A 55,511-nucleotide genomic window follows, 5' to 3' on the forward strand; every position below is an offset into this window, starting at 1 on the left:
GGGGCACAGCATCTGCCAGGCGATGTGGTCGGGCGGGCAGACCGTGTGAATGAGGACAAGGGAAGCGGCCCGCCAGCGGACGAGTGCTGCTGTCGGGCTGCCGATCTGCAGGGACTCGGCCTGCTGGAGGAGGCGCTGTACGGCGTGCCGGGTTTCGCGCCGCTCAGCATCTTCGGCGCTGGCGCGGTGGGTGGGGGTTTCCGTGGAGGGGGCGGGGATCGTGGTCACGGTGCCTCCTGGTCGGATTCGGCGCGGGGAAGGCTCGCAAACTGCAGCGGCGGGGTTCGCTCCCGCCTGAGCGTGAGCGCCGGCATTTCCGTGCGAGCGGCAGAGGCGTTCACGGGAGCCGGATTTCGCCGATGTTGCCCGTCTGGATCAGGGGGCCCGTGATGCGCGCGTGGGGTCCCACGATGTTGGTCGTGGCGCCGTGGGTCTGGACGGGCGTGTGATGCCGGAAGCCTGGGGTGCTCTTTCCCGGGCGGCTGGAGATCAGCGCAGGTTCCAGGTCGATACTGACCGGCAGATGGTCCGATGCGCTCAAGGCTGCGGGGGTGCGCAGCACCCGGTAGCCGGCCAGCGCGGGCACCAGGTGGCGGGTCGTGCGGACCATGTCGATGCGGCGTGGCCCGAAGGGGTCGCCGACGGGCCAGTGACCGGTGGTGGGATGCCACGGGGCGTCGAACTCCGCTGCGGCGTCCAGAAGTCCGCCTCGGCGCAGGGCCTGTGCGGCGCGCCGGTCGGCGTGGTGCGGTGCGTCGGGGTCGTCGTTCCACTCGACCTGGTAGAGCAGATCGTCGTACCACTCCTGATGTGCGTAGGGGTCGGGATCGTAGTAGTCGCCGTTTGCTGTGGGGTCGGCGGAGATGCTGTTGAAGTCGCCGCCGATCGCGGCAGGCCCGGGCGGGCGGGTCAGGGCGGCGACGACGCGGTGGGCCTCGTCGAACCGTCGCGCGGGCCGGAACGGATCTGCGTGATAGCTGGCGAATGTGACCGGCTCGCGGGCTCCGACGTCGAGCTGCAGGCGGGCCAGGGCGTGGTGGAAGTCGCCGCCCTGAAAGGCCCGCCAGGTGCCGGGGGCCGGGGTGATGCCCGGACGCCAGAGGAGCCCCACGTGATAACGGTGCTGGCCCGAGGCGAGGGCGGTGGTTCCCCGGGCGTCGACCGTGCACAGCAGGCCGAGGGAGTCGGCGAGTTGGTGCAGCAGACGAGCCGCGCCGGCGGCCGTGTCCGCGACGATCTCCTGGACTGCGAGCACGTCAGGCCGGGCTTCCGCGACCGCCTGGCTGAGGCGATCAGTGCGGTCGTCACGGCCGGTGAAATCGAGCAGGTTGTAGGTGGTGAAGCAGACGGTCACGGCATCTCCATGGCTCCGAGCGGCCCGAGCGGGTGCTCGCTTACGCATAGAGGTGTCGAATCGGGTGCCCGTGTGACATCGACGGCGCGACTTTTTCGGCGCGGAACGACTTTGGCCCCGGCGCGGACGCCGGGGCCAAAGTGATGAGTAGCGGGGACAGGATTTGAACCTGCGACCTCTGGGTTATGAGCCCAGCGAGCTACCGAGCTGCTCCACCCCGCGTCGGTAGCCCTCACTATACGGGCCGTACAGAAACACCCCGAACATAATTGCTTAATTGTCTTTACTTCGGTATAGTTGGAATCACTCGGGGCGGTGACGCACGGGCGCTGCAACGGCCCCGCCCCACCCCGAGGGACGAACGCCGATCCAGGAGACTCCCTTGTCCTTCCACTCCCCCACCGAGCTCCAGCTCCCCATCCGCGACGCCGCCGTTCCCGCCGTCGGGACGTTCGACCGGTTCACCGGCCAGGCCCGCTATCAGCTCTCCGGTGACGAAGTTCGCGGCAGCTTCATCGTCGTCCCCGAGACGGTCCCCGGCTCCGACGCCTGTCACGTCCGGGTGGTCTACGGCGACCACCCCGCACAGCCGCAGCCCGAGCGGATAGACGAGCCCAGGATTCGCCGGACCCGGGTACGCGGCGAATGCGGCCCACTCGCGGTCGACGCTCTGCCCGAGCGCCACCAGCTCTTTGCGCGCGGCCAGTGGGTCCGCTCAGACGGAACGCTGGGCACCGTCCCGCGCAGCACGCACCGATACCTGGCCGAGGTCGTGCACGCCGTCGTCACTCACTGGGCCACCCGGCCGAACCGTGAGGGGCTCATCCGGGCCGCCGTACGTCACGCCCAGCAGCAGCCTGACATCCCGGCCCAGGCAGCACGCGAGGCCACAGAGCGCGAACTGGACGCCATCCGTGCCCAGATCGCACCGCACTGGACCCTTCTCCAGCAGCTGGAGGCGGTTGCCCAGGCCGACGCACCCCGGCTTCCCACACTGCCGCGCATGGTCCACATCGACTACCTCGATCCCGCCGACGGCACGACAGGCATCATGACGACCCTCCCCCGGCTCAACGCACTCGACGGAACGATCACCTACACCGTGACGGGCGGTGGCCGCGTGCGCGGAGCCTTCACGGTCGGCCCCGACCGGTACAGCCGTGACGCCCTCCCCAGCGGCGTAGGCGTGCAGCTCGGAACCACCCCACTCCCCGACGGTGCGGGCCGGGAGAACGAGCCGGTCGTCAACGGGATCCGTTTGCGCGGCTCCTGGAACTGCACCGACGCCCAGTCGCTCACCCCGGCCCTCCCGGCGGCAATCCCCGGCATTCAGCGGGCGGACGCCCCCGACCGGTCCGTACCCGCGAGCACCGCCGCATGGATCAGCACCGCCATCCGGGCACTCGCCATCGCCTACCGCGATCACAGCAATGTGGACGCGCTGCGCCTGGCCGCCGGGAAGAGCCGCGTGGACCAATTGCGCCAGGCTCCCGTCGACGCGGTCGTCGAACTCCGCCGACAGGAATCGGCAGCCCAGGCACGCCTCACCGCCGTCCAGGAGGCCGAGGCCGCCTTCGCATCCCTGTCGGCCTGACATCTGATGCGCCCGCAGGGCGGGGCACGGCACCCCGGTCCCCGGCCTGTGAGCGCGTCGACCCCTGCACCGGTGTTACCGCCGAAGACCTCCGCGCAGCGGCAGAGGAGATCGCCACGTCCGGCTGGGTCGAGCGGGCGGCCAGGGCGACACCACCGTCCTCCTGGATCTCCCCCGCGACCCGGCTGCCCTCCTATCCCTCGTCCTGATCCCGCCGCCCTCTCGCCAATCTCCGGTCGTCCCTCACCAAGGAAGATTCATGGACACCAGCCCCCTCGCTTCCACCTCGCTCGCCGCCGAGGTCGCCGCACTGCTCCCCAAGCGCCACCAAGACGAATGGACCGTCCGCACGGCCGCCCGCCAAGACCACCCGGACTACCCGGCCGCCCGCCTGGCCAACGGCCAGCGCCGCTTCCTCATCCTCCTGACCGACAGTGGCAACACGACGCTGACCGCTGCGGCGCCCGCCTCCGACACCTCGCTCGCCGTCGCAGGCAGCGCCCCTACAGCGGTCGCCGGAGCAGCGCTCCGTTCGCTGCTGCCGCGCATCGACCGCCACATCATCCGCCTGTCACCCCCTCAGCAACAGCAGCACCGACTCCAGCACCTCTCCGAGATCGACGCTCTGCTCCGCGAACTCGGCACACCTGCCGTGCGGTTCGACCAGGCTGACGAGGCCACCGGCCTGTCCTGGCAGTGCGGCAATGCGTCCGTGCGCTTCGTTCTGCGTGGCACGTCGCCCACCGGCTCGGTGAGCTTCAGCGGAGGTCTGGGGGCACTGGAGCGCTTCCTCCCCCCGTTCCTCCCTCCGCATCCGGGCCCGGGCCATGTCCGGTCCCGCCCGCCGCGCGGCTGCGGCGGCGCGGCCCGCCGAATCGTCGCGACCTTCCCCCATACCGTCGAGGCCGACGAAGACGGCCACGTCCGGTTCTCGGACGCAGACGGCGGCCCGCTCCAGGGCTGGGTGATGCCCCACGACATCAACGGCCCGACCGGACCGACGACGCCGGTCAGGGCCGGAGTCTGCGGGGTCGGTATCGACCTCATGCTTTCCGCGCTGCCCACGTTCGTCTGAGCCACACAGCCCCAGCGCGCCGCAGGACCGGACCGCGCACCGGGCCGGACAATGCCAGGCCGGCCCTCGCACAACGCACCACCGCGACACCCGAATCAAGGAACACCGTGAGCACCACAGTCATAACGAGCACCTTCACCCACCCCGACATCGTCGCCGCACTCGAAGCGGGAATGGAGATGGCCGCAGACGAGTCGGGCCGCCCCGTCACCGCCGAGCGCTTCACCTGGGCCACGGCCGCCGCCCTGACCTACCTCGACAGCACCCGAGCGCCGTGGGCGGATGTGTACGCCCGGCACGTTGAGATCGCGGCCGCGCAGGCGGCCGACGACAGGGGCGAAGAGGTCGAGGACACGTCGGACCTGTACGCGGGCATGCACTACAGCCGCGCACAGGTCTCGGCCGCCGTGAACGCGGGTGTCGACAACGCCGCCCGGACGATCCGCGAGCAGCACGCGGACGACATCGACAACCTGGCGGTGAACGCCGTCCTGACACTTCTGGATGACCCCGAGGCCTCGTTCGATGCCGTCGTGAACGAGTGCTACGGCGAGGACGCCGATGCCGTCAGCGGCTGGCTCTCGGACGTCCCGGCCGACAGCGACGCCGAGCTCGATGCCCAGCAGGCAGCCCGGATCGACGCGTACCTCCGCTCCGTCGGCCTCTGACCACGCCGCATGTGGGGCCGGGCCGCCACCAACCGCCCGGCCCCATCGAAGAAAGGAACATTCCATGTCCGTGCTCCTGATCGGCCGCTGGGACGCCGACACTCTCGAGATCGAGGAGTCGCACACCGTCGACGACGGAGACCAGGAAGCCATCAACATCCTGCTCAACGGGCGCGCCGGCGGCTGGTGGGCGTGCGAATACCTGGTCGACCGTCACCGGGACACCGTACAGATGGCGTACGAGGGGCTGGCTCCCGGGGAGTGCCTCGTCGATGAAGCTGAGGGTTTCGACCCCACCGCGTAAACACGCCATGAGCTCCAGGCGCTGAACCTGCAAGCTGTTCCGCCCCCGGGCCAACGACACGCTTCGCCGCGAGCCCACCCCCCAATTCCGCCGTGGGCAACCACGATCAGCGCAGCCCGATTCAGGCAGCCCTGGGGAGAACGGGCAGGGCGATGACGGCGGCCTCCCTGGCGGATTCCAGGGCGGCGGTGAAGGTGGCAGCAACGGCGACGGCCTCGGTGTTCATCCCTTCCATCTCCGCCACGGCGAGATCGTCGCGTGCGGTTCGGGCCAGCAGTTCAAGTACGTCCTCGCTGCCCTTGGTGAGCTGCTGTATTTGCTGCAGCTCCCGATAGCGATCGTCGGCCTCGGAAACTTCGCCGGCGTACGCCTCCAGGGCCAGGACCCGCCGCTCAACTCCGCCCAGGCTGGTCTTGAGAGACCTCCGGCGCAGCTGCAGGACGGCGGTGACCCTGCTGCTCCGGGGATCATCGGGTTCCGCCTTCATCAGACGGCTGTACTCAAGCAACGCTTCGGCGATCTCCCACTCCTGACGCGGGAGAGCTACCTCGTTGCACTGGCGATCAATCAGGTCGCAGCGGTGGACGGAGGAGGCGAAGACGGTCTTCTTCGCCTGCTGAGCACGGGCGAGGAGCGTGCGGGCCTCCTTCACCAGATCCGAGGGCTGGACGTACCTCTTTCTGGCCTCGGCCAGTTCCCGCAACGTCGCGTTGCGGCCGGCCGTTTCCATCGCCGTGATGCCGCCGATCAGGGCCACTCCGGTAGCACCGAATGACCAGACCCCCTCGATCCCGCTGTGCAGCGTCTCGAAGAGGTCCTGCACGGCCTGGTCGAAGACATCGGAGACCCCCCGTACTTCGTCGGGTTGCGCCTGGCCTCTGCCGGTGATCCACCACATCAGGGCGACCGCTGCCATCAGAATGGCGCCGCGGACCAACTGGGGCACTGCTGCCCGCCAAGGGCTCCTTTCGCCGCCTGCGTAGCGGAACGGATGCCTCTGCGCCTCGTGGAGCAACTTCCGCGCCCTCTCGGGAAGGCTCGGGTCAGTGACGGGCACCGCCGCTGTGCCGGGTATGGGCGCCGCCTTCTTCTTCACTGTCCTGTCCTCCACGCCTTCACTGGCGCTTGCGTGCGCTCTCTACGAAATAGGGACCGCCCCGCACCTCGCCCCTGCTTCTGTCCCCCGTTCTCGGGCAGGGGCAGGATGCGTACGGCCTGCGCGCTCGGGCGTTCACGCGTGGGTGATCATGCCGGTGATGAACCACACCGCCCAGATCAGGGGAACGATCGCGACGTACGCCATCGGCCGCTGGTGGACGGGCTTCCCCTCCTGAACGCGGGCGGCTCCCAGCGCGGGGGGCCCAGGTGCCGGCAGGGCAGCGAGCTTGCGGCTGGCGAGAAGGTTCCAGACCAGGGTGAACGGGCTGAAGAAGACGAGAGAGAACGGGGACCACCATCCCTGCCATAGCGTCTTGGTCGTCAGCGCACGCACGACAGCGGTGCCACAGGACCGGCAGAACGGACCGTCGATCTTGTGGAATCGCATTATCAGGAGCAGTCCCTGGTGCGCCCGGACGGCGACAGCAGCGGCCGGCTGCGCGCCGCAGAGACGGCAGGCCGGCACGGCCGGCTGCCAGCCGGGGTGATGGGCGGGCGCTTGAACCCCATCCTGACCGGCATACGCGGGGTCGAAGGGGCTGGGCTGCGCGGCTGGAGCGGTCATGGGGAGTCCTCCCGGGAGGAAGTCGGGGCCGGAAAAGGTGTGATGTGGGCAGACGTAGTCACGCGAGGTGGTCCATCGGAACGCGGAAGGGGCTGTTGAGCCAGCTGCTGTTGCGTGTCGGCCACGCTGTGACCGGCTCGATGACCAGGTCGGCGGCGGGCTCGGTGAAGGGAGTGGCGCTCGGTCTCGGAGCGTGCTGAGTCATCCGGGGGAGCTGCGCGGCGGCGTGTGTGAAGCGTGGCGTCAGCGTGTCCGGCGGTGTGAGCGGATCGGGGCGTCGCGGTCGTCCCGTGCGGACCCCACCGCCGCCGGTGACGTTCCGGTAGCGCGGCGGGGCGTGGGAGCCAAGCGGCAGCGGCGCGGAGACGGTCATCACGACCGCTCCCTGAAGAGCCGGCGCAGCAGGGCGGCAAGGGCTGCATCGTCGCGGGGGGTGATGCGGATCAGGGCATGGGCGAGGGCGAAGCCCGTGCCGCCGGGACGGGTGTCGCGATCGGAGTGGAGCCAGGCAGAGACGCCACTCGCGAAGCAGTGGCGGATCTGCGAGGGAGGGCCGCCGAGCCGGTGGATCGCCACGGCGGACTCGGTGTAGAGGGTGGCCGCGGCCGCGTGGTCCTGGGCCATCAGGGCGAAGTACGCCTGCAGCTCGACGCCCATGCCCGCGTACGGGTGGTCGCGTCCGTACTGGGCGGCGAGGTGTTGAGTGGCACGGTAGGCGGCTTGCTGTGCCGCGCGCCATTGTCCGGCCCGATGGGCTGCGCGAACGGTGTCCAGGAGATCGGTGCCCTCCGGAATGCCCTGGGCCCAGATCGGATCGGTGGTGTTGGCGGTCGGCTCCGGACGATGGGCGGGTTGGATCGTGCCGTCGGCTGCGATCTGGTGCTGCTCGACGCGGCCGTCGGGATGACCGATGCTCAGACGGATGGTCCTGCTCTGCTGGGCGGCCGCGGTGCGCAGCGGGCTGCATACATCCTCGATGAGGCTCTCCGCCGGCTCGGGGCCTTCGTGCAGCAGGCCCTGGGCGTGGATCCCGCCGCCCGGGAGAACGATGATCGTCTCGTGGATGTCGGTGGTTAGCGAGAGGGCCAGGGGCACCGCAGTCTCCCTTGATCGTGGTGAGTTGGGTACGGTCACCGGGAATCGACCAGGGAGTAGCGGTAGTCGAGGATCTCCGGCTTGCCCTGGAGGGGAAGGTGGACGACGGCCTCGCCCTGGAAGCTGGTGACCACGACCGCACGGGGGGGGTCTTGTTGTAGAGCGATTCGGAGTCGCCGGGGGTTATCTGCAGGGCCGAGTTCTTCACCAGGCTCTCCTTCTTGTGGGCCAGCGGAGCAATCGCCAGGAACCGCTCCGCCCGCTGCCGAGAGCATCGCCGCCACTCGGTGCCAGGAGTCGAACCGGCCGAGCAAGTCGTCCTGGCCCAGGCGCATCAGGAGACCGACTGCGGGCATGGCGGCGATCTGCAGGGCGAGCCCCTGGCCCATGCGGCGCAGTCTTCCTGCTGCAGCGCCGGGTGCGGGCGAGCTGACCTCTTTGTCCAGAGGCCGGCTCGGTGCGGTCGCGGTTGGCACGCCGGTGAGCTCCTTTGTGTGGTGTACGGGTTCGGGGGCTATGCGGCGGCGGGCAGGCGGTGCACGCCGTGTGCGAGGTCGCGGGCCAGGGCGAGGGCGGCGCGGGTCCCGCGGGGTCCTGTGGCGTTCTGGATGTGGCGGATCAGGGCGGAGCCGACGATGATGCCGTCGGCGTACTGGGCGGCCTGGTGGGCCTGTGCGGCGCTCGACACCCCGATGCCCACGCTGATGGGTAGGCCGGTGAGGGCGCGCAGCCGGGTGACGAAGGCGGGAAGGCCCGAGGCGAGAGGACCCGTATGGCCGGTGACGCCGGCGACGGCCGGGGCATAGATCATGCCGCCCGCGGTGGTGCAGATTCGGGCTAGGCGTTCATCGCTCGCGTTGGGTGCGACCACGGGCACGGTATGGAGGCCGTGGTGACGGGCGGCGGTGAGCCAGGGGCCGGCTTCTTCGAGGGGGAGGTCTGGGATGATCGCGCCCGCTGCGCCTGCTTCGGCCAGTTCGGCCGCGAAGCGTGTCGCGCCGCGGTGGGCGACGGGCTGCCAGTACGTCATGACGAGGACGGCGGCTCGGGAGCTGGCTCGGATCTCACGGATGGCGGTGAACAGGTGCGCCAGCCGGAATCCGGAGGACAGCGCCTGGCGGGTGGCCTGCGCGATCGTGGGACCGTCCAGTATCGGGTCGCTGTAGGGCAGGCCGACTTCGACGACGTCGGCGTACTGGGCGAGGGACTGCAGGGTGTGCAGGCTCTGCTCGAAGTCGGGGAACCCGACCGGGTAGTACACCGCGAGTGCGGCACGCTGGGCTGACTGGGCCGTGTGGAAGATCTGGTCGAGCGCGTGCGCTGCGGGCCCTGGTGTTTCCAGGGGAAGAGGCATGGCGAAGTCCGATGCGTGTGTCGAGGACGGCGGGTGCGGGGCCACCTGGTCTTGCCGCCGGTGGTTCGGGGGCGTTGTTGGTCAGCTGCGGGTGACGACGATCTCTACGCGCCGGTTTTTCGCGCGTCCGCTCTCGTCCTTGTTGTCGGCGATCGGGTGTTTCTCGCCGTGCCCGGCAGCCTTGAAGCGGATCGTCGCCAGGCGCGGGTCCTTGGCCAGGACCTGGAGGACCGCTTCCGCCCGCTTCCGGGACAGGGACAGCCCGTGCTCGGCGCTGCCGAGGTCGTCGGTGTAGCCGTTGACCAGGACCGGCTGAGCGGTCCCCGACTTGGCGATCTTCGAGGCGATGTCGCCCAGCTGGCTCTGGGCCTGCTCGGAGAGCTGGCCGCTGTCCTTGGTGAAAAGGACCTTCGACTGCACCCCGTAGGTGACCCGCTTGTCCTGGTCCACGGTTCTCTCGGTACCGTCCAGGCTCTCGACGCGCGAGACGATGCCGTAGTGGCGGGCCGGGATGTCTGCGGTGTTCTTCCGGTCGTCCGGGTGTGCGTGTGCGGACGACATGAGGAGGACGGCGGGCACCGCGGCGAGTACGGCGGTTCGCGAGCGCACTGGTCAGCCCTCCTGGAGGGGCACGGTGACGACGCTCAGGGTGCCCAGAGCGAGGTCCACCTGCTTGACGTCATTGGACGGTGCCTCGAACTGTGCGTAGAACTGCCGGGTCTGACCCTTGTCGATAGAGGCCGTGTGCTCGCTGCACAGGCAGCGGCCGTTCGTGTCGACCAAGGCCATGTAGCGCTTCTTGTGCGTGCGGTCGACGATCGAGGAGCCAGCCAGGGTGTACACCTCGGTTCCGTCGCGCCAGTCGACGGTGAGGTAGTTCTGGTCGCTGCGGTTGGTGACTTCGAACGTCACCATGACCATGCCGTCCTTGCGCTGGACGCTGTGGATCTGTCCGTCGATGCCGTTGCCTCCCTGCAGTTGGGCGACGGCCGGCCCCTTGGCGGTCTGCGGGGAGTCCTCGGCCGCGGTTGCGGCCGGTGCGGAGGCCCTGCTGGAGGTGTCGTCGGCGGGACTGGCCTTCGCGGCTGTGGTGGGCTCGTCGCCGTCACTGCCAGAGCAGGCGCCCATGCCGAGGAGGGCGGATCCGGCTATCAGCGTGGCGACGACGGTCTGCCGGGTGCGGTTCATGCAAGGCCTTCAATCGGGTCGTGGCGGGAGGGGGCTCGTCCTCTGCCGGGGTGGGACGACGGCACCCCGGAACCAAACGGGCCTGTGCAGTGAGGTCAGGACTCTGCGGTGGTGTTAAACAGATTCCAGACATAGCGCTCTTCTCGTCGTCGGTGGTTCGTAGTAGGCGATGGCGTCCGCGCTCCACTTCTCTGCTTGGTCGTTACGCAGGCCTCGCCGTAACCGCTGGCTCCCGCTGGGTATGTCCTGTAGGCGCTCTCGGAGTTGTGGTGTCTTAACGAGGCCGAGGTGCGCGGTGGCGGACAGGGCCGCACGCGGTTCGCGAGCGTGGGGTGCCGGTAGCCAGGTCAGGACGGTTAGTGGGGGCTGCTGTCAGGGTGGTCTGCGCTGTCCGGTCCGTCGGTGCGGAAGTGGCGTTCGTAGGCCTGGATGTGGATGGGGTCCTCGGCGAAAAGGTGGTCATGGCGCGCCATCCGGCGGATGACGATGAGCGGCACGGGCGAGCAGTTGACTGGAAAGGCGGCATTGTGTGCGGCCGGGGCCGGACAGTGCGGGTGGAACTGGCCGGCCATCAGGCCGCGCGCCATGACCTCGGTCTTGACCTCGGCGTGCGAGCGGTCGATTTCCGCCCAGTGCTCGGGACCGAGGTCCTGGAGCACGACGACCAGGGAGTTCAGGTGGCGGCCTCGACGAGGCCAGGGGTGGTTCTCGAACTGCTGGAGCGCGTCGTCGAAGACGGATCGCAGCCAGGTGCGGGCGGCATCGGGAGTGGTGAGTAAACGGTCCCGGGGGCGCGGGTCCCCGGCGGGGAGGGTGGCGGCGACCCGGATCAGGACGGATCCCTGGCGGCGGGCAGCAGGGACGTAGGGGCAGACGGCGCCCTCGCGGCCGAGCAGGGGGTGCGGGCGCGTGACGTAGTTGTCGAGCCAGGTGTTGATCACATTGCGCTGGGCGGTGTTCGGTGTGATCAGGGGCATGCGCGGGCCTTCCTCTTGAGTTCTGGACGGGCTGGTCACGGCGTGCGCAGGTCGCGGCAGAGCTCGTCGATGGTGGTGCGCGTGACGTGTCCGACGGTGATCAGATGGGCCGTATTGCCCTCACATGCGAGGTGCCATTTGCGGACGATCCATTCGGCGGGGCGGTCGATGCAGACGGTGAGGGAGTCGGTGGTGCGTGTGGGGCGGGCGCCGGCCCGGGTAAGCTGGTCGACGGCGTACTGGGCCGTTTCCAGGCAGCGCAGAATGTGGGTACGCAGTCCGGTGTGGCCGAGCCGGCGCAGCGCCGACCACAGGAACAGGGCGGCGAGCCCGCTGCGGGAGCAGCCCAGCGTCCGCGCGGAGGCGTTGGTGTACTCACTTGCGATGGTCGGCTCTTCGACGAGGTTCTTGCGGACGAGTACAACGCCGCAGGGCACCGGGGCGCCGATGACTTTGTGGCCGCTGATGCTGATCGAGTCGGCTCCGTGGGCGAAGCTCCAGCGTGGAGCGGAAGGCGCGTGTGCGGCGATCGGTCCGCCGGAGGCGGCGTCCGCGTGGACGTAGATTCCGCCGGCCGCCCCGGCCCATTTGCGGAGTTCGGTGACGTCGTCGTAGGCGCCGCGCATGGTAGTGCCGATGGTGGCCACGACGATGGCGCCCGGCCCTCGGCCGCCGTGGGGGCGCACACGGCGGTGGAAGAAGGAGGCGACCTTCAACGACTCGGAGTTCAGGGTGCCGTCGTCGTTGCTGGGCAGCGTGACCAGGGTGAGTCCGAGGAGGTCTGCGGCCTTGGCCACGCTGTAGTGCGCCTGATCGGAGGCGTATACGTGGGCATGGGGGAGGTGACGGCGGGCGGTGGCCAGTCCCAGGAGGATGCCCTCGGTGCCGCCTGTGGTGACGTAGCCGTAGACGTCATCAGGGTCGGCGCCAGCGGTCTGCGCCAGGAAGCGGACCACCGCTTGTTCGTAAGCCTTGGTGTGGACGTCGCTCGCGTCGGCGCTGGCCGGGTCGCCGACGTTGTTGATCAGGACCGAAAGGGCCGGGGCCAGGTCGGAGAAGTCGAAGTCGAGGTTGCCGGGGAAGCCGAGGACGCGCGGAGCTTCCCTGCGCAGGGCGGCGGCAAGGTCCCGAAGTTGGGCGGTGTCCGCGGCCGGGTCGGCCGGGCCATCCCCGATGTGCAGCTCAGGCGGCAGGGGCACGGCGTCCGGGACTGAGGCGTGGGTCAGGGGCAGGGCTGTCATGCGTGGCTCCCGTACAGGCCGAGGTTCTCGGCGGCTCGGATCACGTGGTGGTCCTGGTTGATGGCGCGGCTGTCGTCGGCGACCAGGAGGAGCCATCCGGCGGTCTCGCCTGAGCGCACGGGGGTCCCGGCGTTCAGTTCGGTGGTGACGGCCACCGTCGGCAGGGTGGTGATGGTGCGCAGCAGGTCGGAGTCCAGGGCGCCGTCGTGCTGGGGCAGGAGCGCGACCTTCGTGACGTGGGCCCGCCGCTGCGGAGAGCTCTCGTAGCGTCGGCCGGTCGTCAGCAGCAGCGCGGTATCGCGGATGGGGTCGTGGCCGGTGGCCCGGCGCAGCGTGTCGGAGGCGAAGTCGGCGTGGGGGTCGGTGCGCAGGGACAGCAGGGCGGGTCCGCGGTCGGGGATGAAGGTGACCGTGGCGTGGGCGGGGCCGTAGCGCACGCCCAGGGCGTTGAGCGCGCGCATCGTGTAGAGCGAGAGGGCGCGTGCCAGCAGGCCGTTGCGGCTCAACAGGTCGGCACGCCACACCTGTTGGCCGGAGGTGTGGACCTCGGACCAGATCGAGCTGATGGTGTGGCCGGTGCTGCCGTCGTGTCCGGGCCCGGTCAGGGTGTGGATGCGGTACTGGGTGCCGGCGAGGTGCTCGCGCAGCACGAGCGGCTGCCCGATCGGGTGCTGAAGGCGGTGCCAGGCGTAGGTGATGTCGTCGGCGGTGCGGCAGAAGTAGCCGGGGTGCTGGTGGGCGGGGTCCGGGTGTTGGAGGAGCAGTTCGCTCACCTGGGTGAAGGCGGCCCAGTTCAGGGCCTCGGGCAGGCGGGTGGTGCGGATGCTTCGTGCGGCGGTGATCCCCGCGTCCAGGAGTGCGGCGCCAGTGAGACCGGTGTCGCGGCGGACGCTGGCGGTGGCGGGTGCGTTGCCGGGGAGCCGGAGGCGGTCGGCGAGCCGGTCGGCGAGTTCGGTGCCGGCCGGCGATCCTGCGATGACGCCCTGCACGCCGAGGCGGGCGAGGTGGGCGGCGGTGCGTCGCAGGCCTCCGCGGTGGGTGAGGTGTCGGAGGTAGCCGTCTGCGGGCGGGTGGGCGGTGGGGGTGGTGACCGCCACGGAGGTCCAGCCGTGCCGGGCCAGTGCGGGAAGGTAGAGGTCGCCGGCGTCGGCCGGTGCGACGATGGCGGCCGCGGCTCTTCGGTACACGGGCGGGGCCACTGCAGGGGCGGGCGCAGTGAGGGCCATAGCGCGGGTCTCCTGGGGTGTGCTCGGGTGGGTACGCAACGCAGATCAGGCGACGTGCGCGGTGGTGGCGGAGTCGGCCTGGATGTGGATGCCGCGGCGGTCCTCGACCAGCTGGAGCCGGCGGTGGCAGGCATCCGGGCCGGGGCCGGTGACGACGGCCAGCGCAGTCCGGTCCAGCACAGTGGCGTGGGGCGGGGCGGTAACGCGGCTGCCGGGGGCGGCGGTCCACTCGAAGCGGTCGAGCCAGGCGGCGAACACGCCGGTGTGCACCGGTGTGACGTGGCCGGTGACGGCTGGGAAGAGGAAGCGGACAGCGGCACTCTGGCTCTGGCTGGGAACTAGTTCGGGGTCGACGCCCATGGCGAGGTCTGCGGTGATCTGCGGCAGGTTGAGACCGGTGGCCAGGTGGACGAGGTGCGGGATGAGGTCGCCGCCGAGGTGCGCGTTGATCTCGACTGTGCGCGGGCCCTGGTGGGTGAGTCGCATCTCCACGTGCATGACGCCGCTGGAGATGCCGACGGCCGTCAAGGCGCCCAGGGCTACGTCGCGTATCCGGGGGTCGGCCAGGAGGGGGTCGGTGGGGTCCACGAGGTGACCCACTTCCTGGAAGGCCGGTTCGTCTCCGAGGTACTTGCGGGTGACTGCGGCGATGTGGCCAGTGCCGTGGCCGAGGACCACACACTCGACGCTGACTTCGGGGCCCTGCAGATACTCCTCAATCAGCACGCCGGTCGCGCCGGTGCGCTCGATGCCGAGCAGGGACGCTTCCTCGGCGGCCTGGAAAGCGTGGCGGACCTGGTCGGGCGTGTCCGCGCGGTGAACCCCAGCGCTTCCGCTCAGGGAGCGCGGCTTGATGACGACCGTTCCGCCGAGCAGGACGGAGTACACGACGGCGATTTCGGCATCCGCCACGAGGTAGGAGCGGGCGGAGGGCACGCCGGCGGCGGCGAGCAGGGAGCGCATTTGGTGCTTGTCCCGGCAGACCTCCACCGCGGCGGGAGCGTTGCCGGGTAGCGCGAAACGGTCCGCGAGCCGGGCCGCGAGCACGACGTGGTTCTCCATGTAGGTCAGCACTCCGACCACGTTTCGTTCGGCGGCGAGAGTCGCCACCGCGTCGGTGACGGTTTCGGTGTCCGTCAGGTCCACCGCGACCAAGACGGTGACGTGCGGTTCGGCCCAGGCGGGTGGCCGGTCGTCGAGAAGGGCGACGGGATGGCGGGCGGCGATCTGTTTGAGTCCGTAGCCGAACCAGGTGTGGCTGCCGGCACCCAGGACGACCAGCAGTGGCACCTTCGAGGGGTCTGGGCCGTGTCTGCGGGCGCCGGTGGTCGCCTCGGAGGGTGGGTTGGAGCCGGAAGGGTTCATGGGTGCGGCTTTCCGTTCGCCTCAGTGGAGCGGAGGTGCGCGGCGGTGTGGCCTTCGGTGGCTGGTGCGCGCGGGGACTGCGGTCGACCGAGCTGGTGACCTGCGGGGCTTCGGCCGGAGGTCAGGCAATAGCGGCGTACCTCCAGAAGATCCAGCCCCAGGCGCCCTTGTGGACGCCCGTGCGGACTTGGCCGTAGTACCAGTAGTCCTTGCCGTCCTTGCGGAGCCAGGTGCACTTCATGTTGATCACGGTGCCCTTGGTGAGCTGTCCCTTGGAGTAGTAGTTGGTGCCCGGACCGTTGCGGAGATTGAGGTTGCTGGCGGTCGTCTTCCAGGTCCCGATGGCCCCGCCGTGATTGCAGGCGGAGGCGCCGACGGCGTTGGCGGACGGCGCTGCGACGAGGGTGGCCGCCGCCCCATGGTTACGGCGGCGATCGCGAGGCCGAGGCGTCGTGTGGCGCGGCCCTTGAGCGGGGCGGGAGCCGTGGTGATGCTGTCCATACGGGTGGTGCCTTTCTGGAGAGGGGGCGGGGTCAGGCCCTGTTCCAGGCGCGCAGCACGTGCTGGTTGAGCCCGGTGTGGAGCGCGCCGAGGCGGCTGACGAGGTGAGGGTTGGGCCGTGTGAGGTAGACCGCTGAGGTCAAGGCGACGGGCAGCATCCCGAGACTCGCCTTGTAGGCATAGTTGCCGCGGCCGGCGTCCAGGACGCTGGCTCCGGTGGCGGCAGCGAAGCGGACGCTCTCGTACATCAGCCAGCCGTAGGTGTGCAGGTCCGTTTCGCGGGTCTGGTCGATCGCGGCGGTCCACAGGTAGAGGGCGGAGCCGTAGCGGAAGCAGAAGAAGCCGCCGGCGAGGGTGCCGTCGCTGTACTCGGCGAGCAGTGCGACGGCGCCGGGTACGCGGGTGAGGGGGGCGAGCATGTCGGCGCCGTAGAGGGCAGGGCTGTGGCGTTCGTTGGTGGCCCGGGCCTGGGCGGTGAACTCCCCTAGGCGGGGCAGGAGATCAGCCCCCTTGGCGATCCTGAGGGTGAGGCCGGCCTCGTTGCCGCGGCGGTGCTGGCGGCGGAATTCGCGGCCGGTCCTGCTGGAGGGGAAGTTCGCGATGAACTCGTCGACGGAGGCCCCTACCTGGGCGCGGTGGGCCCAGTACAGGACGACTTCGGCGTCGGGGGGTCGGGCTTCGCGCCACAGTGTGCGCTCCGCTGGCGGGATGTTCGCGATGACCACCGCCTCGGTCCCGAGATCGTGGGCGAGTGCGCGGCTTCGGTCGACGGTTTCGGTGAGGACGGAGACGGTCGCTCCGGGGAGACCGCCGTACTCGCCGTAGATCGACGGGCCGTAGAGGACGTCGGCTTCGAAAGTGGGGCGGGCGGCGCCGGCCTGACCCTCCATGGCGCGCCACAGCGGACTGTTGCTGACCTGGTAGAAGGACATGCGGTGCTGGCGCGGCCCGTCCTGGATGAAGAGATGGTGGCGGCCGCGCACGAGCTCGGTGCGCACTGTCTGCCAGGCAGCGGCCCACTCACGACTGTGGAAAGGGGTGGCCGCGCGGCGCTCGGCGGGGAGTGAGGCCACCGAGGAGTGCCAGGAGCTGTTCAGCGAGCGGACGTTGGGGTGAACGGCGGTCAGGCTCATGGTCGGTTCTCCGGTTCGGCGGGGTCAGGAGGCGGCGGGCATCATCGGGGTGGGCACTGTGGTGGCCGGGCGGTGGTGGGTCAGGCCCATGAGCGGCAGGCACAGGGTGGCGCCCAGGACGCCGGCGGTGAGCATGGTGAGCGCGGCGAGGCTGCCGCCGCCCGTGGTCAGGGAGACTGCGGCCAGAACGGGGGCGATGATCACCGCGATGGCCAGGGAGGAACCCCAGATCCCGGCATAGAGGCCTCGGGCTTCGTTGGGGGAGATCTTGTTCAGGACATCGGATGCGGCGATGAAGAAGACGATTTCGCCGGGGACGGCCACGGCGACGGCGAAGCTGTAGCCGATGGTCGTGTCCGCCAGGCCAGCGCCTCCCATGCCCACGCCCAGTAGTAGGGCGCTGGTGGCGAGCATCCCGAGCATGGGTCGTTGTCCGCCGCACCGCCGGCTGAGCCAGGGAGTGAGCAGAGGGGTGAAGACGATAACGGCCGCGGCGTTGGCGACCTGGGTCAGTCCGTAGGCGCTGGCCGCGAGCCCGTCGTGCTCCATCAGCATCGGCAGCGCGGTGAACATGCTGGCGGCGCAGGTCAGGGCGGTCGTGCTGGCCGCCCACAGCAGCCACAGCCGTGCATCGCGCAGGGCGGACCTTCCCAGGCTGCTTTCTGCAGTTGTTTTCGGGCCGACGACGACGTCGGGGCTGAGATAGCGGTACGTGATCGCGGCGCAGACGGCGCAGGCGGCGGCATTGAACCAGAAGAGAACTTGGAAGCCGAGGGGGCCCGCCAGGAGTCCTCCCACCGCGCCGGTGATCGCTGCGCCGATGTTGACCGCGCCGTGGCGCCATCCGTTCACTGCGGCGCGCTGCCCGTCATCGGTGATCAGGTCAGCTATGGCTGCGGAGACGACCGGTCTCGGCGCGTCGTAGACGACACCGGCGATCAGCGACCCTGCACAGACGGCGGTGAACGCGTGAGCCTGGGCCATCAGCGGTAGGCATACAGCGGCCGTGGCCAGCGCGGCCACGAGCGTGCGGCGGCGGCCGAAGGAGTCGGATGCCCACCCGGTGAGCAGTTGGCCGATGAGCCACCCCAGACCGAACACGGCGAGGACCTGGCCGACTGCCTGGGTGCTGTAGCCCAGGTCTTCCTTGAGGCGATAGCTGAGGAATGGGTAGGCGAATCCGAAGCTGCGCGCGACAAACGTGGTGAGGAGTAGTGCCCAGATCGCGGGTGGCCAACGCCCTGGCGCCGGCGGCCCGGAGATTTTGAGGGGGGCGGGCATGGTGGCTGACACAGACGCTCCAAGGAAGGCAGATCTGAGACGTTCCTGGTGGCGAACGGCGTCAATTGGTTCGGGCGCCGGACGGGGGAGGTGGAGGCGTCGCCGCGGAACGGGCGACGCCCCCACTGAGCAGCTGGCCCGTACCCGCGCCGGTAAGGCGGGGGATTCGCCCCAGGGGGGTGGAAGCGAGGGCCTGACTGCGCTTGATGCCGGCCGCGGCGGAAGGAGCGCCGCGGGGCCGGGAGCTGGGTGGTTCTACACGGTCGGCGACGCGCTGAAGTTCGTGCTGCGGTAGCCCTTGCCGTCCCTGTTCCAGTCCAGCTGGATGATGCCGTCGGCGAGGTATCGGCCCGAACCGGCCTTGTACTTGATCGTCCCGGTCGTGTAGCTGCCGTTGCCTGCAGTGTTGCCGTGCTCGAGTTTGTACTCGAGGCCGGTGAAGTTCGCCGACTTGACGACCGGGTCGGGGCCGGAGACGGACTTTTTGGTCTGGAGGTGGAAGCGTGCCCCATCGAGCGTGTCCGTCATGTTGACGTACGCGACGGGCCCTTCGAAGTTGACCTTTGCGTAGGCGTAGATGTAGCCGCCGGAACGCTTGGCACAGAGGCTGACGTCGAAGTTGTAGTTGTCGGCCCAGGGCCCTGAGTAGGCAGGGTTGTCGACGGAGGCGCTACTGGTCTTGCAGCGATAGCTCGCCGCCGAGGCGGTCGCGGCACTCGTGAGCGTGACACTGGTGGCGGCGAACAAAGCGACGGCCGACGACGCGGCCACGCGGATGACGCGACGGGAGCGGGACTGCTGCGAGCGGAGAGCGGAAGTCATGTTGCCCTTCGGGGAGCGGGTCGGTAGTTCCTTCGTGCCGTGGTCCAGCGGGATCAGACGGCCAGCTGGTAGAGGCCTTCGCTGCGGACCTGCCGCGGGCCCTACTGGGCCGGCCCGATGTCGAGCGTGCGGATATGCGGCCGCTCGTCTTGGCCCGGCTGACGCTGCCGGGCACGGGGCACAGCGGGCGCCACGCTGGAGCAGCAGGGAAACGAGGGTGCTGTCGCTGACACGGCAGAGGCGGGACATGCCGGCGCCGAGCGTGGAGGCGCTGGCATCCCGATGGCGGGGTGCGTTGTGCGGCGCGGCAGGAGCAGCTGCTGGGAGGCCGCCTGGCTCCTGCCGCGCGCCGTCGCTCAGGGGAAGCGGATCTTCCCCGGGCGGTGGCCAGCCGCGAATCTGCTAAATCCGCGAGCGGCTCTGCTGGGCGCCGGGCGGGCGGGTGCTAGCCGCTGAGCCTGGAGGCGCCGAGGTCCTGGGTACGGCCCGGCTTCAGGAGGGAGCGCCGGTTGCCATACGCCGGCATCACGTCTGTGCGATCTGCCGGATAAGTGGTGAGGTGCATCTGCATACGTTTCGCCCCGGATTTTCAGGGGGTCCGGCACCAGGAAGACCGACGATCGACGCTGTTGCAGCGGGTCGCGCTGGTCTATCCTGAGCTGCGCCGACGTGGTCCAACACGTTGGCGGAAGACCCCAGTGAGTTCTTCGGATCTGCTGGTGGTGACTCTGCCGAGAGTCGTTTTGCGCATGCCCTGTGCAGGGGCCTGGTTGTGCACTGGCGGCGGGTGATCCGGAGGACGTGGCTCCAACCAGTCCCCCGGCACCCGCCTCCTGGTGTTCGCGGCGTTTTCCGCCGTGCACACCCAGCTGCCTTCTTCTTTCAAGTCTGCGGCCCAGACCCCGCACTCCTCGTGCGAGGTGTCCCGCATTGTGGCCGTGCTCGGCAAGTGCCGTGCGCACCGCGGGACTTCGGGGCCTAGCTGAGCTTGCACCGGCAACGTTATGCATATGCTCAATGCACCACCATTACGCGCATGCACAATCTGACCGACACCACCTGGGGGTTGTGCACCACTCGCCATGATCACGACTCTGAGGTGCACTTTCAGCAGCATCCACCTTGCGGAGCTGCACACTGGTGCGACCAATGACGCGGGATTCAGTTTCTTCAGATGCACCGCCGGGAAGCGAGGGCGGCACGGTTGGCCGACACGTTCCCGCCCCCACATCGTGGCCTTGGATCTCCTGTACGTCGACGGGCGCAGCCTCGGCTCAGCCGCGGTGCGACGCAGGTCGATGGAGAAGCTGTTCGACCGGCGCCGGCTTTCGCCGCCCCGGGCCCCGTGCCCCTCGACCGTTGCCCCGGGAACCGTCCGCACGTGGCTGTCGTGGTCGGTGGCCGATTGTCTGAGTGGAAGGCGGTCTTCTTCAAGGGCAGCGGGCAGCGCTACTTCCCCGGAGTGCGGGCATGGCGCACGTACCGGATCGGCGACAACACCGAAGCCCTGGTGGCGGGGCGACCCGCCACGATCGGAGCCCCGCTGAGCGCTGCGGAACGGCCGCATCCGTTGCAGGGCCGTTCTCTCTCGGCGGTTCGGGGCCCGTCGGGAGCAGCTCGATGTCACGTTCGTGGAGTACGGGCTCGTCCGCGGAGGTGAGCGCGGGCATCTCCCGCGATGGTGCGGGCAGCTGGCGCCACCTGGTCCGGCTGTTTCGCGTGCGTGAGATAGCGGTCGCCGATGTGCGGTTGTTCGAAGCTCCGTAGCCGGGCGAGTGACCGCACCGCTGGACGGTTGCCGCCAGTGAACCGGCCGGTCAACACCCGGCGGCTGGGCTCGTCTTCAGGCGGCGCACAGTTCGCGGCCGGCCACAGGGATGGCGGGTTCGCCCGTCACGAGATACAACGCGAAATGCAGGTCGCGCATACCGCTCAGTGAGGAGAGGTCACGGGACAGATAGCCTTCCAGCGCCCTGAGGTGGGAGCGCACCGTGGCCTCCGACAGACCCAGGGCTCGCGCGGTCGGTTCAACGTGAGCGTCGAAAGTGAGCCAGGCCGTCGCCGTTGTGAGCAGGCCGCGACGGTCCGCGCGGGCAGAACTCAGCATTGCCTCTGCCCATGCATAGATCTCGGGCGCATCGAGCAGCGCCCTCAGTGTGGGCGCCTCCCCGCCGAGCAGCCCGGCCGGGGGCACAGAGGGTTCCCGGTGGGTGACGACCTCGAGCGCCAGGCCGACGGCGATGCGGTCCCTCAGGGCGGCGAAGTCTTTGTCCAGCAGTTCGGCGGCGCGGGCCACCCGCCGGGTCACGGTGTTGCGGTGCAGGTCCAGGCGGCGAGCAGCCACCGTGTAGGGGTAGGCGAGGGCTGCGGGCAGGGTCTCGCGCATCTGCTCCCACTGGGTGTCGGCCTGCATGAGGGGCTGCAGAACGCTGCGCGCCCACAGTTGTGCGGCGTGCTGCGGGAGCAGACTGACCAGGTCGGTGTCCTGTACGGACAGGGCTACGGAATCCGGCTGGCGGAGGGCGAACCGCTGGGCGGTGGTCGCCTCGTTGACGGCGTCGGCGAGCAGGGACAGGGAGTAGACGCCGCTGCCGCCCAGCGAGGCGTCGGCGCCGAGTGCGGAGACCAGGCGGGTGAGTTCGCCTGCGACGGTGTCGTCGGCCTCACCGGGCCGGACCGGGTGGATAACGAGGACCCTGTCGTGCCGAACCGGATCGGCGACCACCAGGGTGTTACCTGCCGTGGCGGTTTCACAGCGGCGCATGGTGGCGTCGCGTCGGGTGTGCGAGGTTTCGATGACGAAGGCCCGGGCGTTGTCCGGGTCGAGCAGCCCGGGTGCGAGGTTCCTCATGACTCGTCGGGCCTTGGAGACCTCGCCGTCGAGCAGCAGTTCCACTGCGGCGACGCGCGCGGCGCAGGAGGCGGTGGACGCGGCGCGGTACTCGCAGCGCGCCTGGTCGACGAGGCCGAGGATCTTGGCGGTGTGCCGCAGCAGGCGGAGGTCGGCTTCGTCGAAGGGCGTTCTGCGGGCGACGGCGAGGACAGCTTCCGCACCGGAGGACGGAGCGAGGGAGATGAGTTGAGTGTGGGGGCCGGTGGTGCCTGCTGGAGCAGTGCTCTCCACGGACTGGCGGATGATCGCGTGGGCGAGGTGCTCGGCGGCCGTGGGAGGCGAGGCAGCCAGGACACGTTCCCGCTCGCTGACCAGGACCTGGACATCGAGGGCGCGGGCCAGCCAGTCGGTGATGCGCTGCATCGCCTTATGGTCGGTCAGTTGGGCGGGCAACTGCTGTACGAGGGAGTTTATTTGGGATGCGCGTTGCTCGGCGGCCAGGAGGAGGTGCGTCTGGATGCCTGCGTGCACGTCCGCCCAGGACTCGTCGGGTGCGGTAGTGACGAGCAGGGGGATGCCGGTCTGGTCGGACATGTCCCGGAGCGCCTGCGGGAATGGTTGGTGCACCCCCGGTGCGGAGCTGACGACGAGCCCGGCGCACTCGTCGATAGCCATCTGCTGCAGAAGCGTCTCTAAGGCGACCGCGACGCGGCCTCGAATGCGGAAGGGTATCGCCCCGGTGACCAGGACCAGGGCGCCCGCGGCAAAGCTGCGCGGAACGCCGGTCTTCAGCATCACGGACAGGGGCAGGGTGATCAGTCCTGCGACCTTCGTCGCCTGGTGGGGCGCAGGATTCCGCGGCCATGCGAACTTGAGTTCGAGCGATGGTTTGTCGGCAGGCAACGAGCCAAGGGTCGTCATGCGCTCTCCTCGTTGCGGGCCCGAAAGGCGGGCCGGTCCTGGCGAGATTGGGAAGTAGCGGGTTTTCCGGTCGCACTGGTCGAGGTGACGGCCAGGCAGACGATCAGCACTTCGGACCCGCGTCACCGTCGACGGGAACGGTGACAGCCTTGAGGTGCGAGGTTCCGGGCGAGGCGGGGAAGGCGACGGCCGCGGCAGCCTCCTCGGGGACGGCCAGGGCCGTTCGGTCCGGGGACCCGCTGCGGGCGCTCCCGGGGCGACGATTCTGCCGGTGAGGCCGCACGCCTGCTCTCGGGACAGGGAACGGGCGAGTTCGACAAGGCCGCCAACCTGAACTGCCCGTTTGCGCGCCCAGCATCTACTCCCCCTCAAGCACGTCAAGCAGGTCGCAAACTTGACGTTGATCGCACACGAAGATCGACGGTTCTTCAGATAACGACTGCTGGTACCCCCCCTGGGCTGAGCTGCTGTGGCGATACTGCCGAACGCCTGTAAAACTGTCAACAAACGTGGGGATGTACCGAGTCAGGCATCAGCTTTCCCCACATTCGTGGATCGGGCTCTGGCGTGGGCTGTCCGCGCCCGCTAGGCTGACGCTGGCTGTGATCTCATCGCACGGCTGACCGCCAACGGAGCAGGAGTCTGTCTCGGCCATGGATGCTGCCACTGGGGCGTCAGATGCGGATGAGCTAGCGGCGGATGAGCTAGCTGAGGTCGTCGGCGCAATCGACGAGCTGCTTGCGCTCTCGGACTTGGGCCGCGAGGCTATCGACCTAGAGGACCTCACGCACAAGACGGGTATCCCGGCCGGCCGTGTGATCGAACTGCTCGACGGTGCACGTCCGGCGACGAGTCCCGAGCGCTTGTTGAGCGAGCAGCAGGTCTTCGTTCAGCGGCTCCGGTTTCTTCGCGAAACCCGCCGGGCGGCGGGAGGAAAAGTGTTCACGCTCGATGAGATCGCCGCCGGCGTCGGGATCTCGCACGGCGCAGTGGGCTACATGATCAACGGCGATCGCACGCCCAGGATCATCGTGGCCAAGAATCTGGAACGCTTCTTCGGGGTGACACCGGGATTCTTCACAGCAAGCGAGCACCAGTTGCTGCTCGGTGCGCTCAGGCCGGTTCGCGACGAACTGCACTACCTCGCGCTCCTCAAGGGCAAAGGCATAACCCAGATCGCTTTGCGGAGCACCGCGGCCGCCGATGACAACAGCACCATCGCCAAAGAACTGCGTTCTGCGCTCGCTACTGCTCTCACCCAGCAGACCGGGGTCGACGAGGGACAGGATCCGGAGGTTCGCGAGCTCTCCAAGCAGCTCACCTCGCTGCCCCCGACAAGCCGGCACCGCGTTATGCCGGTCATCCGCAGCTTGCTGGGACTGGTCCCCCCTGACGATGACGGCAGCGAGAGTTCTGCCCAGCGCACCCGAACCGCGCGTTGACCCCCTAAGGGGGACGTCAGCCCGGTCCCGACGACAACTGGGGGCTGGTCTGGGATTCGAACATCACTATGATCATGCGCGCCCCGGGGGAAGCGTACGGGCTGGCTGCGACCATGCGCGCGGTGCCCGGTCCGCGCAGCGGGTGGAGCATCCGGCGCACCGCTCCGTCGGGCGCGATGGACGCTTCGGTGCACCCTGAATAGATTGGACCGGCCTGGGGGTCCGCGCGCACGTCGTCCTCGAGTCGCCGGAGTACGTCGTTGATCGGGTGCTCGGCCAGCGCGGCTTGGACCTGGGCGGAGACCGCCGGTGCCCACGTGCTCTCCCAGTCCACCAGCGTGGTGCGGGCTTCGTCGGCCAGCAACATCCAGCGCGCGGTGTTCCTCGGCGCCAGACCGCCAACGAACAGATCCGCGAAGGGCTGGTTGTGGACCAGCAGGTTCCAGGCAAGGTCGGTGACGTACATCATCTCTCGCTGCCCGTCGCATGCGGCTTGCCACAAGTCACGAGCCGCCAGGTCGATCACGGGTTCCAGCTGCTGGACCGGCTTGTGGCCCAGCGCATAGATGCACAGCAGGGTGTACTCATCAACACTGAGCTGCAGGATCTCGGCTACCGCAGCAAGGTACGCCTCCTTCGGGTTGGCGAGCAGACCGTGTACCAGGCGGTTGTAGGTGCGTTCCGCCCGGTTGGTCAGGGTGTCGATGTCGACCTGCGTGAGACCTTTGGTCTTCGGACCGGGCTTACCGCTGCGCGGCGAGGGAAGTCCATGGTCTTCCGCCCGGATGGCCGCCCTTTTGGGCTCCAGGAGCGCGGCGATGAGATGTGCGGACTTGCTACCCCTTTTTGGCACCCTTCGCTCCCTCTGCGTGGCTCTCGGTCCCCCAGTATGCCGGGCGCGAATTGCTGCAACGACAATGCCGTAGATCGAACACGTTCGATGAGCGAAGATCTGTAGCGGAGCGGGCGGTCTGTTTGTTTTGCGGAGACGAGGAGGGCTGCGACCCGATGCATGCCAAGGCGGGCCATTTCCAGGAGAGGCGCGCGTCCGTCTCCCTCTTGGACTCAGTCCGGGAGCAGATCTCCATATTCCTGGCAACCCGGTCTGCAGTGCGACTTATCAGACGCGAGATCGGGCTGTCCGGCGGTCTGTCCATCCAGGCTCTGGTCGACCATGTGGCGCTGAAGAGGGGCAAGCCCATCACGCTGACCGAGGCGCCTCTGCCTCCTCAGGTCTCCGGCTTCTGCGCTCGGGGGCGCGATCGCGACTACATCGTGGTGGACGCCGGAGCCAGCGAGCTGACCAGGCGTCACTCGAGCCTGCACGAGCTCTTCCACCTCTGGAAGGAGCATCCGACCGAGCACAGCGCGCACCAGTCGGTGACGGAGGACGTGGTGCGGCAGCTTCTCCCTGGTCTGAATCCCGGACCGGTGGTCCAGGTTTTGACGAGATCCCACTACCACGACGATCACGAGCGGCGAGCCGAGGCATTTGCAACCGTGATGCTCGATCGCTACCTCCAGCTGACGGAGGACCAGCAACAGACGGGGCTGGTCACGTCGGCGCTCTCGCACCGGCGTTCAGGTGTCTGAGCACCTCTCCAACGTCGTCTATCTCTCCGTTGCGATGACGACGTTGATGCTGGCGCTGTGGAAGGCGTTGGCGCTGCGACGTGATCCGACAGCACCCCTGGCGCTGACGGCGTCCATGCTGCTGTGTGCGACCTTCGTCTACGCCATGGCGGCTCCGGTGGGGTACCGCACGGTCGGCCAGTGGGCCGGGGAGCCCAGCTTCGCGACGCTGCCCGTCTATCTCGGCATCCTGACGTGCTTCTCCTTGGTGCACATCATCACCCTGCTCTGGGATCCCCGCCTTAGCCAACAGCCTCAGCACCTGCGGCGCACGGTGTCCGGATGGGTTGTCGGTTACCTCGGCGCCGCCACGCTCATGATCATCTTTTTTCTCCTGGCAGACCTGGACCACCCCGCGGACCCGCTGCGCTTCAACACAGCCTTCGCCGACGACCCCATGGTGCTGCTCTTCCTGGCCGTCTTCCTCGCGACCCTCTCCAGCGGCACACTCAACACCTTCCGGCAGTGCCGCAGTTTGCGGCTCTCCGATCCTCAGCTGCAGCACTCCCTTCAGGCTTTCGGGGTCGCCATGCTCGGGGTCTTCGGATACGTCGTCTGCGGAGCCCCCGCGATTGCCGCTGCGGCGCTCGGCTACCACGGCCTGGACACCGTTGGCGTCTTCGGGTCGACGTGCGGAGTGATCGGCACCATCGTCATGTGCTACGGGCTGTCGGGGTCCGCCGTGGCGGTCTACTTCAGGCAGCGCCAGGACTTCCGGAGGCTCCAGCCACTGTGGGAGCTCGTCGTGGCCGGGGTCGATGAGGATCTCGCCTACAGCAGCGACTCCTCGCGGAAGCGGCTCCCCGCAGCGAACGTCGGCTTCAACTTGCACCGCCGTGTCATCGAAATCCTTGATGGCACCAGAGCGCTGCGTCGCTGGCTGTCCCCTGTCCCCGTGGAACGCCTGTACAGCCTTGCGGCCAAGGACACATGGGGGAAGGGGGGCGGTCTGTCCGGGTCTGAACTCCAGGCCGCAGCGACAGCAGCCGCCCTACGAGATGCCGTGCGCCGCCTTCAAGAACTACGGGAATCCCCCGTGCCCGGCGGGACACACCAAGACACCCACGGCCCCAGCGAGCCCACAGCGCTTCCCGGCGACGATACTCCCGCCGGCGCAGAGCGCGAGCGGCTGCTGCTCGTCGCGAAGGCCCTGTCGCACCCTCTGGTCGCCGCGGCGCTGCAGGAAAGCACGGCGAGCGCCCCTCCAAGAGGCCCTCGCGCCTAGCGCGGCTCCCAGTTTGAGGCACGACCAGACACCTCCCCCCCGTTACCGTCTTCGTGGCTCCGCAATGGGGCCTCCGGCCTTCGGGCCCGGCATGACTTCCCCCTCCTGTTGAAGTTGATGATCCGGGGGGTGGTGTCACCGGGCCCGGAGGCATCGACGGACCGCTGATGAGGGGCTTGAGCACCGGCTTCACCCAAGACCGGAAGAGGTCTCCGTAACGTGGATGTGGCAGCTCGGTGCCGAGGCAAGGCCGGACGAAAGCGTGATGGAGGGGCCGGCACGTGATCGACACCGGCAACATCGACGTCTTCCTCGGTCTGGACGTCGGCAAGGGCGAGCACCACGCCACCGCCGTCACCCCGGCCGGGAAGAAGGCCTTCGACAAACGCCTCCCCAACACCGAGCCCAAGCTCCGCGAGCTGTTCGCCAAGCTGAAGGCCAAGCACGGAACGGTGCTGGTCGTGGTCGACCAGCCGGCCTCGATCGGCGCCCTGCCGCTGGCGGTCGCCAGGGACATGGGCTGTCCGGTCGCCTACCTGCCGGGGCTGACGATGCGGCGGATCGCCGACCTCTACCCCGGTGAGGCGAAGACCGACGCGAAGGACGCGTTCATCATCGCGGACGCGGCCCGCGCGATGCCGCACACGCTGCGGGCGATCGACGGCGAGGACGAGACGATCGCCGAGCTGGAGATGATCGTCGGGTTCGACGACGATCTGGCCGGGGAGGCGACCCGGGTCGCGAACCGGCTGCACGGCCTGTTGACGCAGATCCATCCGTCGCTGGAACGGGTGCTGGGGCCGCGGTTGCAGCACCCGGCCGTCCTTACGCTGCTGGAACGGTTCGGGTCACCGGCCCAGATACGCAAGGCGGGACGTCGGCGGCTGATCACCCTGCTGCGGCCGAAGGCGCCGAGGATGGCCGAGCGGCTGGTCGAAGAGATCTTCGCCGCGCTGGACGAGCAGACCGTGACGGTCCCGGGGACGGAGGCGGCCGCGCTGATCGTCCCCAGTCTGGCCGCTTCGCTGACGGCCGTGCTCGACCAGCGGAAACTGCTGGCCGGGCGGATCGAGGAACTGCTGGAGGGCCACCCTCTTTCGAAGGTCCTGACCTCGATGCCGGGGGGTCGGTGTCAGGACCGGAGCCCGGATCCTGATCGAGGTCGGCGACGGCAGCACCTTCCCCACCGCCGGCCACCTCGCCGCCTACGCAGGACTCGCACCCGCGACCCGGAGCTCGGGCTCATCGATCCGCGGCGAACAGCCCTCCCGGAGAGGAAACAAGCAGTTCAAACGGGCTTTCTTCCTCTCCGCGTTCGCCGCACTGGGCGACCCGGCCTCGCGGGCCTACTACGACAAGAAGATCGCCCAGGGCAAGCACCACACCCAGGCCCTGCTCTGCCTCGCCCGCCGCCGGGCCGACGTCCTCTTCGCGATGCTCCGCGACGGAACCTTCTACGAACCCCAACCCGCAGGAGCCAGGTGACGGTTCAGACTCACCGGTCAGTCCTCCTCCGGCCGAAGCCGTCGGCGAGCGGCCTCAAGCCGCTGGTCATAGCCAGGCGCGAACAGCCCAGCAAGTGACTTGTCCAGCGTCCCGGCGATGCGATGGATCGGCGCCCAGACCGCCGGATCGTCGACAACCCGGCTCAGGTCCGTCATCTGCAACTTCTCCAGCCAGTCCGACAAAACCAGCGCCTCGTCACTCGTGAGCTTGATCGTGACCTGGCTATCACCCATGCACACCCCTACGGCTCGACCCCGTCCTCGACCACACGAACCTACTGGCCATCGACCTTGACCAAACACATAGGGGCCCCCGAGCAACGAGGACCTGGCCGTGCCTGCGGGTTCTGTACGGCCAACGCTCCCCCGTCTGCGGGCTCATACTGAGCGGACGAGTGGGCCGACCTACCGTCATGCCATGCCGCCGGCAACCTCGCCCACGACAACGAGGCCCGCCTCATCAGCAGGGAGCTGAACTTGAAAAGTGCTGTAGTGCTGGGCGGAAGCTTCGCCGGCCTTCTCGCCGCGCGCGTTCTGAGCGATCACGCCGAAGAAGTCATCATCATCGAGCCAGGACAGGGCCCTGCGGGGCAGAAAGCTCCCGGGCAGCCCCACCACCAGCAGCTCCACTCTCTTCTGGCAACGGGGCACAGCCAGATGGAACGCTGGCTTCCCGGCATCACCGACGAACTGGTCGCCCACGGCGCACGCTTGGGCACAGGTGCATCTGTGCAGTTCTACAGCGACGGTGTTCTGAAGCCGCCCTCAGACGACATCGACATGCTCGGCGCCACCCGGCCTTTCATCGAGCGCCATGTACGCGACCGGGTCCTGTCCATCGGCAAGGTACGCATAGTGGGCGCACAGGCACGCGATCTCCTCTTCGAGGGCAGCCGGGTCAGTGGCGTGCGCATTGCCCGCTCCAGCGGTGCGGGCAGCCCAGCATCCGAGGATGAGATACGAGCTGACCTGGTCGTCGATGCGATGGGCCGGTCCAGCAGACTGAGCACCTGGCTCGAAGCACACGGCTGGGAGAAGCCCCCTGTGGACCGTCTGAGAATCGATCTCGGATACGCCACCGCGTGCTTCCGCCGAGGCGAAGAGCTCCCCGACACCGTCATCGCCCACAGTTCTCCCGGGCCTGCCAGCGGGTACCAGCAGCGGTTGAGTGAGCCTGGCGCGCTCACGGCCGTAGAGGGAGACCGGTGGTCGGTCGTCCTGGCCGGCTACGGCGACTACCGCCCCGGCGAGGACCCTGACGAGTTCCTGCGCCGGATGCGCCGGTGCGTGGCTCCCCTGCGCGAAGTGGCCAACTCCTGCGAGCTGATAGGTGAGGTCACCCCGTACTCCTTCAAGGAGAGCCAGCGGCGGAACTTCGCCCAGATGAAGAAGTTTCCCGGCGGACTGGTGGTGGCCGGAGACGCGGTCGCCTCGGTCAACCCCATCTATGGCCAGGGCCTGACGCTGGCGACGCTCGCTGCGTCCTCGCTCTCCGCCCATCTGCGCTCGGCCATGTCCCCCCGCGACCCGGCGCTCGGATATTTTCGGCGTCTCGGCTCAGCCGTCGACGCGGCCTGGCAGATCTCGACCGCGGCCGATCTGGCCCAGCCGCACGTGACCGGGCCTTACCCCCGGGGGTACTGGATGACCCGGCGTGCCGGTGACATGGTCGCGGCCGCCTCCGTGATCGACCCGATTGTCAACCGCACCTTCACGTCCGTCTTGCACATGCAGGCGCACCCGCGGGCACTCGCACGGCCCAGCGTGCTCCTGCGCTCAGCGCGAGTCCTGGCCAGCACGTGGAGCCCCCGCCGCTCGGTGGACAGCTGATGCTTCAGGTCGGTCGCAGCTACGACGTCGCCGTTCCCAGGGCCCGGTACCGGCTGTAGGCGTCGCGGCTGTCAGAGACGAAGGGCCACTCCTGCATCGCCTTATCGAGCTCTTCGTCCGTCAGCCAGCCGTGCCAAGCCACCTCGGCCGGCTCGGCGACTATGTCCTCACCGTCCACGATGGTCTCGAACACGAAGAACCAGTAGGGGCTCATCTCGCCTTGGCAGAGGAACTTGAACAGCGGACGGACCGTCCCTCGCACTCCGAGTTCCTCGGCCAGTTCCCTGGACGCCGCCGCCTCGTAGGATTCGCCGACCGCGACGGCGCCCGCGACGAGCCAGCTGTACTGGCCGGGGAAACGTGTGCTGCTGTCGGGACGCTGGTGAACCAGAACGCGGCCCTTCTCGTCGCGGACCAGGACCATCGCCATGCGGTAGAGCAGCCGGTTTTGTACCGCCTCACTGCGACTCACATGCCCGACAACTCGATCCTGTCCATCCACGTGCTCAACTAGCTCCATATCCCTACCTTCGCAGAACCTGCAACGACATCGACACTCCCCCCTACGACAACGCCGGTCTCCCAAACCACAGCACGATCTGGGAGGCCGGCGCTACTCACCCCCAAACGATGGTGCTAGTAAGGCCTTCAGAGGCGACGACACGTGTGGCGAGATCCACTTGCCCCTGAAGGCAGTCCTGCGATTCGGGATCCGGGGCAAAATGGGCATGCTGTTCCCTGACGAGCAGTTCCCCGACCTGTTTCCGCACCGGGGCAGGCTTTGGTCGCCGGGTCGGTCGGCTCTGGTGTTGGTTTCGCAGTTCGTGAATTTACTGACCGACAGTCCAGCGGGGTACGCGCTCGGCTGGAGGTCGCCGATCCTGGCTTCGACTAATCGGTGCTGTCGTAGTTCCAGGACCGAGCGGCCTCAGCGCGGGACCCGAATGGGTGACGCGGTCATCCCTGACTCAAGAGCGGATAACTCGGCCAGGGCCAGCGCACGGTCAGTCGCCGTCTCATACCTGCCATGTCCATCAACGCGTGCCGGTTGACGGGCTGTCCGGTCACCATGCAGGCCCCGCCGAGGAGCGCGGCGCGGTGCCAATGCGCGTCTCATTACGCGATGGGTCACCGACGCTACGGCGACGTCTCCTTGGAGACTTCCGTGAACAACGCCGACCCTGCCCGCCGCCCGAAGCCCCTGCCCGAGATCGGCACGACCTACGCCGACCGCAGCGAGATGTGGCGCCACCACGTCCTCGGCGCACGCCAAGTACACGTCTGGACTGTCACCAGCCACATCAACGGCCGCGTCGCCTTCAACGGCCACACCGAGCCGACGCTCTCTCCCTACTGGATCCGCAAGCACCTCATGCCCTGCGAACCCGACGGCTCCCCCACCGACCCCACCTACGTCGAACCCGAACGCGCCTACCTCCAGGACATCGAGCGGCAGCACGCCGCCCTTCCCCCGCTCGACCAGGTCATCAACGAACTGATCGCCGAGAAGCTCCGGCCCTGACCACGCACCGTTCCGGTGCCGGGCCCTGCGGGGCCCGGCACCCCGACCCAAGGCCCCCATGAACACTCCCCAGGACGCCGCCGGCCCCCTCTACAAAGCCCTCCTCGCCGAAGCCCAGCAATGGGCGTGCGACGACGCCGACGATCAGGCCGTACTCGACGCGATCGACCACGCGCCCACCCCGCCGGACAGCTCGCGCTGCTGCAGAACTCCAGCCGCGTCCCCTCCCACCTAGCCTCGGCCATCGCCGACGCCCTCGTCGCGCTCGACCCCACCACCTACTCCCCGCTCCTGAACCTCCGGGAACCTCCATGCCCGACCCCGAACTCCACCGCATCCGCGACGCGTCGATCACCGTGGTCGACACTTCCCCCAAGGACAACATCCCCAGCGACGCCTACGAAATCCAGGTCTTCGGCGTCAGCATCCTCATCCGCCGCCGCGCCCAATGGGGTCCCGAGACAGACGCTACCTACGTCCACCTCGACGACCAGACCAAAGAGCCCGGTCTGCTGCTCGTCGAGGTGAACAACGGCGGAAAACACGAATACCGTCGCCCCCACGGGGTCAGCTCATGAGCCCCGACCGCACCTACGCCGCCGCCCGCCAACTGATCGACCCCGACACCGACTACACCGTCCACGCCCGCTCCGGAACCGGCTGGACACAGCCCGCCGACCCCGACCACCAGGAACTCCCTGGCCTTGACATCCTCCTGGCCGCCCGGCGCGTGCTGCGCGGCGAGCCCGCCGGCCGCGTGTGGAGCACCCGCGCCGACACGCTGAACGTGCGCAGCGGCAACGGCCAAGTCTGGCTGCGCTTCACAGTGACCACGACCGCCGTCACCGACGTGTGCCAGACACCCGGCTGTGCCGCGTTCCTCAACGCAACCGGCCAGTGCACAAGGTGCTCCACGGAGGCGCCCCCCGCCGACCGCGCCCCGACCGGGCTATGGCGGGTGCTCGGCCTGGCCGGCTCCGCCATCGCGCCGGTCAGCCGCACCGATCTCACCACCGCCGATCTGCTGTGTCTGGCCTGCACCTGCCTCACCCTGGACGACAACTACTTCACCCTCCCCCACCCAGTACTGCCGCCCTCCACGGAAACGCTGCTGGAGCACCTGGCGACAACCGTGGCCCACTTCGACGAGGACTGCCCAGGCACCCCGAACGTCAACGAGGCGTTCCCCCGCACCGAACTGCTCACACTCGCCGACGCGGCGCTGACCCTGGACCAGGCACACGGAGATCCCGACGGCCTTCTCGGCCACCCCTCAGTGCTGCGCCCGCCCACCTCGCTTACACCAGCAGCCCGAACTGATCGGCCAGCCGACCGTTCCAAATCGGCGAGTGCTTGCTGGCTGCTATGACCGACCTTGCACCACTCGCCCCTCATCGTCTGTGTGCCGACCCGGACAGACTGGCTAGACAGCCGCGTTCCACGCTGGTGCCTTTCCCTGGGCTCAGCAGGACAGGCCCGCCATTTTGAATCTGCAGGTGACAGAAACCAGGGGCTCAAACGTGCCTGGGGGCGGGGCGGCCCTGTTGCGGCCCTGCCTGAGTCCGTCTGCCCCTTTGCAAAACACCAGGTCAGAGCATTTTCTTTTCTGAGTCAGGGTCTGAAGGGGCTGAACTTCCAGGTTACTAGGCGTCTTGCGTACAGGGGTATGCGGGCGCGCGTATCACCTCAAGGATCTAGATGTGCGCGCGTGAAAAAGGAAGCAGTTTTCATCGCGCACGCGGCCGCCCGCGCGAGCAAGGGCTCCAGCGCTTGATAACTAGGAAGTTCAGCCCCTTCAGACCCTGATTGGGACGAGACATGTGTTGTGACCTGCGTAAATACCGAGCCGCCCAGGCGGGGGCTCAGCCCCTCAGAGGCGGAGTTTGGTCCCTGAGGCGGTCGGAGGTCCTCGACTGGTTGAGACCGAAGGTCGTCTGCCGGCGTTTTGACGCCGAGTCGACAACCCTTCGGCCAATGCGTGAGAGCTGTCCCGTCCCGTTGTGAGTTGCCGCTCGGCGAGCCCCTGACCTGCGTAGAGGCAAAGTCCAGCGGACGCCGAAGCGGCCGAATCCCACAACACGTTGTCGCTCGGGCCCGACTTCTCCGACAGAGTCCCGCTTGATGTTGTCACCGAGCAACGAATAGCCAAACCGCCCCTGACCTGCGGAGCAGCCCCGGATCGGAGTGCTCCGACCTGGCGAGCGGCAAAACGTAGTGGGACAGCGACAAGATCCGGCCGGACTGGACAAGAGCGACGGGCGGAGGCCGCAGTCTTGCTGCATGCCCTCCGTGGCGAATTCCTCGTGCTGGAAATTCAGCCCCTTCCGACCCTCACAGAACCGCCAATTCGGTCTTAAATGCATCGATACTAGCGTTAGGGTCGAGTCCCTCCGTCCCTGCGATGAGCGTCGGCGCACCGCTGCCATGACCCTCGCAGGGTCTGAAGGGGCAGAATCTGAGGCATCGCGTCGAACATTCTCCCGCACGTCCCAAGGCCGGACCACCGCTGCGCTAGGCTCGCACCAGCAGACCTGAAACTTCAGCCCCTATAGCCCCTTCCTGTTTCATAGACACGCCTCTGACCTGCGGGTTTCCCAGAAGTCCAGTGGCGTGTCTAGAACCTCACCAAGGATCAGCAAGCATGACCCGCCCTCCAGAAGCTTCCGCCGCGCCACCGGGGCCGTCCTTGGTGGATACGGCGATCTGGTGCGCGCAGAGAGGCTGGCCGGTGCTTCCGCTGACCCCTGGGCGCAAGGTCCCCGCCTCTAACTGCTCACGTTGTCAGCGGGAGCAGCACACGCCCGTAGGGTGCCCGTGTCTCCAGGCTGGCCGGTGGTGCCATGGCTTCCATGCTGCGACTACTGACCTCGACCGCATTCGGAAGTGGTGGGGTGTTCAGCCCCGCCTCGGGGTGGGGGTGTCGTGCGGTCCGGCACAGGTGGTGGTCCTCGACGTGGATGCGCACACCAGTAAGCAGCCTCAACGAGACCGACTTCTGCCGGGAGTCAGCATTCATCCGTCGATCGACCTGGCCGGCCTTGAGAACGGGTTCCATACGCTGGCGCTGCTGGCGGCCTACCTTCGGCAGAAGAACCCCTGCCACGACGAGAGCACGCTGCGGGTGGAAACAGCGTCCGGAGGCCTGCATATCTGGTACATGCTGCCTCACGGCTTGCAGCTGAGGTCCTCGTCCGGCGCAACTGGTGCCGGAGTGACAGCTGCCCTGGCCTGGCAGGTCGATGTGCGGGCAGAGAAGGGGTACGTCGTAGCACCGTTCATGCGCACCGGGAAGGGCAACTACAGACCTCTGGGAGCAGCCCGAAACCCTGCGCCCCTTCCACAGTGGCTGGCCAAAGAGCTGATCCGGACCGGTCATGGCATAACTTCATCACCGACGGACTCGGGCAGAGTGAGCCGACCTCTGAACCGACGGACCAACGAGCCTGTGGACGGACTGAGCAGGCTACTTGACGACGTCCGAGCTTGCTCGATGGCGAACGAGGGAACCGGGTTTACGGTCAAACTGAACAAGGCCGCCTTCACCAGCGGAGGCCTTGTAGGGGCAGGCCGCCTGTCCAGAGACGACGCAGTCGAGCGGCTGACGCAGGCTGCGGAATCGGCACGGCCCAACCAGCGGAACAAGATCGCCCGGATCATCAGCGACGGACTCACGGCGGGTGCCAGGCGCCCGCTTCACCTCGAAGGACGCTCATGAGCACCCCCAGCGACCGCCTTCCGGCAAGCCAGACTGGCTTCGACCCAGAAGCCGTCGCGCAGCAGATGCTCGATTTCAACGCCCCGTCCGTCGAGACTGTCGAACCCAGCTTGCCCGCGCAGAAAGCGAGTGTTTACGTCGACGAGTCCCCCAGCCCTCCTCCTGGCAGTCGTCCAGAGAGGAGGCTCCCGCACGATCTCACTGACCGAGCAAACGCAGAGTTGTTCGCCTCCATGTACGGAGGGAAGTTCCGCTACGTAGACGGGAACGGCTGGTACTCCTGGGACGGCGTGCGATGGAAACTGAGGGGTGGTGAGAACGCTGCGATCTGGGCCGCTGGAGACATGGCTGCTCAGATGCCAACCAAGGACCCATCCGGGGTTTTCTCGCCGCAAGAGGTGGTCCGCCATCGCCGCTACTCATCGTCGACGAGCGGGATGAAGGCGATGCTGCACCAGGCGAAGGCATCCCCCGCCCTCTCGCTGGACGCCAGCCAGCTTGACGGCGACGCGTACACGTTGTGCACTCCAGACGGCGTGGTCGACCTACGAACGGGCCAGCTTCGGGCGGCCGACCCCTCGCGAGACTTCAACTCCCGCTGCACACGCGTCGCTCCCTCTGTGCGCATGGACACGCCGCGGTTCTACCGATTCCTCATCGACACCTTTGGTGATGATGCAGACGGCAAGAAGATGATCGATTACCTCCATGTCCTGCTGGGGTACTCGATCACCGGTGATGTCGGCGCCCAAGTCCTGCCCTTCTGCCACGGGGACGGGGCGAATGGGAAGTCTGTGCTACTGGACTTGGTCGTGCAGATCCTCGGCGACTACGCACATGCAGCTCCTCCAGGCTTCCTTATGGACCGGGGTGGCTACAACGAGCACTCGACGGAGTTGACTGAACTGTACGGTCGGCGTCTCGTGGTGTGCAGTGAGCTGAAGGCCACGGACAGGTTCAACGAGGTGCGGATGAAGCAGCTCACCGGTGGCGAGCCGGTGACCGCGCGTCGCATGAGGCAGGACTACTTCACCTTCCCTCCGACCCACCATCTCTGGCTCCTGGGCAACCACTACCCGGAGGTTGCAACCGGGGGCCATGCCTTCTGGCGGCGGCTTCGCCTGATTCCCTTTGAGCACAAGATCCCGGACGACAAGAAGATCGATAACCTGGCCCGCATCCTGGTTGAGGAGGAAGGGCCCGGCATCCTTGCGTGGCTCATTGAGGGGTCACGCCGTTTCCTCGCGACCCGTGCTCCTGGTGCTGATCGAGACAACCTCGACGGCCCGAAGAGAGTCCGAACGGCCAAGGCAGCCTACGAGGCAACTGAAGACCACATCGGCCGGTTCCTCAGCGACGCAACCGAGAAGAAGCCGGACGAGAAGGTGCTCCAGTCCAGGCTCCACCGGATCTACAAGTCCTGGTGCGTAGGTGAGGAGGTGAAGCCGGCCTCTAGTCGCGCTTTCGCAGACCGAGTACGCAAGGAGCTCGGTCTGAAGTCTGCAGAAGAGATGATCAAGTCGAACGGCGTTCGGTTCTATCCAGGCCTGTTGTTGCGGGATGGGCATGAGTAGTCCGAAGCACCCACGAAACGTGCAAACCGGGTGATGGACGGCCTCTACGCAACGTCGCTGAACCCTACTAAACTGGCGAGGGACGGTAGACGCGGGCATCCGAGGCTTCCCCCACTGACCCGAGGAAACCGATAGCAGGAAAGGGGTGCGGACAGCATGAGCTCGCTACTCACTGACACTGACGTCACCGGAGAAGCCAACATCGTTTGGCTGGAGGACATCACGACTTTGGAGTACGTGCGACAGGCTGTCCACGGCAGCCCCTACCGCGTCGGGAAGCCTCCTTTCGATGGGTTGGGTCGCCTGGTGGGCTACGCAGAGCTCAAATCAGCCGTGGCGCGGGACCCTGAGACAAGCCTGTTCCGTCGCCGCGTTTTCTTCCTAGTCCCGCACGACCGTGACTCCGCGCCCAACGGTGACTACCGGACAGGCTCGCCAGGCGAGGCTGTAGACCCGCTGACTGTTGCCGCTCGTCGTACGGGGATGAAGACCGAGCGGTCGCAGCGGCGAGCGATAACTCCCACGGGAGTCTGATGGTCCGCTTTCGGTGCGTTTCGTCAGCAGCCTGGGCTCTACCGGCTGGCGACGGGTCGGTTGAGCTGGGACGCTCTAGTCCTTGAGTCCCTGAAGGTGTTTCCGCAGGTCAGGATGGACCCAGGACCCTCCGAAGGGGCTGAAGGGGCTGAACTTCAAGGTCTACCGAAGAGCGCTCTTGGGTCACCAGGGAGCGCGCAGCAGTCGAGACCTGAACCTTCAGCCCCTTCAGCCCCTGACATGGGCCGAAGGAGCTTGGTTCCTCACGCAGGCTCTGGCCCCCCTTCATCGCGATGATGACCTTGATACCGAGGACCACGATCATCACTCCCGCCAGGGAGAGCCCGACCACCTCTACTCCAGTGCCGAGGTTGTTCAGCACAGCGTCCACCGCCGGAGCGGCGAGCGTGTGCAAGGACGCCGAGCTGAAAGCCGCAGCGGCCAAGAGTGCAGGAGACATGTTGAGGTGCGGTATTCCGACGCTCACGTTCTAGTCACCCAAGCGGACACTGCGGACGCGTGCGCACGGGCCCGGCAAACGTGCAGTCGCCCAGCCACCGCCCATATGCAGTGCCAACAGGCGGCGCCCGCCGCAGGCTTCGAACGTGCGCCTGCCCGGTCCCCTACTGCGCTGCGAGCGCTCTCGTGATGGGGCTCGGCACGGGTTCAGGGGACGCAGCGCGGCGCAGTCCGGGAAGGGGACCACTGCCCTTCCCGGGCACAGCAGAGTGAGAGGATAAGGGGTATGGGACGAGCTTCTCGACGACCTGCAGAACGCCGCAAAGGGCCGCTTCGGTCTGAGGCTGCCCTGGACGAGCGGTATATCATCTGCTCGGCCTCCCCGGACGACGACGCCAGGACGGTCCGAGCGCTGCTGGAACCGGTCAACTTCATAGACGCGGCGATGCCCGACCAGATCGTTCAGCGGATGCGGACCGGAATGCGGCTGCCCGCCCAGTTCGGCACCACGACCCTGCTCCTCGCCCACGAATCCCCTGCAGGCCCGGCCGTCGGTCTCGCCCACGCGAGCCCACCCTTCGACTGGCTGATGGCAATGGGGGCGACACTGAGCCGGGAGCTTTGCCTCACCCTGGCAACGACACTCGTCGAGTTGGAGGCGGTGTCCGTGGCCGACAGCGCCCGCGGCCACAAATTGGGCCACCGGCTCGTCGACACCCTGGTCCGCTCCTACACCGACCAGGGGTACGAAGTGATGCTCGGAGGCATTCACGCCCACCAGACCCATCTCGCGCCGTACTACGAGGAGGACGGCTTCCACGTACTGCCCCCCGGAGCACCGCTCGACCTGCAACTACCAATCGGCCGGATCCGGTTTCCGGCGAGCACGTCGATGCGCCACCTGGTGCGCCCCCTCACCGCGCGGGTTTCCTACAGTGGCGGCATCCTCAAGGGCCTGCTCACTGGCCGGTGACGGCGAGCCGTTCGGGGTCGGCCAGATCAAAGTGGAGGAAGCTCCGCCCGTGGACCTGCGCAACCTCCGCGTAGTGCGCGGCCACATCTCGGCCGCCCTTGAAGTCAACCACCACCCAGCCTGACCCGAGCCCGACGAACTGCGCGCCGACCGAGTTGGTCACGACCGTCTTACCCGAGCCGGGCACACTCTGGACGAACGTCGGCCGCAGGAACCCGTCATGATCGGTGACGACCGGCAGGCTGGCCCGACCGGTGCCGAACCCGACCGTTCCCGGTATCTCCACCCGCCGGTCGAGGAAGTCCCGGCGCACCGTGGTGGCGTCCGTGTACGCGCCGACCTGCATCCGCGCTGCGGTCTTCACCGCCGCTCGGCCCTGGTGAGCTCCACGACGGCAGGAACGTCGTCAAGTTCGAAGTGCGGCTCGACACCTGCCTGAAAGTCGGCCACCAGGCCCAGCGGCGCGGCAACCACAAGATCCGGATAGTGGACCCGCCCGCCCGCTCCGACAGGGGCACACAAGAACCGCTCCCGCCCCCGGCCGTCGAGCGTGGAATCGGGCTGCCTCGTCAGCACCGCAGCGACCTGCTCCGCGCGCCCTGACGTAGTTGCCTCAGCACGTCGAACCTCGCGCTCCGAGAGCACCCGGGCACCGCCGAGCTCGAAGGTGAACGCCGCGTCCGTCACGGCCAAGCGGTGAAGCAGCCGCTCCCCCGGCCACTCCGGAGGGCGGAGTTCAGTACCGCTCACCCGGGCGCCGTGCGCCATCGTCCGCACGCACGCCCCCCGCCCAACGGATATTGGGCGCTCCTCGGCGAGGGCCAGTGCGTGGTGCTGATGGTGGATTGGTGTCGGGCCCGTCGGTTCACGGTCTCGCCCAAGGGCTCGGCCGGCTCACCTACCGGTGCCCTTACGTGCGGGGGCGCGGTTGGGGCTCGAAGGGGCTCCAGGACGCACGAGGGCCTCCGAGGCGCTGCACTGCTCCCCTGACGATGTCGGTTCGGGCGCCACGTTGGTCAGAACCGGTCAGGCGGAAAATCGCCCAGGCGCGAATGCAGATGCTCCCTCGCAGGTGTGATGCGGCATTCGATGGCACCGACATGGAAGCGCCACCGCGCGAGGGGGTTCTGGAGACCCACCAGACGCATGCGTGCACCTCCGGCGGAACTCTGAGTCTATCGCGCCGCAATGAGGCTGACCTTAGGGCGTAGTGATTGCGGAGCAATCACTACTGGGCTGGAGTGGTCGCCGACGAGGGGAGGAAGCCGTGTTGTTGTCCCGTCTCAACTAACCCAGTCCGCGCCGTTTCGTCTCACCGAAGCCAGTCGACGCAGGCCGGCACCGGGGCCTCGGTGGGTGCGCCCGGCCAGGCCGTCTCAACGAAGTCAGTCGACCCAGGTCAGGCGCTGGCCGTCGACTTGATTCATTGAGACGGGACAGTTGTCTTGGCGTACCGCTGAGTGCACGCACTATCTGCACTCAGCGGTACGCGCGGTCAGTGACTTTAGGGCCTGATAGCTGCCTGCGGTGGGTGACGCTGCGGTTGGGCGGCGCAGTCGAGTTGACGATGCAGTACTTGGTCAGGGCAAAGAGACTGGTAGAGCGTACTGCTGTGGGCTCTCGTCAGCGGGCGCCCACTCCTGGATTCAGTAGATTTTTTTGTCTGTCGAGGCTGGCCCGGGGGAGCGGTGGCGTTGCGGTCACTCCCCCGGTCGAACCTGGCTGAGTGCCAGCTACGTCGGGTTGGGTGATTGCGGGGCAATCACCGGTTCGCGCGTCGCTTGAACCCCATGCGCTTAGCGACTGCAAGGTAATCGGCGGTTGCCTCCCCGGCGCGGTCGAAGTACAGCAGGACCTTCTGGTGGGCGTACGACTCGGGGATCTTCGTGGAGCGTCGGACTGCGGGCAGCACCAGGTCGCCGTAAGTCTCCTGAGCCATCTTCTTGCCGTCGTCCCACACTGCGCCTTGAGAACGGTGTGTAGGGACGTCAACCAGGAGGATGCCGGTCAGCTCGGCATGGGCACCGTTGGCGCCGAAAGTATCCCTCACCATCTCGATCTTCTGCTCGATCCGGGTGAGTCCTCGCAGCTCCTTGTAACCCGGCTTGATACAGGCAACGACCTCGTCGCTGGCGAGAATCGCACCGATCACAACGAGGCCGAGGGATCCGGGGCAGTCGAGGAGGATGACGTCATAGTCCCCCTTGATCGGCTCGATGAGGCTCTGCAGCCAGAGCTCTCGGCCCATGGTTGTCGTCAGGTGTTGCTCGGCGTTTTCCATTTCACCTGAGCCGAGGACCAGGAAGAGGTTTTCGATGATCTTGGTGTCTTCCGCGCCGTACGGGCCACAAAGGGCAGGGACGATCGCTTCGCTGAGCTTGGTGTTCTTCTCCGTGAGGCAGTGGTAGATGGTCTTCTGGTCCACAATCTGGTCGGGGTACTCGTAGCCGAGCGCGACCGAGGCGTCGCACTGGTCGTCAGCGTCGAGGATCAAGACGCGGAGTCCAAAATCGGCAAGCTGTGCCCCGAGGTTCACCACAGAGGTGGACTTGCCAGAGCCTCCGACCTGGTTGGCCAGCGCGATGATCCGGGGGATGCGTTCTACCTGGATGGTCATGAACTTCTCCATAGTGATTGTGGCGCAATCACGCACGGGCTGCCGTCGGCGGGGGAGTGGTGGAACGCCCGGAGGTTTGATCCCGTTTCGCGTGCGTACGCGGGCTGGATACGGTCCCCGCCGAGTGGTCCGCCGGAGGTGCCAGTAGGCGCAATGGCGAACGCCGGGGGAGTGAAGTGATTGCGGGGCAATCACTCGCGTGCCCGAGGCCGGCGCGAGGAGAGCGCGGCAGGCACGGCGGGGGAGGGGATGCTGGCCGCACGATATCGCGGGAGCGTACGCAAAAGCCAGTCGCCTCGCTGTCCGGAGTGACAACGAGGCGACTGGCGAACAGGGCGGAAGCGCCTCAGTCGCTCAGGATGAGGTCCTGTAGCTCCTCGAACTCCTTGCGAGAGAGCCGTTCCTTGAGGCCCTTGTAGATGTCCTTGACCGTGGTAACGGGAATGACGCCCCGCTCGGTGAGTGTGGCGACTGCAGAGTTGGCCGGGGAGGGTTCCTCGGAGGCGGGCGCATCTGGCGCGGGAGCCAGGTTGCCAGCCGGACTACTTTCCGCCTTTGAAGCGCCTTCTTGGCCCTCGCTATCCGGGCGCTCGTCGTTGTTGCCCGAGTCTCGCTGAGTAGGAAGGGGGGCGGACTTGTCCGTCCCCCATCCGTCCTCTGCGGGAGCCTCTTGCCGTTGACTGGTGTGGGGCTCCTTCTCGACGGGCTCCTGGTTCACTTCCGGGTTCGGAGCCGGTTCCAGTTTCGGTTCCGGTTCCGGGGCTAGGCTTGGCTTTGGTTCCGGTTCCGGAGCGGAAGAGGGCAGTTGTTGCTCCTCGATCGGCACCTTGCCCTTGATGATTGTCTCGGCCTGGGAGAACGAGAGCTTTCCGTCGACGAACGCCTGCTGCAGAGCCTCACGGAGGCCGGCCAGCACGGTTGCTGCCTCTTTAACAGGTAGCAGCAGCTTTCCACTGTGCTCGACCTCGAGACCGTTCTTCTTGCACCAGTGGTCGACGACTGCTTCGCGGAGCGGGGTGATGAGGTTCAGGAGCTTGATGCGGTGGGAGATTGCAGTCTGCGAGGTGTTGCCCAGCCTTCTTGCCAGCTCACGCTGCGAGATGGACAGCTCGTTGAGAGCCTTCTGGTAATCCTCGCCCTGCTCGATCGGGTCCAGTCCTAGCCGCTGCTCGTTCTCCTTGATGGCCGCCAACCGAATGGATCCGTCGATCTTCTTGCGGAGGAAGACGGGGACCTTCTCTAGCCCGCGTCGCTCTGCCGCAGCGAGACGGCGGTGACCGTGCAGGACTACGTAGGGCTTCTTGGATGCCTCGACGTACTCCCTGTGCTGCGGGTAGTGGTCGACGAACGTCGCTGCGGTGACAACCGTAAGGGCTTGCACCACTCCGTCGTCGTCGAAGGAATCGGCAAGTCCCTCGACGTTGCGGATCCTCTTGCGGCCGTTCTCCGGGCTCGGCAAGAGGTCCGTGATGGGTAGTTCGGCCGTCGCCTGGCTGAACAGCCGCTGTGTCGAGGCTGCTGTCCGGGCGGCGGCGAGGTTCTTGTTCGGCATTCCGACCATGAGGTCTCCGGGTGGGGTGGTGCTGATGTAGTGGGTCTCAGCCGCTGAGCCTATCCGTCGCGGCCGCGGGTCCGAAGCGGGAGCACTCGATGTAGAGGTTCAAAGTGGCCGAAATGTAAGGAAGATCGCTCGTAGTCAATGGGAGCCTCTCCGGTGATTGCCCCGCAATCACTGGAGAGGCGATGCCCTGTGGGAGTGGCGCGGCTGATTGCAAGGTAGTCGCACAGAGGGCGATGCCGTCCGGAGTGTCTGCAGTGATTGCCCCGCAATCACACGAGAGGCGATGCCCGCCGCGTCGGCGACTCTCAAGGGCCGCCGAAGTGCCGACTTCGAGAGGAGACACAGTGGCCGTGACACCATCGAATCCTGAGTCTGCTGCGAGGCCAGACTCGCGAGAACGGGACGAGGACGATCGATGGCCACTTCTCCAGCGCTGCTTGACCGTCTGTCCCGTCTCAATGAATCAAGTCGACGGCCAGCGCCTGACCTGGGTCGACTGACTTCGTTGAGACGGCCTGGCCGGGCGCACCCACCGAGGCCCCGGTGCCGGCCTGCGTCGACTGGCTTCGGTGAGACGAAACGGCGCGGACTGGGTTAGTTGAGACGGGACACCGACGATGCCCTGCCCACGGACGTCCGCGCTGCCGGCGCGATCACCCTGCTGTTCGGCCCGTCCACCGAACGCCTCTGCCACCTGACGCCCGAGCACCTCAAGTTCGGCGACAAGCACGCCCACCTCGTCCTGGGCCGCCACCCCGTCCTGCTGCCTCCAAGACTCGCCGAGCTTCTGCGGTACCTCTCCGAGCAACCCCAGCTGCGGCCGCAGCTCTCGCGAGATCACCCAGGTCCTCGGTGGCTCTTTCCGGGCATGGTCCCGGGAAAGCCGATCTCGACGCACGGCATGACCCAGAAGCTCAACAGGCACGGCATCCCGGTTCGCACCGCGCGCAACGCGGCGCTGGCCGCCCTCGCGGCTGATCTCCCCAGCCCGATCCTCGCCGACGTGCCTGGGATGCACCGCCACACCGCACTCCGCTGGGTCGCCTACGCCCGAAGGGACAGGGCCGAGTACCTTGCAGCCAGAGTCGAGGCCGATGCCGCAGGCCCAGGGGTGCTGGTCCCAGACCTGCGACGACGGCACCCGGATGGACACCGGTGGCCCCTGCCAGAGCTGCGAGTGCCTGATCGGTGACTGCCGCGGACTGTGCCAGGCCGCCGCGGCCGCCGTCACCGCACGGTACCCGCGGGCCACCCCAGAGGAGCTTCGCCCGCTGTACGAGCAGGAGCTGCGGGGCCGGTTCGAACAGCAGGCCGCGTACGACGTCGGGCGGCGGGAGCCGGCGGCGGCGGAACGCGCAGCGCGGGATGGTGCGGTCGCTGAGCAGCGGGCCCAGCAGAAGGCGGTGTGGGCCGTGGCGCCGTGCCACCAGTGCGGGAAGCCGGACGCTCACGGGTGCTGCCCGGTATGCGCGTTGGGTGACAGCATCCGGCGCCTCGTCGGCCAGGCCGTCGACATCGTCCTCGCTCTCAAGGCCGACTTCGGTGACACGGAGGCATTCAGCGACCTGGAGGCCCAGGTCGAGCGGGACAACTGGAAGGTCGTCCAGGACGTTGGGACCGAGGCCGCCGGTGCTCCCGAGCTACGAGCATGGGCGGAGTACGACCGGGCCCGTCAGTTGCTGGAGCAGCGCCGCAGCCGGGCGATGCAATCGCTCAGGTCCTCCGCAGTAGCCAATGAGGAAGCTGATCAGGTTCAGAACATGGCGCAGCTCGGCCCGTGGTCGACGAAGGAGAATATGCTCATCGTGGAAGCTAGGGTCGCGGAGACACGTTCGCGTGTGGCCCAGACACTGATCAAGGAGTACCTCGCGGATCTGTCGTAGTTCCGTGACCAGACCCAGCCCCGCCCCGCTGTCCGGCCCTGGGCTGAGTGCCTGGCCGAATTGGTCGGGCTTCCGCTCGACGTCGACGTCCACCAGCCGCAGTTGGCAGCGAGCGGGCGCCGGGAGGCGGTGGGCGCGGCTCAGGTGCCGGCCCCCGGCACTTGCCACGTCCCCTTCGGTAGTTCTGCCGCCGCGAAGAGACAGCCCGAGCATAGGCCAGGACGCCCGGCTGCGGGCGGTGCTCGCCGTGGTGCGGTTACCAAAGCGCGGTCGCCATGCCGAGATCGTGGACCCGGGTGTTCAGCACGGCCCCGACGGAGGGGAGCGGAGACTACAGGCGGCGGTAGGTTCGGCCGCCGCGCCGGGGGAGGGCTGCCGGGTCGTCAGGACCGGTTCGTGTGGCCTCCAGCGCGAGGTGGAGCTCCGTGCGGACAGTGGCGTCGTCGAGGTTCTGTCCGAGGTGTTCGGCGCACTGGGTGAGCCAGGTGGCCAGGGTGGTGCGGTGAACGTGCAGCTCGGTCGCGGCCGGGGCGGTCTTGGCGTGGTGCCGGAGCCAGCAGGCCAGAGCGATCCGCAGGTGCGGCTGAAGGTCGCCGACCAGGCCGGTGGCCCAGGTGCGGGCGGCCTCGGTGTCGAGGATCCCCGCCGGCAGAGTGCCCAGTACGTAGGGGCCCGGCGTGGGGGAGTCCTGAGTGCCGGTGGGTGCGCGAAGGGCGAGGAGCAGGCGGGCCCGTACGGCGGCGTCCGGAAGGTCCGCACCGAGCAGGCCGGTGAGGTGGCCGAGGCGGGCTCTCACCGTGCCGGGCGACACGTTGAGCGCACCGGCGGCGGCGTTCGCGGTGCCGGTGCGCAGCCACACGTCGAGCAGGTGCCGGTGATCAGGGGTCAGCGGGCGCAGCACCGTCGTGGCCCAGGAGGTGTAGGGCTGCGGGGGCAGGAGGCGGGCGAGCCCGGAGGCGCCGGTGGCCGCGGCGGGAATGATCCGGCGTGTGGCGGTGGCGCTGTGGCGGGCGGCTCCCGCGTCGCTGTGGGCGGTGGGCAGGTCGGTGAGGGGGACCGGTCCGGCCATGCCCGCGATCAGGCTGTGCCGGTCGCTGACCCGGGAGACCAGGCGCAGGATCCGCCCGTCGTCACCGTCCTGGTGGAGCTCGGCGACGACGAGTTCGGTGTCGAGCTGGCCCATCAGGGTGCAGGCTCCGGCGTGGGGGGTCAGGGAGGGGCGGGCGGCCCGCCAGAGGACCTGGTGGGCGGTGGGGATGTCGGGGCCGGTGAGCCGGTAGAGCGTGACGTGGGTGAGACCGGTGCCGCCCAGGGTGTCGGTGACCGTGGTGGTGTGGCCGGCCAGGAGCAGCCGGATCAGGGTGGTGTGCAGCCGCATCTGCTCGGCCAGGAGCTCGGCCGCGCGGCGCGCCCGTACCTCCAGGAGGGATGCGGTGGTGGTGATGACGAGGCCGGTGCGGTCGGCGGGCACGGTGGGTGCAGGGCCCAGGACGAGGACGGCTCCGGCCGCGGGGCGCAGGACGCGGTGCGGGTGCTTACGTGGGGCCGCGGCGGCGTGGACGCCGTCGGCCGCAGCCGTGGCGGGGGAGCTGTAGACGGCGCCGGCGATTGGGTCGGCCAGCACCGCCCACCCCTGGATCAGGGACGCGGCCTCGCTGATCAGGTCCGCACCGGACCGGGTCGCCGCCCGCAGCAGCCGCCCCCCGGCCTCCCGTTCGTCCCACGGGTCTGCGGCCCCGGCGGGCTGCGTCGTGCCTGTGGTGCTGCTCATGGTTCAAGCGTGGGCGGGCGCTGCGTGCCGCGCACGTTCAGTCGGTCCGTGCGTGGCGCGGCGGGTGCCGGTGTGTCAGGGGATGCGGGCGACGGCTCCCCAGCCGGCCCGGTCGGTGGTGGTGCCGGTGTTGGCGTCGGGCCGCCAGTTCGGCCAGGACACCATCCCCGGCTCCACCATCTCCAGGCCCTCGAAGAACGCGATCGTGGTCTCCGGCTCCCGGAAGATGTAGGGGATCGCGCCGCTCTTGTTGTAGCCGTCCTGGACGGCGCGGTGCGTCTCGTCGGAGGCGGTGGAGTGGCTGAGCGCGAGGTAGCTGCCCGAGGGAAGCCGCTCCACCAGCCGCCGCACCAGCGACAGCGCGTCGTCCCAGTCCACGATGTGCCCCAGCACGTCGGAGATCACCAGCGCGACCGGCTCGTCCAGGTCCAAAGTGACGGCCGCGCCTTCGAGGACGGCGTCGGTGTCGCGCATGTCCGCCTCGACGTAGGCGGTCGCACCCTCCGGACTGCTGGTCAGCAGCGCGTGGACATGGAGGAGCACCAGGGGGTCGTGGTCGACGTAGACGATCCGGGATTCCGGGGCGATCCGCTGGGCGACCTCGTGCGTGTTGTTCGCCGTGGGCAGTCCGGCGCCCAGGTCGAGGAACTGGCGCATGCCGGCGTCCCTGGCGAGGTAGGTGACCGTCCTCCGGAGGAAGTCCCGCGACTCCCGGGCGAATGTCTCGATCAGCGGGTAGTGCTCGCGGTAGGCGTCACCCGCGGCCCGGTCCGCCGGGAAGTTGTCCTTCCCGCCGAGCCAGTAGTTCCAGACCCGGGCGGAATGCGCGACGCTCGTGTCGATCTGCGGGGGCAGCTCACCCGGATTGCCGGTCGTACTCATCCTGCAGCACCTCATCGGTTGCGGTCGGTTTCATCGCCATCACACACGACACGTCCAGCATCGTCCGGAACTCCTGCACAGGGGAGTCGGTGTCCCACACGTCCGCCGTTCCGGGCAGCCCGCCCTCACGCACCACATGGTCCGCGATCTCCGGAGTCTCCACCCGGTACAGGCTCAGCGCTGGAACCCCGGTCAGCGGATGCGGCGGCGCGTCCTCACCGTGCAACTGCACCGTCAGCTCCCGCTGATCGGCAGCTGCCCGCAGCGAGGACAACTGCTCACACATCACCTCGGCCCCGCCCACCCGGCAGCGCAGCGCGGACACCGGCAATACCGCCCACACTCGCGTCTGCTGCTCACGCAACCGCTGCTGACGCTCCACCAGCAGATCCGCGCGCCGCCGCCGCGCCGCCTCGTCCAGCTCCGGGCGCTGGACGGCATCGACGGCCATCGCGTACGCGGGGGACCGCAGCAGCAGCGGCACCAGGCCCGGATCCCACACCCGCAGGAAGTTCGTCGCGGACTCCACACTCATCAGGTCCATCAGCCATGGGTCCATCGCGTCACGCCACGGATGCCACCAGCCCGGCATGCTCGCCGCGTTCAGCCGGCCCATGATGTCCCCGGCCTCCGCCGCACCCGCCCCGTATGCAGCCACCAGGGCGGAAACCTGCCCCACGTCGAGACTGGTCTGCGCCTGCTCCAGCCGCCGCAGCGTCGACGGGTGCCATCCCAGCTGCTCAGCGGCCTGGGGGACCGACAGACCCGCACCCTCCCGCAGGCGCCGCAGACGGGCCACGAGGACCAGGTGCTGCGCCGTCCGGCCCGACCTCTCGCGTGCCATGGACGCCTCCCAACTGTTCCGGCCGTTCCATCCGACACTCCGCGCAGACTGCGCACAGTGCACACAACGCGCCTTGCGACGAAAGCGCGGCGCTCTCATGGTGAGTATGTCCGAATCCACCGCACACCACCCGGTGGAAACGGGCCCCCACGCTTCTCACACCCTGCGGAGCCCTCTGATGACCACCCAGCTCACCGCCCGCCGGCGCACCCGGACCAGCCTCCACCTCGCCCACCGCCCCAGCGCCTGCCAACAGGCCCGAGCCTGGGTTGCCGAGGCCCTCACCCGCTGGGACGCGACACGCGAGGAGACGGACGACGTCCTGCTGGTGATGTGCGAGCTGGTCACCAACGCAATCATTCACACCACCGGCCCGATCCGGGCCCACCTCAGCCGCGACCACCAGGGCAGCTACCACGTCCAGGTCGACGACGGCGGGCCCGCAGCACCCCGCGCCGCCCGACCCGACGAACACGCCGACAGCGACGAGCACGGCCGCGGCCTCGTCATCGTCGGCCACCTCGCAGCCCGCCACGGCCACAGCCGCGCCTCCCACCCCTACCGCTCACGCGCCTGGGCCGTCCTCGCCCCCGCCACCCCCACCCCCGCCGGACCGCTCACCCTCGTCCCGGCCCCCCGTTCCCTGGAGCCCACCTCATGACCCTCATGACCCACCCGAGCCTGCTGCCCGCCATCGCCGCCCCTCGCCCCGCACCCGCCCGCCCCCTCGACCTGCGCGTCCACGTCCAGCACATCCAGGTCAACGACCTCACCGTCACCGACCCCCGCCAGGTCCTCGCCCACGCCCGCCATGCGGCCCGCACCGAACCGGACGCCGCCGCCCTGCTCGGGTACAGCCCCACCACCCCCCTAACCCTCCCGGCCGCAGCCGTGCTCCTCTGCGCGCTCCACGACCTCGACGACCTCACCGGCATGGGCCTGCGTCCCACCCGCCACACCACCCACGTCAGCTCAGCCACCACCGGCACCACCCCCGTGACTTTGGAGCTGTCCGACGAGCCTGACCGGGAGAGCTGACATGCCCGCCCGCCGACTACGCGTCCTGCGCTGCCTCACCCTGCGCACCCTGAGAAACACTCCACTCCCTCCAGCAGCACCCCCACCACCAAGCCCCCCGGCCGCCCAGCGGACCCCACGGCACCGGATAGCCCCTGCCCTTGGTGCCCCGGCCCCGCAGGAGCGAGGAGGGGTAAGGGATCAAGGAGCATGCTCCTGTGCTTCCGATCTGACACCGTCTTTCCTCACCGTCCACGCACATCGCCGAGGGCACCGCATGGCTCGATCGCCTCTCTCGGTAGCGAGATTCGGACCAGTGGCCCGGCTAGTCTTCCCGCCGAGCCTCCGGCCGGACGATGACAGCGGCGGTGGCGTCGTCTCGGTATCCCGAGGCGGTCGGTCGGGCGGCGGCCACCAACTCGGTGGCGAGCAGTTGCGGGTCGGCGGCGTGCCTCTGGACGAGTTGTTCGAACTGGTCGGCGTCGATCTGGGCGTGTACGCCGTCGCTGGTGACGATGATCATTTCGTCGGCGGCGATCCGTACGCCTGGCACTGTTTCCAGGGTGGCGTTGGTCAAGTCGCCGCGCAGGTGGTCGCTGGCGGCTGGAGGCAGAGGGTCGGTGAGGCCGAGGTACTGGCGCATCTGTTCGGCCACCGTCTGGTCGGTGGAGTGGAGGGTGAGGCGGCGCCCGTTCCACCCGTGAACACGGCAGTCTCCTGACCAAGCCGCCATTGTCATGTCGGTGGGAGGACAGACGACTACGGCTGCGACAGCCCGCGGGCCGTCGCCGTCGGGCCCGCGGTCGGAGACGAGACCGGCGGCGGACAGCACTCCGCGCACCGCGAAGTGCACGGCGCCGTTCCTGGCGGCGACCTCGGCGAGTACCGGCGCGATTTCCACGGCCTCGGGGCTGTGGCCGGCACCGTCGACGACAGCGACGGCGGTGGTGAGGTCAGCGGCGGTGTACTGACGGACGGCGTCGGCGATCGGGCCGTCCGTGCCTTCGCGGGAGGCAGTGGCGACTACGGTGCGCGGTGCGCGGGAAGCAGGCGTGTTGCTCATGGAACTCCTTGTGTATCGGGGTGCTGATGTTCGTCCGGAGCGTGGGTTCACGTAGGGGGCGCGGGCTGGCGCCCTGGGGCAGCCGTTCACTCGCACGGCCGTGTTCACCGCCGGGACCGGCCGGTCCTCCTGCTCACCGACGGGCGTGGCTTCACCGTGCGTATCGGGGCAGCGCGACGGGGGCCGGTCAGTCGGGTTGTAGTGCGCGGGCAAGGGTGAGCAGGCCGCACCCGTAGCCCTTCGCGCGGCCGATGCCCTGGGTGAGGGCGTGGCGCAGCGCGTCGGGGTCAGTGACGTGGAGGTGGCCTTCGTAGGTGACGGAGTGGATGCGGACGTTCTTGCCGCGCTGCCCGCCGGGTGCGCGGGCGAAGTCGAGCACCTGGTGGCCGGCCACGGTGACATGGGGCCGGTCGTCCTGCTCGTTTCGTGACGCGATGCCGAATCCAGCTCTGGGCGCGCGGTCGAGGAGCCACTGGATTTGCTGGGCGGGTGTGGTCGCGGCGGTGCGAACTCCTCGGCGGCCGTGGTGGAAGGCGGCGCGGGTGGGGTTGGCGGTGAGCCGGAACTGCAGGCGTAGGCCGGGGCGGAGCGCGTTGAGGACCGGGGCGTAGGGCCGGGTTTCCCACCCGGGCGTCCGCGGAGTGGCGAGGCGGGGCCATCCGGCCTGCTCGATGACATGAGTGAGATCGGGTCGCGTGGAGCTCACGATGAGGAGGACGGGCTGTCGGTGCGGTAGGAGGGTCTCGTCCAGACGCCACAGAACGCGGTGGGAGGGTCCTTCTCCGCTGGAAGGCGGAGGGAAGGCGGAGGCGACGGCGGCGTGGAGGCGCTGGGGGAGGCGGTCAGGTGGCGGGCGCGGGCGGGGTTGAGGCGGCATCGGGTCAGGTGGCTCACGTGGAACCGTCCAGGGCGTCGAAGAAGTCCAGAGGTCCGGGCCGGTCTCCTCCTGCCGTCGGGGGAGGGGGGAGTGTGCGGGTGGCGACCGGCCGAGGACGGTAGCGCCGGTGGCCGGGGGTGAAGTCGGCGGGCTGGTCGGGGTGGAGGCGGGCAGCCGGGTTGGCCGGGTCGGTGTCGTGGTGCAGTCGCATGCGGTGGCGGGGGTGCCGGTGCTGGTACCAGTCGGCGGCCTGCCAGGGCAGTGTCTCCAGGACGGTGACGGGGTCGGTGGCCTCGGGGTGGAGGCTGTGGGCGGGGTGCCGGGCCGGGGGGCAGGAACGGCGTCCGAGGAACAGAGGGTGGGCCGGGTTGAGCAAGGCCTGGTAGAGGTGTTCCAGCAGGGGGGCGGGGCCGGCGAGGGCGGCGGTGAAGACGGCGTCGGTGAGGTAGAACCGGTTCGACAGCGGCATCGACTTGCCGGTGGGGGTGTGGGTGGTGTGGAAGTCGCGGAGGCGGGTGCCGGGCTGGTCGGTGCGTACGGCGAAGGTGAGGGCGGCGAGTTCGGCCAGGCCTGCGGTGTCGGTGCGGGCCAGTCCTGTGGCGGAGCCGAGCATGCCGATGACGGCGGACTTGGTGGGGTGGGGGTCGGTGTCGCGCAGGGAGTGGCGGCTGCTGCTTCCCCAGGACTGCAGGGGCCCGGCCAGCACGAGGACGAGGACGCTCACACCGGCTCCTTCAGGGTCTTCTCCTGGGTGCGGCGGGCGAGTTCACCGGCGGCGGCCTCGGCCAGTTCGGTCAGGTTGGTGACGCGGGTTGCCGTGGCGTGGAGGGGTTCGGTGGCGTTCGGGTTGAGGGTGAGGAGCCAGGAGCGGGCGGTGGGGTCGCCGTAGGCGGTGTCGGTGGCCTTCATGTGCTCGGCCAGGCGTTCGGCGGCGGGGGCCAGATGGCCTCCCCCGGACACGGTCTCGACCGGGGTCTCGAAGGCGCCGATGTGGCTGAGGGGGGTGCCGGTGACGGTGGCGATGAGGACGTCGGGGCGGGTGGTGTGGGCGTAGGAGGTGATGTGTCCGGCCGGGACGGCTTCGGCGAAAACCCGGACGAACGCGGCGGTCACCTGGGCGAGGTCCATGGTGCCGGCGTAGTCGGCAAGGTTGGCGGCGAGGTCGGGTCCGGTGAGGGCGGCGTGCCGGTAGAGGGTGGAGGAGAGGAACTCCCGTTGTCCGATCATGCCGGCGCCGTGGTCGTCGCCGGAGGCGAGGTCGTCGACGGCGGTGAAGAAGTCGCTCTCGACGGGGGTGCGGTGGACGGCGAGTGCTTGGGCTACTTGGACGGCGGCGTCCACGGTGAGGTTGTCGCCGGTGGCGATCATGCGTCCGAACAGGGCGATGTCGACCGCGTCGCGGGAGGAGGCGGCCTCCTTGATCGCGGTCGCGTTCGCTTTGGTCTTCAGGTGGGCGGTGATGTCGTCGGCGCCCTGGACGGCGAGCTCGGCGATGCGGTCGATCTGCCGGCGCCCGAGGAACAGGGTTTCCCGGGTGGTCGGGGTGGCGCCCTCGGTGGCCGTGCGGCGGGCGTTGGGGCTTTCGACGCTCGCGCCGGTGGCGAAGACCAGGACCTTCTTGGCGAGATCGGCTGCCGCTGTGCCCTCCAGGCCGGGGCGGAGCGCGGTGATGGCCTTGGCGAGCTGGGCGACGCCGTGGCGGGTGCGGTCCGACAGGTCCTGGGCGGGGACGAGTCCGGCGGTGGTGAAGCGCAGGCGCATGGCCCGCTTCCAGGCCTGCGAGGAGACCCGGGCCCGCAGGACTCCGCCGTAGGTGGCGGTCTTCGGTGCCCCGGTCTCGTCCCGGTTGACGTTGCTGGGCGGCAGGGTGTGCAGGGCGTGCAGGGTGAGGTGGACGGTCATGCGGGATCGGCCTTTCCGGGGGCGGATGCGGGGGTCGGGGTGCGGCGTGAGCGGGCCTTGGTTCCGGTGTAGGCCCGCGCCCAGTCCTGTCGGACGGTTCGGGAACCGGCGGGGGACTGGAGGGTGCAGAAGTCGGCCGCCAGGGCGCTGACGTCGAGGCGGGCGTCGGCCGGGAGCTGGTGAAGGAGCGGGCGCAGCACGGTCCGGATCTCGTCGAGGGTGCTCGACTGGAGCAGGCGGGTGAAGCGCTCCTGGGTGCCGGGGCTGGTGCGCGAGGCCCGGGCGAGGGCGGCTCCCAGGGTGGTGTCGTGGTCGGGGGAGGTTGCCCGGTGGGTGATGCCGGAGCGGGCCCACAGCTGCGCGGCCGCGGCGACGGCCGTCGCGGCCCGGGTGAACACCGGGGCGTCGAGGGCGCCGTCGTCGGGGTGGAGGCGGTAGAGGTCGAGCGCCATCCACAGCGCGGGTTCGTCCGGGGGGAGGTCGCGGCGCAGGGCCGGGCGGTTGTGCGGGAGTGACCAGCGGGACTGCGTGCTGCTCAGCATGGTGTGGGCCACGCTCCGGACGCGTTCGGCGACGGGGTCGGGCTGATCGGGGCCGGGGCTCATGGGCGGCCTTCTTCCGGGAGGTCGACGGGTGCGGGCAGCGTGGCGAGGGCGTCGGTGCGGATGCGGGCGGCGGCCATCAGGTCGCCGCCCGCGGAGTCCGCGACGCGGTCCACGGCGGCGGCCAGGACCTGTACCCAGCCGTCGGCGCCGGCGTCCGGGTTTTCGGCGAACTCTTCCCACGCGTAGAGGAGGTGGGCGGCCAGGGACAGGCCCGGGCGGGCGGCGGCGATCGCCGAGATGATGCCCAGGGCCTCGGAGGCGGTCCGGGTGATCTGCCGCTGCACCAGCCACGGCAGGGCGGCCATCTCGGCGAACGCGGCACGTCGGCCGGGGGCGCCGAGCACACCGGCGGGGCCCAGGGCGGTGTGCAGCGCGACGATGCCGGAGAGCGCGGCGCGGTGGGCGGTGGTGTGCTCCGCGCGCAGCGCGACCCCCTGCCAGGTGGATTGCGGTGGAAGTGTGCCGCGTTCGGCGGCGGCGGCCAGGTGCTCCAGGACTGTGCAGCCGCCCGAGTCGTGTTCCGGGGCCAGGATTCGGGCGGCCGCCCAGGGCAGGGGCTGCCGCCCGGCGTCCGTGATGGCCAGCCGGGTCCCGCGCGCGGTGACCGCCGCGCCCGGATCCCACCGGACCGCGGCCGCGCCGGGGTCTGCGGGGCGGTCGCCGTCGTGCACGGCGACATCGGTGACGTGGCCGTCCTCGTCGGGGAAGAGACGGACGCGGCGGGTGGGCCAGGTCCACAGATCCAGTGGGCCGTCCGGCTCGCGGGCCAGCATCGGCGCTGCGGGGGCATCACGCTCCCACACCGGCCGGTCGCCAAAACTGCGCTGTCCGGGAGGGCAGTTCAGCAGCAGCTCGTCCTTCAGGGTCTGCCCGGTGATGCGCAGGTGGGTGATGGAGCTCAGGGGGGAGGCCTTGCCGCCGTAGACCTTTCCGGCGCGGGACGCCGGATCGTCCGGGTGCCCGCTCTGGATGCCGCCGGGGTGCCAGGACTGCATCAGGACCAGGGCGACGGCGGCGTCCTGCGGGGCCATGGGCTCCGGCGGTAACAGCAGGTGGGAGGCGAACTGGGCGACGCCCGAGCCCCAGGTGGCGATCTCCAGCACATCCGGCTCGCGGTTCGGCTCGCTCAGCGCGGCGCACTGCCAGAACGGGCGCGTGGGCGAGAACAGGTCGAACCGGTCGGCGTGGGCGTCGAGGTAGGCGCCGGTCCGCTCGGATTCCAGGGAGGGGGAGCGCCAGACGGCGTCCCACTCTCCGGTATCGGCCGGGCGGGCCGCCGACGCGTAGAGCGCGAGCAGCAGCCGCAGCAGCGCCGTGTGATCCTCCGGCAGCCCTGCGAGGCGCACCTCGTGGGCCCTTGCCAGTGCGCCGCGCAGCGACATCCGGTCCGGTCCGTCCCGGGTCAGCACGGGCAGCCACCGGC

55 protein-coding genes, 1 tRNA gene and 1 pseudogene (2 of these 57 cut by a window edge) are annotated in these 55,511 nt (G+C 68.8%); 21 read left to right on the plus strand and 36 right to left on the minus strand.

Annotation, left to right across the window (positions count from 1 at the left end):
• The 3 genes from ABT170_RS21175 to ABT170_RS21185 all read right to left on the minus strand — a co-directional run.
• Positions 1-228: the 5' portion of a hypothetical protein gene (locus ABT170_RS21175; RefSeq protein ID WP_351869522.1), read on the minus strand. 372 nt of this gene lie to the left of the window's left edge; only the first 228 of its 600 coding nucleotides appear in the window; it begins with the start codon at positions 226-228; its stop codon lies off the left edge, out of view.
• Between the two features lie 109 nt (positions 229-337).
• Positions 338-1,354 (minus strand): endonuclease/exonuclease/phosphatase family protein, encoded by a 1,017-nt coding sequence (locus tag ABT170_RS21180; RefSeq protein WP_351869525.1) that lies wholly within the window; start codon positions 1,352-1,354, stop codon positions 338-340.
• A gap of 148 nt (positions 1,355-1,502) precedes the next feature.
• A tRNA-Met gene (locus tag ABT170_RS21185) sits at positions 1,503-1,576 on the minus strand.
• A gap of 160 nt (positions 1,577-1,736) precedes the next feature.
• On the opposite strand from ABT170_RS21185, the gene ABT170_RS21190 reads away from it, so the two are divergent.
• The 4 genes from ABT170_RS21190 (at position 1,737) to ABT170_RS21205 (ending at position 4,995) form a co-directional block, all read left to right on the plus strand.
• Positions 1,737-2,948 (plus strand): hypothetical protein, encoded by a 1,212-nt coding sequence (locus tag ABT170_RS21190; RefSeq protein ID WP_351869528.1) that lies wholly within the window; start codon positions 1,737-1,739, stop codon positions 2,946-2,948.
• A gap of 259 nt (positions 2,949-3,207) precedes the next feature.
• Complete coding sequence (locus tag ABT170_RS21195; RefSeq protein ID WP_351869531.1) at positions 3,208-4,023, plus strand: hypothetical protein; 816 nt, start codon at positions 3,208-3,210, stop codon at positions 4,021-4,023.
• A gap of 107 nt (positions 4,024-4,130) precedes the next feature.
• Entirely contained in the window at positions 4,131-4,691 is a 561-nt protein-coding gene (locus ABT170_RS21200; RefSeq protein WP_351869534.1) for a hypothetical protein, read from the plus strand.
• Positions 4,692-4,755: 64 nt separating this feature from the next.
• Positions 4,756-4,995, plus strand: coding sequence for a hypothetical protein (locus tag ABT170_RS21205; protein ID WP_351869537.1), 240 nt, complete (start codon positions 4,756-4,758; stop codon positions 4,993-4,995).
• A gap of 121 nt (positions 4,996-5,116) precedes the next feature.
• Here ABT170_RS21205 and ABT170_RS21210 read toward each other — a convergent pair whose 3' ends face one another.
• The 16 genes from ABT170_RS21210 to ABT170_RS21285 all read right to left on the minus strand — a co-directional run bounded on the left by ABT170_RS21210 (position 5,117) and on the right by ABT170_RS21285 (position 22,655).
• Positions 5,117-5,911 (minus strand): hypothetical protein, encoded by a 795-nt coding sequence (locus tag ABT170_RS21210; RefSeq protein ID WP_351869539.1) that lies wholly within the window; start codon positions 5,909-5,911, stop codon positions 5,117-5,119.
• A gap of 315 nt (positions 5,912-6,226) precedes the next feature.
• The gene (locus ABT170_RS21215; protein ID WP_351869542.1) at positions 6,227-6,718 is read right to left on the minus strand and encodes a hypothetical protein; all 492 of its coding nucleotides are present in this window, start codon (positions 6,716-6,718) and stop codon (positions 6,227-6,229) included.
• 58 nt (positions 6,719-6,776) lie between these two features.
• On the minus strand, positions 6,777-7,091 hold the full coding sequence (locus ABT170_RS21220; protein ID WP_351869545.1) for a hypothetical protein: 315 nt from the start codon (positions 7,089-7,091) through the stop codon (positions 6,777-6,779).
• Positions 7,091-7,813 (minus strand): hypothetical protein, encoded by a 723-nt coding sequence (locus tag ABT170_RS21225; RefSeq protein ID WP_351869548.1) that lies wholly within the window; start codon positions 7,811-7,813, stop codon positions 7,091-7,093. Before ABT170_RS21225 ends, ABT170_RS21220 begins: the two co-directional genes overlap by 1 nt.
• A 514-nt stretch (positions 7,814-8,327) precedes the next feature.
• Positions 8,328-9,167 carry a tryptophan synthase subunit alpha gene (gene trpA, locus ABT170_RS21230; protein ID WP_351869551.1) on the minus strand — a complete coding sequence of 280 codons (840 nt, stop codon included), beginning with the start codon at positions 9,165-9,167 and terminating at the stop codon, positions 8,328-8,330.
• Between the two features lie 81 nt (positions 9,168-9,248).
• Positions 9,249-9,776: an OmpA family protein gene (locus ABT170_RS21235; RefSeq protein ID WP_351869554.1), complete on the minus strand. Its 528-nt coding sequence runs from the start codon at positions 9,774-9,776 to the stop codon at positions 9,249-9,251.
• Positions 9,777-9,779: 3 nt separating this feature from the next.
• Positions 9,780-10,355: a hypothetical protein gene (locus ABT170_RS21240; RefSeq protein ID WP_351869557.1), complete on the minus strand. Its 576-nt coding sequence runs from the start codon at positions 10,353-10,355 to the stop codon at positions 9,780-9,782.
• Positions 10,356-10,711: 356 nt separating this feature from the next.
• Positions 10,712-11,332 (minus strand): DUF6875 domain-containing protein, encoded by a 621-nt coding sequence (locus tag ABT170_RS21245; protein ID WP_351869560.1) that lies wholly within the window; start codon positions 11,330-11,332, stop codon positions 10,712-10,714.
• 35 nt (positions 11,333-11,367) lie between these two features.
• Positions 11,368-12,573 carry a histidine decarboxylase gene (locus tag ABT170_RS21250; RefSeq protein WP_351869563.1) on the minus strand — a complete coding sequence of 402 codons (1,206 nt, stop codon included), beginning with the start codon at positions 12,571-12,573 and terminating at the stop codon, positions 11,368-11,370.
• The gene (locus tag ABT170_RS21255) at positions 12,570-13,799 is read right to left on the minus strand and encodes a glutathione synthetase (protein ID WP_351869566.1); all 1,230 of its coding nucleotides are present in this window, start codon (positions 13,797-13,799) and stop codon (positions 12,570-12,572) included. Before ABT170_RS21255 ends, ABT170_RS21250 begins: the two co-directional genes overlap by 4 nt.
• A 45-nt stretch (positions 13,800-13,844) precedes the next feature.
• Positions 13,845-15,164, minus strand: a complete 1,320-nt coding sequence (locus ABT170_RS21260) for an ATP-grasp domain-containing protein (RefSeq protein WP_351869569.1) — start codon at positions 15,162-15,164, stop codon at positions 13,845-13,847.
• A 121-nt stretch (positions 15,165-15,285) separates the two neighbouring features.
• A complete protein-coding gene (locus tag ABT170_RS21265) occupies positions 15,286-15,414 on the minus strand; it encodes a hypothetical protein (RefSeq protein WP_351869572.1) in 129 nt (42 codons plus the stop codon).
• 283 nt (positions 15,415-15,697) lie between these two features.
• Entirely contained in the window at positions 15,698-16,798 is a 1,101-nt protein-coding gene (locus ABT170_RS21270) for a GNAT family N-acetyltransferase (RefSeq protein WP_351869575.1), read from the minus strand.
• Positions 16,799-16,822: 24 nt separating this feature from the next.
• Complete coding sequence (locus ABT170_RS21275) at positions 16,823-18,091, minus strand: MFS transporter (protein ID WP_351869578.1); 1,269 nt, start codon at positions 18,089-18,091, stop codon at positions 16,823-16,825.
• Between the two features lie 243 nt (positions 18,092-18,334).
• Entirely contained in the window at positions 18,335-18,901 is a 567-nt protein-coding gene (locus ABT170_RS21280; protein WP_351869579.1) for a hypothetical protein, read from the minus strand.
• A 1,843-nt stretch (positions 18,902-20,744) separates the two neighbouring features.
• Positions 20,745-22,655 carry a PucR family transcriptional regulator gene (locus ABT170_RS21285; RefSeq protein ID WP_351869581.1) on the minus strand — a complete coding sequence of 637 codons (1,911 nt, stop codon included), beginning with the start codon at positions 22,653-22,655 and terminating at the stop codon, positions 20,745-20,747.
• A 653-nt stretch (positions 22,656-23,308) separates the two neighbouring features.
• Between ABT170_RS21285 and ABT170_RS21290 the strand changes: the two genes are divergently transcribed.
• Positions 23,309-24,097 (plus strand): helix-turn-helix domain-containing protein, encoded by a 789-nt coding sequence (locus tag ABT170_RS21290; RefSeq protein WP_351869583.1) that lies wholly within the window; start codon positions 23,309-23,311, stop codon positions 24,095-24,097.
• Positions 24,098-24,113: 16 nt separating this feature from the next.
• Here ABT170_RS21290 and ABT170_RS21295 read toward each other — a convergent pair whose 3' ends face one another.
• Positions 24,114-24,950 carry an MmyB family transcriptional regulator gene (locus ABT170_RS21295; RefSeq protein WP_351869585.1) on the minus strand — a complete coding sequence of 279 codons (837 nt, stop codon included), beginning with the start codon at positions 24,948-24,950 and terminating at the stop codon, positions 24,114-24,116.
• Positions 24,951-25,105: 155 nt separating this feature from the next.
• Between ABT170_RS21295 and ABT170_RS21300 the strand changes: the two genes are divergently transcribed.
• From ABT170_RS21300 to ABT170_RS21310, 3 genes and pseudogenes are all read left to right on the plus strand, one after another.
• Positions 25,106-25,690 carry a hypothetical protein gene (locus tag ABT170_RS21300; protein WP_351869587.1) on the plus strand — a complete coding sequence of 195 codons (585 nt, stop codon included), beginning with the start codon at positions 25,106-25,108 and terminating at the stop codon, positions 25,688-25,690.
• Positions 25,683-26,954 carry an MAB_1171c family putative transporter gene (locus tag ABT170_RS21305; RefSeq protein WP_351869589.1) on the plus strand — a complete coding sequence of 424 codons (1,272 nt, stop codon included), beginning with the start codon at positions 25,683-25,685 and terminating at the stop codon, positions 26,952-26,954. Before ABT170_RS21300 ends, ABT170_RS21305 begins: the two co-directional genes overlap by 8 nt.
• Positions 26,955-27,235: 281 nt before the next feature.
• Positions 27,236-28,439, plus strand: a pseudogene (locus tag ABT170_RS21310) (IS110 family RNA-guided transposase).
• 17 nt (positions 28,440-28,456) lie between these two features.
• Here the strand turns inward: ABT170_RS21310 and ABT170_RS21315 are convergent.
• Both ABT170_RS21315 and ABT170_RS21320 read right to left on the minus strand, forming a co-directional pair.
• Positions 28,457-28,693 (minus strand): hypothetical protein, encoded by a 237-nt coding sequence (locus ABT170_RS21315; protein ID WP_351869592.1) that lies wholly within the window; start codon positions 28,691-28,693, stop codon positions 28,457-28,459.
• A 177-nt stretch (positions 28,694-28,870) separates the two neighbouring features.
• Positions 28,871-29,089, minus strand: coding sequence for a hypothetical protein (locus tag ABT170_RS21320; protein ID WP_351869595.1), 219 nt, complete (start codon positions 29,087-29,089; stop codon positions 28,871-28,873).
• Positions 29,090-29,116: 27 nt separating this feature from the next.
• Here ABT170_RS21320 and ABT170_RS21325 point away from each other — a divergent pair, with 27 nt between their 5' ends.
• Positions 29,117-30,289, plus strand: coding sequence for an NAD(P)/FAD-dependent oxidoreductase (locus tag ABT170_RS21325; protein ID WP_351869598.1), 1,173 nt, complete (start codon positions 29,117-29,119; stop codon positions 30,287-30,289).
• A gap of 19 nt (positions 30,290-30,308) precedes the next feature.
• Here ABT170_RS21325 and ABT170_RS21330 read toward each other — a convergent pair whose 3' ends face one another.
• Complete coding sequence (locus ABT170_RS21330) at positions 30,309-30,761, minus strand: NUDIX hydrolase (protein WP_502970548.1); 453 nt, start codon at positions 30,759-30,761, stop codon at positions 30,309-30,311.
• A 651-nt stretch (positions 30,762-31,412) separates the two neighbouring features.
• Here ABT170_RS21330 and ABT170_RS21335 point away from each other — a divergent pair.
• From ABT170_RS21335 to ABT170_RS21370, 8 genes are all read left to right on the plus strand, one after another.
• Positions 31,413-31,811, plus strand: a complete 399-nt coding sequence (locus ABT170_RS21335) for a hypothetical protein (RefSeq protein ID WP_351869603.1) — start codon at positions 31,413-31,415, stop codon at positions 31,809-31,811.
• Between the two features lie 58 nt (positions 31,812-31,869).
• Positions 31,870-32,046 (plus strand): hypothetical protein, encoded by a 177-nt coding sequence (locus ABT170_RS21340; RefSeq protein WP_351869606.1) that lies wholly within the window; start codon positions 31,870-31,872, stop codon positions 32,044-32,046.
• A gap of 76 nt (positions 32,047-32,122) precedes the next feature.
• The gene (locus ABT170_RS21345; RefSeq protein WP_351869609.1) at positions 32,123-32,389 is read left to right on the plus strand and encodes a hypothetical protein; all 267 of its coding nucleotides are present in this window, start codon (positions 32,123-32,125) and stop codon (positions 32,387-32,389) included.
• Complete coding sequence (locus ABT170_RS21350; protein WP_351869612.1) at positions 32,386-33,180, plus strand: hypothetical protein; 795 nt, start codon at positions 32,386-32,388, stop codon at positions 33,178-33,180. The genes ABT170_RS21345 and ABT170_RS21350 overlap by 4 nt, the downstream gene beginning before the upstream one ends.
• A 1,272-nt stretch (positions 33,181-34,452) precedes the next feature.
• Complete coding sequence (locus ABT170_RS21355) at positions 34,453-35,526, plus strand: bifunctional DNA primase/polymerase (RefSeq protein ID WP_351869615.1); 1,074 nt, start codon at positions 34,453-34,455, stop codon at positions 35,524-35,526.
• Positions 35,523-37,100 (plus strand): DNA primase family protein, encoded by a 1,578-nt coding sequence (locus tag ABT170_RS21360; RefSeq protein WP_351869617.1) that lies wholly within the window; start codon positions 35,523-35,525, stop codon positions 37,098-37,100. The genes ABT170_RS21355 and ABT170_RS21360 overlap by 4 nt, the downstream gene beginning before the upstream one ends.
• 156 nt (positions 37,101-37,256) lie before the next feature.
• Positions 37,257-37,634, plus strand: a complete 378-nt coding sequence (locus tag ABT170_RS21365; protein WP_351869619.1) for a DUF6009 family protein — start codon at positions 37,257-37,259, stop codon at positions 37,632-37,634.
• A gap of 904 nt (positions 37,635-38,538) precedes the next feature.
• A complete protein-coding gene (locus ABT170_RS21370; RefSeq protein ID WP_351869622.1) occupies positions 38,539-39,066 on the plus strand; it encodes a GNAT family N-acetyltransferase in 528 nt (175 codons plus the stop codon).
• Here ABT170_RS21370 and ABT170_RS21375 read toward each other — a convergent pair.
• From ABT170_RS21375 to ABT170_RS21390, 4 genes are all read right to left on the minus strand, one after another.
• Positions 39,053-39,430, minus strand: coding sequence for a hypothetical protein (locus ABT170_RS21375; RefSeq protein ID WP_351869625.1), 378 nt, complete (start codon positions 39,428-39,430; stop codon positions 39,053-39,055). The two genes, ABT170_RS21370 and ABT170_RS21375, sit on opposite strands and share 14 nt — an antisense overlap.
• Entirely contained in the window at positions 39,427-39,753 is a 327-nt protein-coding gene (locus ABT170_RS21380; RefSeq protein ID WP_351869628.1) for a hypothetical protein, read from the minus strand. Before ABT170_RS21380 ends, ABT170_RS21375 begins: the two co-directional genes overlap by 4 nt.
• 1,075 nt (positions 39,754-40,828) lie before the next feature.
• Complete coding sequence (locus ABT170_RS21385) at positions 40,829-41,683, minus strand: ParA family protein (protein WP_351869631.1); 855 nt, start codon at positions 41,681-41,683, stop codon at positions 40,829-40,831.
• Positions 41,684-42,029: 346 nt separating this feature from the next.
• Positions 42,030-43,235, minus strand: a complete 1,206-nt coding sequence (locus ABT170_RS21390; protein WP_351869634.1) for a ParB/RepB/Spo0J family partition protein — start codon at positions 43,233-43,235, stop codon at positions 42,030-42,032.
• A 607-nt stretch (positions 43,236-43,842) separates the two neighbouring features.
• Here ABT170_RS21390 and ABT170_RS21395 point away from each other — a divergent pair.
• On the plus strand, positions 43,843-44,436 hold the full coding sequence (locus ABT170_RS21395; protein WP_351869637.1) for a hypothetical protein: 594 nt from the start codon (positions 43,843-43,845) through the stop codon (positions 44,434-44,436).
• A complete protein-coding gene (locus ABT170_RS21400) occupies positions 44,339-45,127 on the plus strand; it encodes a hypothetical protein (RefSeq protein ID WP_351869640.1) in 789 nt (262 codons plus the stop codon). The genes ABT170_RS21395 and ABT170_RS21400 overlap by 98 nt, the downstream gene beginning before the upstream one ends.
• Positions 45,128-45,458: 331 nt before the next feature.
• On the opposite strand, the gene ABT170_RS21405 is transcribed toward ABT170_RS21400, so the two are convergent.
• The 3 genes from ABT170_RS21405 to ABT170_RS21415 all read right to left on the minus strand — a co-directional run bounded on the left by ABT170_RS21405 (position 45,459) and on the right by ABT170_RS21415 (position 48,624).
• Positions 45,459-46,898, minus strand: a complete 1,440-nt coding sequence (locus ABT170_RS21405) for a helix-turn-helix domain-containing protein (protein ID WP_351869643.1) — start codon at positions 46,896-46,898, stop codon at positions 45,459-45,461.
• Positions 46,899-46,973: 75 nt separating this feature from the next.
• Positions 46,974-47,780, minus strand: coding sequence for an SAM-dependent methyltransferase (locus ABT170_RS21410; protein ID WP_351869646.1), 807 nt, complete (start codon positions 47,778-47,780; stop codon positions 46,974-46,976).
• On the minus strand, positions 47,755-48,624 hold the full coding sequence (locus ABT170_RS21415) for a helix-turn-helix domain-containing protein (protein WP_351869649.1): 870 nt from the start codon (positions 48,622-48,624) through the stop codon (positions 47,755-47,757). The genes ABT170_RS21410 and ABT170_RS21415 overlap by 26 nt, the downstream gene beginning before the upstream one ends.
• A gap of 178 nt (positions 48,625-48,802) precedes the next feature.
• On the opposite strand from ABT170_RS21415, the gene ABT170_RS21420 reads away from it, so the two are divergent.
• Both ABT170_RS21420 and ABT170_RS21425 read left to right on the plus strand, forming a co-directional pair.
• Positions 48,803-49,285 (plus strand): ATP-binding protein, encoded by a 483-nt coding sequence (locus ABT170_RS21420; protein ID WP_351869652.1) that lies wholly within the window; start codon positions 48,803-48,805, stop codon positions 49,283-49,285.
• Positions 49,282-49,662: a hypothetical protein gene (locus tag ABT170_RS21425; RefSeq protein WP_351869653.1), complete on the plus strand. Its 381-nt coding sequence runs from the start codon at positions 49,282-49,284 to the stop codon at positions 49,660-49,662. The genes ABT170_RS21420 and ABT170_RS21425 overlap by 4 nt, the downstream gene beginning before the upstream one ends.
• Positions 49,663-49,966: 304 nt before the next feature.
• Here ABT170_RS21425 and ABT170_RS21430 read toward each other — a convergent pair whose 3' ends face one another.
• The 6 genes from ABT170_RS21430 to casA all read right to left on the minus strand — a co-directional run.
• Positions 49,967-50,704 carry a hypothetical protein gene (locus tag ABT170_RS21430; protein ID WP_351869655.1) on the minus strand — a complete coding sequence of 246 codons (738 nt, stop codon included), beginning with the start codon at positions 50,702-50,704 and terminating at the stop codon, positions 49,967-49,969.
• Positions 50,705-50,891: 187 nt separating this feature from the next.
• Entirely contained in the window at positions 50,892-51,581 is a 690-nt protein-coding gene (cas6e, locus tag ABT170_RS21435; RefSeq protein WP_351869657.1) for a type I-E CRISPR-associated protein Cas6/Cse3/CasE, read from the minus strand.
• A 13-nt stretch (positions 51,582-51,594) separates the two neighbouring features.
• Complete coding sequence (cas5e, locus tag ABT170_RS21440; protein ID WP_351869660.1) at positions 51,595-52,305, minus strand: type I-E CRISPR-associated protein Cas5/CasD; 711 nt, start codon at positions 52,303-52,305, stop codon at positions 51,595-51,597.
• Positions 52,302-53,483: a type I-E CRISPR-associated protein Cas7/Cse4/CasC gene (gene cas7e / locus ABT170_RS21445; protein WP_351869663.1), complete on the minus strand. Its 1,182-nt coding sequence runs from the start codon at positions 53,481-53,483 to the stop codon at positions 52,302-52,304. The genes cas5e and cas7e overlap by 4 nt, the downstream gene beginning before the upstream one ends.
• Positions 53,480-54,088, minus strand: a complete 609-nt coding sequence (gene casB / locus ABT170_RS21450; protein ID WP_351869666.1) for a type I-E CRISPR-associated protein Cse2/CasB — start codon at positions 54,086-54,088, stop codon at positions 53,480-53,482. Before casB ends, cas7e begins: the two co-directional genes overlap by 4 nt.
• Positions 54,085-55,511 carry the 3' portion of a type I-E CRISPR-associated protein Cse1/CasA gene (casA, locus tag ABT170_RS21455; RefSeq protein ID WP_351869669.1) on the minus strand. The gene runs 22 nt beyond the window's last position, so 1,427 of the gene's 1,449 nt are visible here — the last part of the coding sequence; the start codon falls outside the window, past its right edge; it ends in the stop codon at positions 54,085-54,087. The genes casB and casA overlap by 4 nt, the downstream gene beginning before the upstream one ends.

The organism is Streptomyces sp. NPDC001787, assembly GCF_040297465.1.
Classification (GTDB): domain Bacteria; phylum Actinomycetota; class Actinomycetes; order Streptomycetales; family Streptomycetaceae; genus Streptomyces.

Coding starts and splice junctions, on each gene's coding strand:
- ABT170_RS21195 (WP_351869531.1), top strand. CDS start 3,208: ATGGACACCAGCCCCCTCGCTTCCACCTCGCTCGCCGCCGAGGTCGCC.
- ABT170_RS21205 (WP_351869537.1), top strand. CDS start 4,756: ATGTCCGTGCTCCTGATCGGCCGCTGGGACGCCGACACTCTCGAGATC.
- ABT170_RS21210 (WP_351869539.1), bottom strand. CDS start 5,911: ATGGCAGCGGTCGCCCTGATGTGGTGGATCACCGGCAGAGGCCAGGCG.
- ABT170_RS21215 (WP_351869542.1), bottom strand. CDS start 6,718: ATGACCGCTCCAGCCGCGCAGCCCAGCCCCTTCGACCCCGCGTATGCC.
- ABT170_RS21220 (WP_351869545.1), bottom strand. CDS start 7,091: ATGACCGTCTCCGCGCCGCTGCCGCTTGGCTCCCACGCCCCGCCGCGC.
- trpA (WP_351869551.1), bottom strand. CDS start 9,167: ATGCCTCTTCCCCTGGAAACACCAGGGCCCGCAGCGCACGCGCTCGAC.
- ABT170_RS21240 (WP_351869557.1), bottom strand. CDS start 10,355: ATGAACCGCACCCGGCAGACCGTCGTCGCCACGCTGATAGCCGGATCC.
- ABT170_RS21245 (WP_351869560.1), bottom strand. CDS start 11,332: ATGCCCCTGATCACACCGAACACCGCCCAGCGCAATGTGATCAACACC.
- ABT170_RS21250 (WP_351869563.1), bottom strand. CDS start 12,573: ATGACAGCCCTGCCCCTGACCCACGCCTCAGTCCCGGACGCCGTGCCC.
- ABT170_RS21255 (WP_351869566.1), bottom strand. CDS start 13,799: ATGGCCCTCACTGCGCCCGCCCCTGCAGTGGCCCCGCCCGTGTACCGA.
- ABT170_RS21260 (WP_351869569.1), bottom strand. CDS start 15,164: ATGAACCCTTCCGGCTCCAACCCACCCTCCGAGGCGACCACCGGCGCC.
- ABT170_RS21270 (WP_351869575.1), bottom strand. CDS start 16,798: ATGAGCCTGACCGCCGTTCACCCCAACGTCCGCTCGCTGAACAGCTCC.
- ABT170_RS21280 (WP_351869579.1), bottom strand. CDS start 18,901: ATGACTTCCGCTCTCCGCTCGCAGCAGTCCCGCTCCCGTCGCGTCATC.
- ABT170_RS21285 (WP_351869581.1), bottom strand. CDS start 22,655: ATGACGACCCTTGGCTCGTTGCCTGCCGACAAACCATCGCTCGAACTC.
- ABT170_RS21290 (WP_351869583.1), top strand. CDS start 23,309: ATGGATGCTGCCACTGGGGCGTCAGATGCGGATGAGCTAGCGGCGGAT.
- ABT170_RS21300 (WP_351869587.1), top strand. CDS start 25,106: ATGCATGCCAAGGCGGGCCATTTCCAGGAGAGGCGCGCGTCCGTCTCC.
- ABT170_RS21315 (WP_351869592.1), bottom strand. CDS start 28,693: ATGGGTGATAGCCAGGTCACGATCAAGCTCACGAGTGACGAGGCGCTG.
- ABT170_RS21325 (WP_351869598.1), top strand. CDS start 29,117: ATGGAACGCTGGCTTCCCGGCATCACCGACGAACTGGTCGCCCACGGC.
- ABT170_RS21335 (WP_351869603.1), top strand. CDS start 31,413: ATGGGTCACCGACGCTACGGCGACGTCTCCTTGGAGACTTCCGTGAAC.
- ABT170_RS21340 (WP_351869606.1), top strand. CDS start 31,870: ATGAACACTCCCCAGGACGCCGCCGGCCCCCTCTACAAAGCCCTCCTC.
- ABT170_RS21345 (WP_351869609.1), top strand. CDS start 32,123: ATGCCCGACCCCGAACTCCACCGCATCCGCGACGCGTCGATCACCGTG.
- ABT170_RS21350 (WP_351869612.1), top strand. CDS start 32,386: ATGAGCCCCGACCGCACCTACGCCGCCGCCCGCCAACTGATCGACCCC.
- ABT170_RS21355 (WP_351869615.1), top strand. CDS start 34,453: ATGACCCGCCCTCCAGAAGCTTCCGCCGCGCCACCGGGGCCGTCCTTG.
- ABT170_RS21360 (WP_351869617.1), top strand. CDS start 35,523: ATGAGCACCCCCAGCGACCGCCTTCCGGCAAGCCAGACTGGCTTCGAC.
- ABT170_RS21365 (WP_351869619.1), top strand. CDS start 37,257: ATGAGCTCGCTACTCACTGACACTGACGTCACCGGAGAAGCCAACATC.
- ABT170_RS21370 (WP_351869622.1), top strand. CDS start 38,539: ATGCCCGACCAGATCGTTCAGCGGATGCGGACCGGAATGCGGCTGCCC.
- ABT170_RS21385 (WP_351869631.1), bottom strand. CDS start 41,683: ATGACCATCCAGGTAGAACGCATCCCCCGGATCATCGCGCTGGCCAAC.
- ABT170_RS21390 (WP_351869634.1), bottom strand. CDS start 43,235: ATGCCGAACAAGAACCTCGCCGCCGCCCGGACAGCAGCCTCGACACAG.
- ABT170_RS21400 (WP_351869640.1), top strand. CDS start 44,339: ATGCCGCAGGCCCAGGGGTGCTGGTCCCAGACCTGCGACGACGGCACC.
- ABT170_RS21405 (WP_351869643.1), bottom strand. CDS start 46,898: ATGAGCAGCACCACAGGCACGACGCAGCCCGCCGGGGCCGCAGACCCG.
- ABT170_RS21410 (WP_351869646.1), bottom strand. CDS start 47,780: ATGAGTACGACCGGCAATCCGGGTGAGCTGCCCCCGCAGATCGACACG.
- ABT170_RS21415 (WP_351869649.1), bottom strand. CDS start 48,624: ATGGCACGCGAGAGGTCGGGCCGGACGGCGCAGCACCTGGTCCTCGTG.
- ABT170_RS21420 (WP_351869652.1), top strand. CDS start 48,803: ATGACCACCCAGCTCACCGCCCGCCGGCGCACCCGGACCAGCCTCCAC.
- ABT170_RS21425 (WP_351869653.1), top strand. CDS start 49,282: ATGACCCTCATGACCCACCCGAGCCTGCTGCCCGCCATCGCCGCCCCT.
- ABT170_RS21430 (WP_351869655.1), bottom strand. CDS start 50,704: ATGAGCAACACGCCTGCTTCCCGCGCACCGCGCACCGTAGTCGCCACT.
- cas6e (WP_351869657.1), bottom strand. CDS start 51,581: ATGCCGCCTCAACCCCGCCCGCGCCCGCCACCTGACCGCCTCCCCCAG.
- cas7e (WP_351869663.1), bottom strand. CDS start 53,483: ATGACCGTCCACCTCACCCTGCACGCCCTGCACACCCTGCCGCCCAGC.
- casB (WP_351869666.1), bottom strand. CDS start 54,088: ATGAGCCCCGGCCCCGATCAGCCCGACCCCGTCGCCGAACGCGTCCGG.